Below are 48,416 nucleotides of genomic sequence, written 5' to 3'. Positions count from 1 at the left end.
GCTCTTCCAGGTTTCGCGCAGGCTATAGACGGCCCAGATCGCATCGCCCACGGCCTTCAAGCGCGCCGCGCTCACGCGGGGCGGGCCTTGCTGGTCTTCGTAGGCGTGCAGGGTGGGCGCGCCGGTGTCGGGCAGCGTGAGTGCGCGCAGCAGCTTGAGCGCGGCCTCGCGCCACTGCTGCGCCTGGGCGTTGCGCGGGCCGGCCCATTCTTCGGGCCAGGCGGTCACGGCGGCCATGAAGCCTTGCGCCCAGCGTTGGGCGAACGCGTCGTCGCTCTCGCCCAGCTCGGGCTGGTAGGCGGCCGGATCGTCGAGCGCGCTCACCCGGGTGTCCAGCGCCTGTTCCACCAATGCCCAGCGCCGCGCCCACAGACCCGCCATCTCGCTGGGCACGGCATCGGCCGCCAGGCCCAGCAACCGGGGCCAGTATTCGCTGGGGGCGATGGCGCGGCGGCAGCAGACCAGGGCCGCCATGAAGCCTTCGCAGAACTCCCAGTCCGGCGTCTCGGGGAAGCTTGTGCGCCGCTCTGCGAGCCAGGCCTCCAGCGATGCAAAGTCGTCGGCGCTCAGGGGCAGCAGTTCGGTGGCAACGGTGTTCATGGAGCGGTTCCAGATTGTTCAAACAAAGCCAGCAGCTGGCGCAACACCGCCGTTTCGCGCTGGCCATGGGCTTGCAGCGCGGCCCGGCAGGCGGTGCGCACGGCGGCGCTTTGGCCGGGCTTCTGCATCAGCGCAAACACCGCCTGCGCCGAGCGACCGGCGCCTACACCCAGCGCGGGGTCGAGCACGATGTCTACTTCCAGCCCGGGCGCCACGGCGCGCGCGATGGAGCGGAAGGACCACGAGCCGGCCATGACCGGGTGGTAGCAGTGGCCGCGCGCGATCTGGAACAGATCGACGATGCGCGGCAGCAGCGCGTCGAGCGCGGGCGCGAGGTCGTCGAACCACTGCGCCAGCTCGCGGATGCGGTTGCGCTCGAAGCCGGCGTTGTAGGCCAGCACCGCGCCCGAATCACCGAGCACGCCCAGCAGCGACAGCGCAAACGCCCGGCGCGGATCACCGCCCTGGGCATCGGCCAGGAAGTGGTGGTCGCTCCACGCGCCGTCCACCGTCTGCACCGCGCAGCTCCACTGGAACGGCAGCGTCTGGTAGGGCCGGGTGCCGGGCCAGATCGGCACGGCCAGGCCGATGGTGTCAAAGCGCAGGCAGTGGCGCGGGTAGGGCCAGGCGCGGGCCAGCGCGCCCACCTCGGGCTCCAGCAGCGGCGCGCCCTGCTGCACCGCGCGCACGGCGCGGCGCTGGCGCGGCGGTGCGATGTCTTCGGGGCGCAGGCTCATCACATCAACGTGACCGGCGGCGCGCCATTCGGCGGCGGCTTCGCGCCCGAGGATGTCGAGGCTGGCCTCGGCGTGTTCGGCTGCGACCGGCAGCGGGCAAGCCTTGCAGCCCGCCGCGAACTCGCAGCCGCTGCCCTCGTGGCAATGCGGCCCGGGCGTGGCGGCCGGCTCCGAGCCGCGCTCGCATTGGCGCATGGCGCTCAGCCAGTCGGCCACCGGGCGCGAGCCGAGCACCGGCCCCAGGTCCACCTCGCGGAACAGGCCGGCGTAACAGCCGTGGCCGGGGTAGACGAAGTCGGTGTCCACCAGCAGCAGGCCCACGCTCTGCACCGCGAAGCCGCAGCGCGCGGCCACGTGCGTCCAGAGCGCGACCGTGTCCACGTCGGAGTCGTCGCCCACCGTCGCGTAGCGCAGCTTGAACAGGCGCAGGCCGTGTTCACCGGCGGTCAACACGTCGATGCGCACCTGGACGCGGTCTTCGCTGGTCAGGCAGGCGCCCAGGATGGCCCAGCCCTCGGGCGGCTCGGTGTCGCTGTCCAGGCAGTTCAGCGTGTGGCGCACGGCCTGCAGCCACTGCGCGGGGCTTTGCGGCGCGGCCACGGTGTCGGCGTGCGGGAACGAGGCGCGCAAGGCCACGTCCAGACGCTTGCCGGGCGCCGGGTCAGCAGCGCCTGGGGTGGGTACCGACGCGGCGGGCGCAGCCACCCCGCGCTGCAGTTGGCGGCGCGCCAGCCAGAAGCGGCGCTCGCAGCTGCGCCAGCGGCGCAGGTCGTCGTTGTTGAGGGGCGGAGCAAAAACCATGGGCGCTATCCAACAAAGCCGACACAGGAGCGGACGGCGAACAGGACAAAGACCACAGCGCCAGGGCGCAGCACGCCCTGGCATCGGTGGTGAACCCCTGATTAGCAAGCTGCGTGCAAGCCCGGCTGTGTGGCGCGCGTCTTGCAGACCGGCCCCGCATGACGCTCCAGTTCTACATGACCCCCGGCTCCTGCACCACCGGCATCCACATCCTGCTCGAAGAGCTGGAGCTGCCGTTTCAGGTGAACATCGTCAACCTGCAGGCCGGCGACCACCGCCAGCCCGCCTACCTGGCGCTGAACCCCAAGGGCACGATCCCGACGCTGGTGCTCGACGACGGCACCGCCCTCACCAGCTTCCCGTCCATCGCCTGCTGGCTGGCGCGGCGCCACCCGCGCAAACGCCTGCTGAGCGACGACCCGCTGCTCGCCGCGCGCACGCTGGAGCTGCTGGATTGCGCGGTGAACACGGTGCACGGCCAAGGCTTCACGCGCATCTTCACCACCGAGCGTTACGTGCCCGAAGGTCTGGACCCGACCGACACGTCTCGGTGGACGGCCAGCATCACCGCACAGGGCCAGGCCATCGTGCGCGAAGCTTTTGACGTGATCGAAGCCCGCCTGCCCGAAACCGGCTACGCCATGGGCGCCGACTTCACGATCGCCGACGCGGCCCTGTTCTATGTGTTCTTCTGGGCCAGCAAGACCGACATCGCCATGTCGCCGCGCTGCCAGGCGCTGTTCGAGCGCATCCGCGCGCGCCCGGTGGTGAACCAGGTGCTGCGCGAAGAAGGCTACCGCTGAAGGTTTCTGCCATCACACACCCACAACACCATGACCACCCTCACTGACATCCCACGCCACCACCGCGTCATCCTCTGCCACTTCGACGACTACAGCCACGCCCTGGTGTTCCCGCGCTGGGCACACGGCATGCTCTGGCCGCAGGCCCTGCCCGAGGGGGCACAAGCCCTGAGCAGCCCACCCGAGCCACAGCCCGCAGCCATTCACAGCGCGGCCCTGATCGCCGCCGTGCTGCAAGGCAGCGACCTGAACCCCGACGACATCGAAGAAGTGCCCGCCTTCCAGCCCTGGTTCCAGACCCCCGAGGGTCCCTTGCGCGTGCACCTGCTGCGCTTCACCACCCCGGACGCGCCCAAGCCCGCCATCGCGGCGATGGGCGGCAGTTTCAAAGCCCTGAGCGAACTGCGCGGCGGCGATATGGCGGAGCTGATGTTGCTGCGCGAGGCTTTTGGCCTGGTGGCGGGCGGTTGATCACTGCCCCAGGCTGGGTCACGGCCCAGCTGCGAATCCCGCTGCACAAACACCTCAGCCAATCAACGCCACGGCGACGCGCTCTGGCTGTTCGTGTCGCTGCCCATCTCTGCTGGCCGAGGCCGCCCCCCAGGCGCTGGCCAACACGACACGCCATGCCGGCCTGGCGCGCACCGTCGACGCAGGCATCAAAGAGCGCGCCGCGCAGGCTGTCGCGGGGGGTGGGCCAGGATCAGCAGACAGCGCATGGCTCACCGGGTGGTGTCGGCGTGGTCGGGGTACGGTGCGACCGGCTCCGGGTCGGCGGGCCGGCCGGACAGCTGGTTGGCCAAGCCGTGGTTGACATCGCGGTGGTGCGCCTCGTCTGCGCGCACCACGAGCACCACGTCGCGCAGCGTCGCGTCGTCCGCGAGCTTCCAGTACCTTCTCGCAACCGCCGGAGCAGCGACGTTGGGCACGCGACCGGCATCGATTTCCGCCAGGTACAGCGTGTAGCTGAGCACCGCCTCCTCCTCGAAGTAGCCGACCAGGCGGTGCGCCGTGCGGCGCGAAACGAGGTACAGAAGGAAAAAGCCAAGGTAGAAGACCCACTGCGCGACCAGGATGAGCAGCCGCTCCAGCGTGGTGGGCCGGGCCAGCTCAATGAAGGTCATGAGGTGCATGCGCTCGTTCTCCGCCTCCTCCATCAGCGTGCGGATCCAGCCGTCGTCGTCAACAAAGCGGCGCAGGCACTGCAGGTGGGTGGCCATCGCGCCCACCATGCCAGGCACGGCCGCCACTGTTTCGAGCACGATCGCCCGGTGGCCATAACGTTTGACGAAAAAAGTGTCGGCAAAGAAGCGCAGCAGCCGGGTCACGCCCAGCGCGAAGCGGTCCGCCAGATCGCTGGGCTCACGGTGGTTCATGGTGTCTTTCCCGATGCGAAAAGGGTGTGAACGGGCCCTTACGCATGGCATCGCCATTTTTGACGACACGGCGCGGGCTGTCAGTACGCAAGCGCACAGACCCTCCCGGTGCGGGGCCCTGCGGTCTTTCATTGCCGATGGCAAGACCAAGATCGAGCGTCGTATCCAGCGCTTTCACACGCTTGACGACCCGCGTTTCATGGCTGAGCTGGGTGTTCTCCTGGGGCCGCCGTTCCTGGCTGGAACGCGCGTGCAGGCCCTGCTGAACGGTGTGTTGCCGCGCGAGGCCTTTGGCCTGGTGGCGGGCCAGCAGCAGGGGCGCCCTCTTCCCAACGGCCGAAGGGCCAACGCCACAAGACGCGCGCTCAGCGCGGCGCCGGCAGCGGCTGCTCGGCGCAAAACGCCGCCACCGCCGCCGCCAGTTGCATCGCGGCCTCTTGCGCGGCGGCTGCGCCGGCCACCGGGTCTTCGCCGGTGGCGTTCACGCTGATGTTGAACTCGCGCCAGGCCAGGGCTTCGCGGGTGCGGTTGTTGAGCAACACAGCGCGCAGGCTCAGCTGCACCTGGCTCGGGCGCTGGCCGAAATCCTGGTGCAGGCGCACCAGCTCGGTCTCCAGCCGCCAGCCGGTGGTGCCGGCCGAGGGCGCTTGCAGCACCGCGCCAAACGCGCCGCTGCCTTGCAGGGCGCGCACCAGCATCGGCGCGAGCATCTGGGCCGGCGGTTCGACCCATTCGTTGAAGGCAAAGGCTTCGAGTTGCTGCGGCCGGCGCTGGTAGAGCATGCGCCGGCTGTCGTAGCCCGGGGCGGCGCGCGGCAGCTCGACCGTGAGGCTGGGCGCACCGGCAGCGGGTGTGCGCGGCGTGGCGGCGACGGTTGAAGTTGCGGGGCCAGCGTCGAGCGCAAAGCGCGCGGGCGGCGCGGCCGGCTTGGGCAACAAGGTGCCGGAACAAGCCACCAGCAGCAGCGGCAAAAACATCAATGGCAGCAGCAGCGCCATGCGCAGCCGGCGCGTTGGAACGGCGGCGCTCGCGCCTGAGAGCAAGGTCATGGTGGGCTTTCTCCGGGGCCGGGCGTGGGGGTGGGGCTGCCCAGCAGCAGGCTGCTCGGGTTGCCCGCAGCCTGTTCGCTCAGGCGGCGCAGCGAGGCCGAGAGCTGGTTCAGTTCGGCCATCAACCGCGCCAGATCGGGCAGGGTTTGCTGGCTGATCGTTTGCAGGCTGGCGGTGGTGGTGTCGGCCGCCTCACCGGCGCGCGCGCTGGCCTGGGCAGTCACGTCGGCCATGCGTTTCACGGCTTGGGCACTTTCCTGGATGCTGTCCAGCGTCGGCCCGAACTGCTCGCCGGCGCGCGCCGTCAACCGGGCGGCTTTCGCAGCGTCGGCCACCCCGGCGCTGATGGCCGCCTGCTGCCCGGCCAGGGTGTGGGTGACCGAAGCCAGATCGGCCAGCGTGCTCTTGAGCGCAGCGCGGTTGTCGGCATCGAACACGGCGTTGAGGTTGTTCGAGACCCGGTCGACGTTGGCCAGCACGCTGCTCAACACGTTCTCCAGCCGGGCGCTCAGCGAGGGCTTGAACGGGATCGTGGGCGGTGCGCCGTCGGGGCCTGGGCCGAGCGCCTGCGCCTCGGCGCTGCCGCCGCTGATTTCGATGTAGGCGATGCCGGTCAGGCCCTGGGCCTTGAGCACACCCACGCTGTCCACCTTGATCGGCGTGCCGCGCTTCACCAGGAAGTGCAGCCTCACCTGCAGCGGGTTCTGCGGGTCGATCGCGATGCGGTCCACCTTGCCCACGTCCACGCCGAGGTACTTGACCGGGGCGTTGAGGTTCAGGCCGGCCACCGATTCCTGGATCACCGCCTGGTAGGGGTCCATGGCATCGCGGCCGCCCAGGCCGGCGGACAGCCACAACACGCCGGCGATCAGCAGCGCGGAGAGGGTGAGCACGAAGGCACCAACCAGGGTGTAGTTGACTTTGTCGTCCATGGGCGTGTGGGTGGTCTCAGGCAGCGGCCGGCTGCGCCGCCCGCGCGGTGCGGGCCTCGCGCGGGTTGGTGAAATAGGCGGCCACGGCCGGCGCGGGGTTGCTCGAAAGCTCTTCCATCGTGCCGAGCGCCATCACATGGCCCTCGCCGAGCACGGCCACGCGGTCGCACACGCGCCACATCAGGTCCACGTCGTGGGTGACGATCACGACCGTCGCGCCAGAGGCGGCCTGGGTGTCGAGGATCAGCTCGTCCACGCCGCGCGAACTGGCCGGGTCCAGGCCCGAGGTCGGCTCGTCGAGAAACAGCAGCTCGGGGTCGAGCGCGATGGCGCGCGCGAGCGCCGCGCGCTTGAGCATGCCGCCGCTCAACTCGTTGGGGTGCTTCAGGCCAGCGTCGGACGGCAGACCGGTCAGGGCCAGCTTCTGCTCGGCGATGCGGTCGACCTCTGCGCTGGCCAGCTGGCGGTGTTCGCGCAGCGGCAGGCCCACGTTGGCGCGCACGCTGATCGAGCCAAACAGGCCGCCGCGCTGGAACATCACACCCCAGCGCAGCCGCAGCGCCTGGGCCTGCGCGGCGCTCAGCGTGGACAGGTCTTCGCCAAACACCAGCACCTGGCCCGAGCTGGGCCGCTGCAGGCCGATCATCTCGCGCAGCAGCACCGACTTGCCCGCCCCGCTGCCCCCGGCCAGGCCCAGAATCTCACCGCGCCGCACGCTCAGGTCCAGCCCTTCGTGCACCGTGTGGCTGCCAAAGCGCGTGGCGATCTGGCGCAGTTCGATCACCGGTTCATTGCTGTGGAGGGCTGGGCTGTTCATCTCAAAGGTCCAAGAGATTGAACGCCACCGAAAACAGCGCATCGGCCACGATGATCAGAAAGATCGACTGCACCACGCTCAAGGTGGTCTGCCGGCCCACGCTGTCGGCGCCGCCCTGCGTGCGCAGGCCCTGGAAGCAGCCGACGCTGGCGATGATGAGCGCAAAGATCAGCGACTTGCCCAGGCCGATCAGCAGCGCCGAACCCTGCATCACGCGGCCAAACCGGTCAAGGAACTCGGCAAAACCGATGTCCAGCTGCGTGCTCGCCATCACCATGCCGCCTAACACGCCGGTGATGTCGGCAAACAGCGTCAACAAGGGCAGCGCCACGGCCAGCGCCACGATCTTGGGCAACACCAGGCGCTGCATCGGGTCGATGCCGATGGTGCGCAAGGCATCGATCTCTTCGGCCACCACCATCGAGCCGAGCTGCGCCGCGTAGGCCGAGCCCGAGCGCCCCGCGATGATGATGGCGCTGATCAGCGGGGCGAACTCGCGCAGCATCGCATAGCCCACCAGCTCCACCACAAACACGTTGGCGCCGTAGTGGCGCAGCTGGTCGGCGCCCTGGTAGGCCACCACCACCCCGAGCAAGAACGAGGTCAGCCCGATGATGGGCAGCGCTTCATAGCCGCCGATCTGGATCTCGTGCCAGATCGCGCGCACGCGCCACAGCTTGGGACGCGGCAACACCCGCAGCGCGGCCAACGCGGCCTCGCCGACAAAGCGCACAAACGCCTGCCCCTGCAACACCGTGGCCACCGCGCTGCGCCCGGTGCGCTCCAGCCAGCCGTGCTGCGGCGGCTGCGGCAGAGGCGGCCCCGCCTCCGGCGCGGCAGCGGGCGTGGGAGGGGTGTGGGGCTCGGTGTCCATGGGTAACGCGGAGACTGGCAGCGCGGACGGGGGGCGTCTGTGCGGCGTCGAACACACGATCAAGGCGCTGAACCAGTGCGTCGCAACATCTGATGCCACCTACCGCCTGCATGGACGGGCCATCGAGAGCGAAGCCCAGCCGTGTTCGCAGCAATGCTGCAAGGTCTCCCCGGGCTGCACCACGACGACGCCTCCCGTGGCCGCGCGCACGCAGGAGCTGCTATCAACCTGCCCGGCCCTGCGTGCGGGAAGATTTTGACGGGATCAAAGCCCGGGTGCCTGCGGCTGGCCCCAACACGTCGACGCGCTCTTCCGGGCAAGCAAGTCCGACTCGCACCTGCCGCCGCGCCATGTGGTCTTTCCGGACCAAAGCGCCTCTGCGCCTGCCCGGTGGCGATCCGGATGAGCGGGGCAGCGTGCGGTCGCCCTCAACTGCTGCCCCTCTGGGCATAGCGTGTGCCGTTCTTCACAGCTCAGAAAAAACGTGTGAGAATACAACTGTTCCAGTTTTAAAGAAAAAAATTTTAATTAAAATCAATAAGTTGCAAACATGTTGGACCAAATGAAAGAAGTTAAATCAGATTTAGCCCAGTTGATCAGGCTGGCACTTGCCGAGCAAACAGAGGACGTGCGACTGTTTGTAGCTCGCCTCGTACGGAAGTACCGCAATACCGATCCAGAGCTGGCCAAACAGATGGATTTGTATCTGCGTGCGAAGGCGCCTCGCTCAAGCGCCCCCATGCGAAAGGTCGCGCAACCCGCGTTGCCGACGCAGACCTTGCCGGTCGACGACGACTCGAGACTGTCACTGCTGAAGGTTTTCAAGGACGAGTCCAGTCGCGAGCAACCCCTTCTCTCGCTTGATCTCGAAGAAACCTTGAGTCAACTGATCCAAGAGCGCCGTCAAACGGAGCGTTTGGCATCAATGGGCCTGAGCCCAACACGATCCGCCATTTTTGTGGGGCCACCAGGTGTCGGCAAAACGCTCACGGCGCGCTGGTTAGCCTCGCAATTGGGTGTGCCACTGTATGTGTTGGATCTGTCCGCCGTCATGAGCAGCCTGCTCGGACGCAGCGGAAGCAACCTGCGTTCCGCACTCGATTTCGCGAAACGTAGCCCTTGTGTATTGCTGCTGGATGAGATTGACGCCATCGCCAAGCGCCGCAGTGATGATGCCGACATCGGCGAGTTGAAGCGGCTGGTCACCGTCATCCTGCAGGAGGTTGATGAGTGGCCTGCCACGAGTTTGCTGCTGGCTGCAACCAATCATGCAGAGTTGATTGACCCGGCGTTGTGGCGGCGTTTCGATTTGGTGATCAATTTCAAGGCACCAGAAATGCCCGCCGTCAAACAGGCGATCAAACGCTTTCTGGGCCAGGACTATGCGCTGTTCGGGCGCTGGATCGACATTCTGACCTTCGTCTTCAATGGTGAGTCATTCAGCGACATCGAACGCGATCTTCAGCGTTTCCGACGTGCCGTCGCGTTGGGTACAGCTTCAGATGCTGATCTGATCGAAGAGTTCGTCAAATCGCGCGCGCTCGTCCTGGAACGTCAGGGGCGTATTGATCTGGCGGTGCTGCTGGCCAAGCAGACCCGTCTTTCGCAGCACACGATTTCCGACATCACTGGCGTGAGTCGCGACACCATCCGAAAGTACACCAGTGAGCAACCACCCACCGTCAAGAAACCCTCAAAAAGAAAGCCTGACGCATGAGCCAAACCAATTTTCTGATCGGGCGCGGCGAACTGCTGACCCACGACATCAAGGGACCCAAACGCATGCCGGGCAAGGCCGAGGTGTACACCCTCGCTCAAGCCGCACAGCGGTTGATGCCTCAGTTCTCGGCGACCGCCACCGCACTCGATGCTTTGCCTGCGAACGCCTGCCCTGGTGACTTCGGCGTTGCCCGGCTAACGATGAATCCCAGCTACATCGCCCGGTCATTCTTCCCGGTGGCGATGCTGCGCACCGTCGGCCTGGAGTCTGTCGGTAGTCGTACCGTGAAGGTGACGCCCGGCGGCTGGACCAAGAAGGGAGCGCCGCAGGAATGCACGACGACCGAATTGTTCGTTGCCGGTAAGCGCCAAGCGTTTCGCCACCTCAATGACTGGACCCAGCAGATCGAGCCCGAGTCCGATGAAGCGCTGGACCTGGCGCATATCGAGCAGTTCTCTGCATTCACGCCTCATGAACGCATTGCCGACTACGGCAGCCCCAAGGATCGCTTCTTCGAGGTGGGCATCCACTTGCTGCCTGATGAAAGCCGCCTGTTTGTCCAGCAATCCTTCGTGAAATATGCCAAGGAGGTGAGCGTCAAGGTTCATAGCGACCTTGGCTTCACAGCGGGCAACCTATGGTTCGTGCCAGTCGAAGGTAAGCATGAGCACATCGAACGGCTCGCCGAATTCGTTTTCGTGCGCATCATCCGCCCGGTGCCCAAACTGCGCGGCATGCGGCCCGTGCACCGCACTGGCGAGGTGTCGGTCGGTTGCAACCTACCGACCGAACAGCCTCTGTCGTCGGAGCCCAAGGTTGCCATCCTTGATGGCGGATTGCCCAAACAGCACGCAATCGGCCCATGGCTGCGCTCGTATCGCGTTCTCGACGAAGATGCACAAGACGACCCGGCAGGCTTGGAGCATGGCCTTGCCGTCAGCTCCGCATTCCTGTTCGGACCCATCCAGCCGAACGGCACTGCCGCCCGTCCCTTTGCTTATGTCGATCACTTGCGCGTGCTCGACAAAGACGCTGACACGGAAGATCCGCTGGAGTTGTACCGGACTCTGGGCTTTGTCGAACAGGTTCTGCTTTCACGGCAGTACCAGTTCATCAATCTCAGTCTCGGTCCGGACTTGCCGATCGAGGATACCGATGTACACGCCTGGACGTCGGTCATTGACGATCTTCTGAGCGACGGCGACACCCTGATGACCGTGGCCATCGGCAACAACGGTGAGATGGACCGCGCCTCAGGCAATGCTCGCGTGCAGGTGCCTTCGGACTGTGTCAACGCGCTGGCAGTAGGCGCCGCCAACGACACCGAGGCGATCTGGGCACGCGCGCCGTACAGCGCGGTCGGCCCTGGCCGCAGCCCAGGTGTGGTCAAGCCGGATCTGATGGCGTTCGGCGGTAATGCCGGCAACTACTTCCACGTACTGTCTCCGGGTAAGAAAGCGGCCCTTTCACCCCAACTGGGCACCAGCTTTGCATCCCCGTATCTGCTGCGCAGTGCTGTCGGTATTCGTGCCATCCTGGGCGCAGAACTGTCGCCCCTCGCCATCAAGGCACTGCTGGTTCATGCCGCAAATCCCCTGGAGCACGACAAACTGGAAGTAGGCTGGGGCAAGGTGCCCGAGGACTTGATGCGCATCATCACATGTCCGGAGGGCGTAGCGCGCGTGGTCTACCAAGGAGAGTTGAAGCCGGGTAAATACCTGCGCGCCTCGTTGCCGCTGCCCATCGGTGGCCTGAATGGCAGCATCCGACTCAAAGCAACCTTCTGCTATGCCTCGCCGACCGATCCACAGGACGCTGCCGCGTACACGCGCGCGGGACTGGAGGTTGTCTTCAGGCCCAGCGACGAGAAGATCAAGGACGGAAAGGCCAACGCCGACACCAAGAGTTTTTTCGACATGAAGAAGTACGCAACAGAGGAAGAGCGGCGCTCCGACATGGGTAAATGGGAAACGGTCTTACACAGCGCGAAAAACATGCGCGGCAGCACCCTCAAAAATCCGGTCTTCGATATCCACTACAACGCGCGCGAAGCCGGCGGTCGAGCCACCGGCGCCGAGAAGATCCGCTACGCGCTGATCATCACCGTCGAAGCCCCCAAGCATGCCGACCTCTATAACGAAATCCTGCGCGCCTACGCGAAGACACTGGTACCCATCCAGCCGCAAGTGTCGCTACCGATTCGCGTGTAGATCAAAGACACTTAAACAAAGTCTGGAAAGCCCTGACGCATCGCGTTTGTGTTGGTCACCTTTTAGTATTTCTACAGACACCTCGCAAAAATAGTTGTTTTTGCGAGTCGAATTGCGATTCGGTGGAGATGCTCAAGATATCCTGTCCCTTGGTGCTGAGCGAGCAGATTCAGCCCGGCCCTACCCGATCAACGCCACCGCCTTGATCTGCGCCCAAACCGCCTGACCCGGCGTCAGCCCCAACGCAGCCGCCGAACGCCGCGTCAACCGCGCGAGCAACGACGACGAAGTGCCCACCTGCAAACGGCACAAGGCCAGCGCCGGGTGGCTGTCGTCGGCCAGTTGGTCGACCACCACCGGCAGGCTGTTGAGCAGGCTGGTGTCGGTCGCGGGCGAGAGGGCCAGGCTCACGTCGCGCGCGAGGATGCGGATGCGCACCGTGGCGCCTTTGTCTTGCCCGCCGTCGCGCACCCAGAGGCAGCCGCCCGGGAACGCCACCCGCGCCAGGCTCCAGGCCGCGTCGCGCTCGACCACCACGCCCTCCAGCACCACGCCCGCGTCTTCGCCCAGGCGGATCGGCAGATCGACGCGCGACAGCACCTCGGCCAGCGGGCCCGAGGCCAGCGCCCTGCCCGCTTCCATGGCGACGATGTGGTCGGCCAGGCGCGCCACCTCGTCGGGCGCGTGGCTCACGTAGACCACCGGGATGTCGAGCTCGTGCGTCAGCCTTTCCAGGTAGGGCATGAACTCGTTCTTGCGCGCCAGGTCCAGCGCGGCCAGCGGCTCATCCATGAGCAGCAGGCGCGGGCTGGTGATCAGCGCGCGCGCATTGGCGATGCTCTGGCGCTCGCCGACTGAAAGCCCGGCGGTGCGGCGCTCCAGCAGGTGGCCGATGCCCAGCAACCCGATGGCCCGGTCCCACGCCACGCGCTGCTGCGCTGCCGTGGCACGCGCGCGGCCGAATTGCAGGTTGGCCCGCACGCTGAGGTGGGCGAACAGTTGCGGCTCCTGAAACACGTAACCCAGATCGCGCCGGTGCGTGGGCAGGCCCTGCGCGCCGTCTTGCCAGACTTCGCCGTTCACCACGCAACGGCCCGACTCGGATGGGTTCAGGCCGGCGATGCAGCGCAGCAGCGTGGATTTGCCGCAGCCCGAGGGGCCGAACAGTGCGGTCACGCCACGGCCGGGCAGGTGCAGGTCCACGTCGAGCGTGAAGCCGGGATAGTCCTGGCGGAAGCGGGCTTCAATCGTCATGTCTGCTTTCCATGGCGCCACACGGACGCTGCGGTGTTCGAAACAGGGCGGCGCCCGCCTTTCGGCGCAGCCGTGGAGCCGGCATTGCCGGGCCGGGGGCTGCGGCCCCCTCCGGCCAAAGGCCAGAGAGAGGGAAACGCAAAGCGGCGCAGGGGGGCTTCATGCCATGCGGTTCCAGCCGCGGCTGTTCAGGAGCAGCAGTACGGCGAAAGAAAACACCAGCATGCCGCCGGCCAGCCAGTGGGCCTTGGCGTAATCCATGGCCTCCACGTGGTTGTAGATGGCCATGGACAGCACCTGGGTCTTGCCGGGGATGTTGCCGCCGATCATGAGCACCACACCGAACTCGCCCACCGTGTGCGCAAAGCCCAGCACGGCGGCCGTGATGAAGCCCGGCCGCGCGAGCGGAAGCGCCACCGTGAAAAAAGCGTCCAGCGGCGAGGCGCGCAACGTGGCGGCGGCTTCCATGGGCGCGCGCCCGATGGCGGTAAAGGCCTGCTGCAGCGGCTGGATCACAAAGGGCATGGAATAGATGAACGACGCCACCACCAGCCCGGCGAAGGTGAACGGCAGCAGGCCCAGGCCCAGCGCCTGTGTGAGTCGGCCCAGCGGCCCCTCGGGACCAAGCAACACCAGCAGGTAAAACCCCAGCACCGCAGGCGGCAGCACCAGCGGCAGCGTGACCACCGAACCCACCCAGCTCTTGAGCCGCGAAGGGGTGTGGGCCAGCCACCAGGCGACCGGTGTGCCCAGGATGAGCAACAACACGGTGGTGATGCCGGCGAGCCGGATGGTGAGCCAGATGGCGTTGAGATCGGCGTTCGACAACATGGGGATCAACCTCTGTGAGACGGGGTTCGTGCGTCGCAGCGGGCACCGCGCTTCATTGCTCAATCCCGTACCCGAAGCCTCGGATCACCGCCCGCGCCTTGGGCCCCTGCAGGTAGTTCATGAAGGCCGCGGCGCCCGGCTTGTCCCGCCCCTTGTTCAGGATCACGGCGTTTTGCCGGATGCTGGTGTACAGATCGGCCGGCACCACCCAGGCCGAGCCTTCGATCTGGCCGTCTTTGAGCACCTGGGACAGCGCGACAAAACCCAGTGGGCTGTTGCCGCTGCTGATGAACTGGTAGGCCTGCACCGTGGTCTCGGCCGTCACGAACCTGGGGGCCAGGCGGTCGTACACCCCCAGGGCCTGCAGCGTTTGCACCGCAGCGGCACCGTACGGAGCGAGCTGGGGGTTGGTCAGCGCGATGTGTTGGAAGCTGCCGCGCTTGAGCACCTCACCCGCCGGGTCCACCACGCCGGGTTTGGCCGACCAGAGCACGAGTTTGCCAATGGCGTAGCTGAACTGGCTTGCGGCCACGGCCGCGTTTTCCTGGATCAGGCGGGCGGGTGTGGCGTCGTCGGCCGCCAGCAGCAGCTCGAACGGTGCGCCGTTGCGGATCTGCGCATAGAACTTGCCGGTGGAACCGAACGAGGCCACAAGCTTGTGGCCGGTGTCTTTTTCGAAATCCGTCGCGATTTGCTTGAAAGGCGCCGTGAAGTTGGCCGCAACGGCCACGGACACCTCGTCGGCCATGGCCGCCGCAGAAGCCAGCGCAAGGCCTGCCAGCATGGTACGAAGGGTGGATGGTGTGAACATGAATGCACTCCTTGGGGTGGGGGTGGAAAGGCTCAATACCGGGAAAACAGGTCGCGCACCTTGCACAGCGCGGTGGTCACGTCGAAGCGCGTGTCGGGCAGGGCCTCGCCGGCCAGCACCTTGTTCAGCGCCACCAGCGGATCGGTCTCGCCGGTCAGCAGCACCTGCGCGCCCCAGCCCGCCATGTGGCGCAGAAAGCCGTCGCCCGCGCTGCCCGCGATCAGCAGCGCCACGCCGTGCAGCGGGTGCGGGCCGTCGTCCTTGAAGTGGTGAGGCAGTTGTTCTTTGGTGAGCGTGATGCACTGCGGATCGGGCAGCGGCTGACCGCTCTGGCAATGAAACAGCAGCCACTCGCGGGCCTGGCCCGCGTGGCCGCTGACCTGGCTCCAGGCCTTGTGGGTGGCGATGGCGACTTTCATGAAAGGTCCTTGGTTTTTTCGAACGGGTTTCAGTCGGTGGACACGAGGAACACGCTCGATGCCTTGAAGATCGCGGTCACCGGCTGGCCCACCGCCAGGCCCAGGCGCTGCACACTCGGGTCGGTGACCACGGCGGTGAGCACGTGGTGGCCGCCCGGCAGGTCCAGCGTGACCTCGGTGTTGACGGGGCCGTGGTGGATCTGTTGCACCAGGCCGCGGAAGCGGTTGCGCGCCGAGACGCGCGCGCCCTCCTCTTCCACCATCAACACGATGGACGAGGCCTTGACGAAGGCCAGCACGTCGCGGCCCTCTGCCAGGCCGAGGTTCTGCACCGACTCGTTGGTGACGATGGCCGTCAGCTCCAGCGACGGGCCCAGCTTCAGGATCACCTCGCTCTCGACCACGCCGGTGCGGATGGCGCCGATGGGGCCGGCGAACTGGTTGCGCGCGCTGGTCTTCATGGTCAGCTTCCTCAGGATGTGCCGGAACTCGGCGATGTCTTGCGCGCCGTGCTGCGCGAGCTGGCCGCTCAGGCGCGCGAGCGCGGCCTGCGATTCCTGCTCCAGCGCGCGGTAGAAGGCGATGAGGCGGCGGCCAAACGCGGTGAGTTCGCTGCCGCCACCGTGGCGCCCGCCGGTGGCGCGCAGCACCAGCGGTTCGGGCGCCACGTTGTTCATGTGATCCACCGCGTCCCACGCCGCCTTGTAGGCCATGGGCACGGCCTTGGCGGCCTGCAGGATGGAGCCGTGCTGGGCAATGGCTTCGAGCAGGCGGATGCGCTTGTCGCCGAGGAAGCTGCCCATGGCGGTGTCGATCATCAGCTTGCCCATCAGGGGCTGGCTGGTGACGCTCATCGCGGCATGCCTCTGCTGAGCGAGAGCCGGGGAATCACCGCGCCAGCGCCGAAGCGGTTGATCACCTTGTGGCTGGTGAGCCAGCGGCTGTCGGGCAGGCGCCAGGCGGTCACGGTTTCGGCGTAGACCGGGGCCTCGTAAAAGATCTCGTCGTCGTCCGAACGCAGCGCCGTCTGCACATAGCGGAAGGCGCAAAAGCAGGCCTGGCCTTCGGCGTCGAGGCCGAGGCTGCGGTCGGCCACGATCTCGTGTTCCTGCTCGACGGCAAAGCTCACGGGCGCCACCACGAGCCCGACCAGATCGGACGGCAGTTCCTCCATCCACGCCACCGCTTGACCACGCGCGGGGCAGGCGTTGGGTAGCGGGCTGTACAACGGTTGAGGCATGACGGGCTCCTGTATCGATCACGACATAACGCACGGGTCTGACGACAGCGTTGTGTGCTTTGCTACACAACGTCCACTCTTTCGTGGCTTGTTGACCTGGTTTGCAAAACGTGGGCCAGCTTGCGGAAGGGAACGCGTCTCTGTTTTTGTGTTGTTTGGTTGAACGCAGATCTCGTTCGTTGCACCTCGCGATGCCAAGGCGTGTGCTCGCTACCGATGGAGAGCCCATTCACGTCTTGCTGCGGCAGGCGCTGCCCGGTGGGGGCGATGTTCCGGGGTGGCTGTGTCCGCCCGTCTGGGGCCGGGCGCGCAGGTGCGCGCTTCGTTTCTGACTCGCGGCCACTGTCTGAGCGAAGAGAGCGCAGCGAACGAAGCGAGTTTGGCCGCGCCGGCCCCAGACGGGCGGACACAGCGAAGTCGGCGCAACGCGCCGACCACCCCGGATGAGCCCCCACCGGGCAGCGCCTGCCGCAGCCGCGAGACGCTGCACCCGCAAGTTTCCCCTCAGACCGCAATGCGTTTCAGGTCCTCAGGCCAGACTCATGCGAAACAGCTCCGGCTGGCTCTGTCGGTACACCCGCAGCCACAACAGCGTGGCGGGCACCAGCGACTGGCTGGCGAACCACAGGGCTTCGTCCAAGGTCTCGCCGGGTGGGCCAGCAAGTTGCACCTGCATCAAGGCCCAACCCGACCAGTCGAGCTCGGGCATGGTGGCGCGCTGCTCAGGCTCGATCTGCGCCACGCTGGCGGCCAGGGTGGCGAGCTGGCGCTGCACCTCGCCACGGGTGAGGCGCGAACGCATCAGTTCTTCGCGCGGCAGTTGCTCGACCAGGATCAGCACCGATTCGCAGGCGTTCTGGATCAGGCCCAACAAGGCGCTGTGCAGCATGGGTTGGCTCATGGGTGTTTCAGGCGCTGGCTGCGACAGGCTGGGCTTGCAGCAACCGGGCGTTGAGCTCGATGGCGAACTCGCGCCAGGCGGCGGCCAGGTCGAGCGTGATGGCGCGTTGTGTCTCGGCGTCGGGCGCCTGGTCTTGAGCGAAGTTCGACAAGGCACACGAGCTGGCGTTGAAGGCCAGCGCGGCCTGCATCAAGCCCTTGTTCCAGCCCGCAAACGTTGCCAACAACTGCGGCGTGAGCGCGTGCTGCCCCTGCGCGACCGCAGCGTCGGCGGCGTCGAGCGCTGGCAACAGAGCGTCGAGTTGCGCCAGGCTCTCGCTGTAGACGCGGTCCACCGTGGCGAGCAGCGCGCGCTGCGTGAGCAGATCGTGTTGCTGGCTGGAGAGCAGGCGTGTGAGGTGGCGGCGGTACTGGTCGGGCGCGGCGGCGGCGCGCGCCGCCACGCCTTCGGCAAAGGCCCGCAGTGCGGCTTCGCGGTCCTGGGCCACCGGTGCCTGAGGGGCGGCGGTGGGCGCTTTCTGGCGCAGCAGCGCATGGGCGATGCGGTCGGCCGCTTCGAGCGCGCCTTCCATGTGGCCGGCACCATGGGCCGCCGTTTCGCTGCCGCCCAGGAACACCCGGCCGCTCCACAGCGGCTGGCGCAGCAGTGGGGCGGCCAGCGGCGGCTCGGGGGGCGTGGCGCGGTCGGTGTCGCTGCAGGTCCAGGGCTCCAGCGACCAGTCCTGCAACTGCAGCCGGCCGCTTTGTGCGGCCTGGCCGTAGAGCTGGGCGAGCTGGCTGTCGATCAGCAGCGGCAGGCCGCGCTGGAAGTGCTCGCGCTGCGCCGGGTTCAACGCCACGAAGCCGCCCAGCGCCGCGCCATGGGCTTCGTCGCAGGCGTCGAACACCTCGCCGAGCACAGCCTGGGCATGGCGCACGAAGGCGTTGCCCGACTGCCCGGCTTCGCGCCAGAAGGCGTGCTCAAAAGCGACCAGGGCCTTGGCGTGCGTCGCCATCCAGGTGGCGGTGGCTTCCATCGCGTCCCAGACCGTCGCCGGCAGGGGCGGATCCAGCAGCATGCGATCGTGCACCAGGCGCGGCGGCAAGGCGAGCACGACCTGTCGCGCGCGCAGCGGTGCACCGGTCTCCAGCAGGATGTCGATGTGGGATCCGCGGTCGCGCAACACGCGCACGGGCTTGCCCAGCTGCAGGCAGCCCGCGGGCAGTTCGGCGGCGAGCGCGTCCACGAGCCGGGCCGCGCCACCCTGGATGCGCCGGGCACCGGCGTGCACGCCGCCCGCTTCCTGCCGGCGTTCCGGTTCGCGGTTGGGGTCGGTGAGCCAGAGCGCGTCGCCCGGGTCGTGCTGGGCCAGCGTGGCCAGACCCAGTTCGTCGAGCAGCGCGCTGATGCGCGGCTCGGTCTCGGGCCAGTACCAGGTGGCGCCCATGTCGAGCGCCTGGCCGGTCTGTCCATCGCTGCGGGTCAGCACCCGGCCGCCGAAACGCTCGCGCGCTTCGAGCAGGGTCACGCTCAGGCCGCGCGCGACCAGACTGCGGGTGATCGCCAGGCCACACAGGCCCGCGCCGACCACCACGACGTCGGCCACCTTGGGGGTGGGCAGATGAAGCAGATCGGCCATGGTGGTGCGGCCCTGTGGCTTCAGCTCGTCATCAAAAGTTCGACCGTGATCGGGTCTTCGCCCAGCACCGCCTGGCAAGCCAGGCGCGAGGCCGATCCGATGCCGACCATGCCGTCGAGCTTTTCATTCTCCTTCGGCTGGATGCGCGACAGGCTCTTGCGGCCGCTGGTGACGAAGACGTGGCAGGCCTCGCACTTGGCATCGCCGCCGCATTTGCTCATGATCGGCTCGCCCACGCCGAGCAGCGCTTTGAGGATGGTGGTGCCGGCGGCAACTTCGTAGGATTTGCCGGAAGGAAGGACGGTGATCGTGGTCATGGTTGTGGCCTCATGGCTGGTTGGGAAACGGTCGAAAAATTCTCAGGCGGCCAGTGCGGGCTGCAGGGCGTCGATCAGCGCGGTCGAAAAATCGGCCAGCGGCATGTTGATGCGCGTGATGCCCTGCTCTTCGAGGAAACGCTTTTCCATGCGGGTCGGCTCGTTGGGCAGCACGGCCCAGTGCAGGTCGCTGGAGCGTTTCATGATCTGGCGTGCGAAGCAGCGGGTGAGCTGGTCGTCGAAGCGGCAGCCGAGGAACAGGAAACTGCGACCGCTGCGCCAGGCCTGCACCGCCTCGGGGATGGGGGTCTGGATGTCGATCTCGGTCAGCACCTCGACGTAGTCGCTGTCGGACACCAGGTAGTTGCCGGCCGGGCTGTGGCCACCCCAGGGCTTGTAGTGCGTGGGCGCCACCGGCAGGGTGTCGAGCGCCTGGCCCTGGGCGTCGTAGGCGCCGGTCCAGTGTCCGAAATGTTCGGACTGCGACAGGCCCTGCACCTGGTTCCAGCCGCTGCTGCCGCGCACGCGGGTCAGGGCGTTCAGCATGGTGTCGTCGTACCAGGTGTCGACCCAGAGGCCGGCGTTGCTGCCCGCCAGGGCGAGCTGCAGCGGCGATGGCTCGGGCGAGCTGGCAAAGGCCTCGTTCATCAGGTGCACGACCGATTTGCGGTGTTTGAAGTTCTCGATGAACTGGGCCGCCTGCGTCAGGCGGTGGCGCACCTTGTGCGGCACGCTGACCTTGGCCGTCATGAAGGTCGCCAGGTCCAGCGGCGTGGCCGGCACCTTGCCCGCCTCGCACAGCGACAACATGTCCGGGCCCAGGTAGGGGATGACGCTGCCGGCGTCGAGGCGGCGGGCGATGTCTTGGATCAGGTCGGTCATGGGGTTTCCTTAGAGGTAAATGGCGGCGCCGGCGCCTACGTTGGTGGCCGTGTCTTTTAGGGTCGTGACGATGTACTGCACCTGGACCGCGTCCATCTGGGTGTGCAGCGGCAGGGCCAGGGCGCGGTCGCCGATGCGGTCGGTGTCGCGCAGCAGGCCGCGCTGCTGGCCGATGGCCGCGGCCGCGTTCATGTAATAGAACTGCTGGTGCAGCGGGTGGCTGTAGGCCGCGGTCTCGATGCCGCTGGAAGCCAGGTCGTCCACCATCTGCGCGCGGGCGCTGGCGGTGAAGCGTTTGCCCAGGTGCACCACGTACAGCATCCAGTGCACCTCGTCCACGTTCTCGGCCAGGTAGGGCGGCTTCACGCCCTCGAAGCTCTGCATCTGCTCGTGGTACCAGAGCTCCACCTGCTTGCGCTCCATCAGCCGGTCGTCCAGGCTGGCGAGCTGGGCCAGGCCGAGCGCGGCGGTCATCTCGCTCATGCCGGCCTGCAGCGGCACGCGGGAACCGACCGAGACCGAATGCCGGTCACTCACGCGGCGCTGGCGCAGGTAGCGCAGTTCGTGCACCAGCGCGTCGTCGTCGGTGACCAGCATGCCGCCCTCGCCGGTGCACAGCGCAGAAGGCTGCGAAAAGTCAAACACCGACACATCACCGAAGCTGCCCACGGTCTGGCCCTTGTAGCGCGAGCCCAGGGCTTCGGTGCTGTCTTCGATCAGGGGGATGCCGTGCGCTTTTGCGAGCGCGCGCAGTGGGTCCCAGTCGGCCGGGTGGCCGTTGGTGTTGCCGGCCAGGATGGCGCGGGTCTTGGGCGTGATCTTGAGCGCGGCCTTCTCGGGGCTCAGGCAGCCGGTCCAGTAGTTGATGTCGGCGAACACCGGCGTGGCGCCCGCGAGCGTGATGGCCTGCGCCACCTGGTGCCAGGCGTGGCTGCTGCAGACCACCTCGTCGCCCGGGCCGATGCCATAGGCGCGCAGCGCGATCCAGGTGCCCAGGGTGCCGCTGCCCACCGCGACCGCATGGCGGCGCCCGGCCCAGCCGGCGAAGGCGCGTTCGAAGGATTCCAGCATGGGGCCATCGCCCCAGCGGGCCGATTCCAGCACGGCGGTGACGAGCTGGATCTCGCGCTCGCCGCACTCGGGCTCGTAGAGGGAGATGGCATCGATTTCCATGGGGTGCCCGATCAGTCTTGGGTGAGGATGAGCGCGTCGGCTTCTTCGGGCGCCTCGGTCACGCTCCAGCAGTGGCCGTTGGAGGTGGCGAGGTAGACCTTGCGGGCACCCAGCAGGAGAGCGGGCTTTTCGTCGCGCATGTCCATCGCATCGACCAGCACCACCTTCATCTCGGGGTGCTGGGAACGCCAGATCGAGGCCGCGTCGCGCAGGGTGGCGGCAGCGCCCACAAGTTCGCCGGCCGCGCGCAGGTGTTCGGTGCTGATGGACATGGCGTTCAGTCCTCGGAAACCGAAGACGCCAGGCGGCGCGCTTCGACGGTGATGGGCAGCGTCGTGCCTTCTGGCATGACCGGCAGGTCCAGCTGCCAGCCGTTGGCCAGCGTGACCAGGCCTCCCCACATGCCGGGGTTCACCATGTCGACGATGGGCTCCTCCAGGTCTTTCTTCGGCACATAGGCGCTCAGCACACCTTTGGCATCTCGGCGGATCATCACTTTCATCATCGGCTCCAGTCAGGCAAACACAAAAAATTCAGGACTCAGCGGCAACGCTGAGCAAGGGTTCGATCAAAGCCGGCAGGCTGTTGAGCAACAGGGCGATGTCTTCGCTTCGGGTTTCATCGCCGAGCGAAAAGCGGATGGCGCACAGGGCTTCGTCGCGCGGCACGCCCATGGCGGTCAACACGTGCGAGGGCTCGCTGCCGCCCGAGGAACAGGCCGCGCCGCTGGACGCCGCCACGTTCAGGCGCGAGAGGCGCTGCAGCACGACGTCGGCATCCACCAAACCAAAACGCAGGTAGCTGGTGCCCGGCAGGCGCGGCACGCCCTGGCACCACACGTGCAGGCCGGGCAGTTCGGCCAGACCGCGTTCGAGCGCGTCGCGCAGGCCGGCCACCTGTTGGGCCTGCGCCGCCAGATCGCCCAGACGTTCGAGCGCCGCGGCCAGGCCGACGATGGCGGGCAGGTTCTCGGTGCCACCGCGCCGGCCGCGCTCCTGGCTGCCCGGCACCGGCGGCACGAAGGCCCGGCCCTGGCGCAGCAGCAAGGCGCCCGCGCCCTTGGGGCCGTGGAACTTGTGGGCCGAGAGCGAGACCGCGTCGGCCGGGTAATCGGCAAATGAAAACGGCAGCTTGCCGATCCACTGCGTGGCGTCCACGTGCATGGCGGCGCCGGCCGCGTGGGCCAGCGTTGCGATTTCCGTCACCGGCATCAGCGCACCGGTCTCGTTGTTGGCCGCCATCAGCGAGACCAGGGCCAGGTCCGGACCCATCAAGGCTTCGGCGGCGGCCAGGTCGATGCGGCCGTCGGGCGATACCGGCATGACGTCCACGGGCACGCCCTGCCCGGCCAGCGAACGCGCCAGGCGCAGCAGGGCCGAGTGTTCGACCGCACCGATCAGCAGGCGCTGGCGGCCCTGCGCCTGGGCCGCGGCCAGCAGGCCGGTCAAGGCCATGTGGTTGGCCTCGGTGGCGCCGCTGGTGAAGATGAGTTCGCTGGTCTTGCAGCCCAGGGCCTTGGCCGCCGTGGCGCGCGCCGCGCCGAGCACCCGCTTGGCGTCTTGCCCCGGCCCGTGCTGCGACGAGGCGTTGGCCCAGGCGTTCACAAACACCGGCCCCATCGCATCGAGCACCTCGGGCGCAGGCGGTGTCGTGGCGTTGTGGTCGAGGTAGATCATGGCGAACTGCTCCCTCCACCCAGGGCACCGCCGGGCCGGCTTTGCCGGACGGCCAGTGCCGCCCCCTCGGGGGGTAGCGCGAAGCGCTGCGGGGGGGTCATGGTCTTCATGGCCAGAACTGACGTTCGCTGTCGAGGCAGAGGAGATCAAGAAGGGGCTCGATCTGGTCGGCCCGCTCTTTCACCACCCAGGCTTGCTGCTGGTGGTCGCGTGCGCACAGCGTCCAGCAGGGGTGTTCGCCCACGGGCGGTTTCAGCAAGGCAATGGCGATGGTGCCGCCGCTCGGGTCCACGTTGCGCGAGCAGCACGGGCTCTCGACCCGGTAGCCCTCTGCGTCGAACCACACGGTCGGTTGCACGAAGCGGTAGCGCACGCGTTCCTTCAGCGCCCGCTCCAGGCGGTGCAGCGTCAGGTCATGCGGCGGGGTGCGCGCTTCGGGCACAGCGTTCATGCGGCCTCGTCTTCGGTTTCGGGCAAGAGGCCGGCCGGAGCGGGCACGAGTTCGATCTCCAGGCAACCGACCACGCAGCCCGGGAACTGCACCAGGTAGACCGGTTCGTTGAGTTCCTGGGCGTGGCCGATGTTGACGATCTCGCCCACCGTGCCGCGCGCGGCGAGCAGCGCGTCGGGTTCGCGCTCGGGGTAGCTGCCGTCGTTGACCAGGTCGTCCAGCGCGATCACGCGCTGGCCCCAGGCGTAGACGGGTTCGCGGGGTTCGATGCCGTTCATGGGGTTTCCTTTTCAGGTTGGGGTTGACCGAGCGTCGTGATGCGGGAGGCCTTGTCGCCGAGCTGCGCCAGCACCTCGTCGGGCAGGTTGTCGAGGGTGCAGAGTTCCTTGGCGCGCATGCCGACGCGGTGGCCGGATTCGACGAAGTCGACGGCGTAGATGTAGAACTGCTGCAGGAAGGTGTTGATGTTGATGACGTAGCCGATCTCGCCCTTGTTCACCAGCACCTCGCCGATGTCCTTGCCGTTGTAGGTGCCGTCGTTACGCACCACGGAGCGCGCGATCACGCGTTCGCCGTACTGGAAGCGAGGAGGGAAGGCGAGTTCGATCTCGGCGTCGTCGCGGTTGATGTCAGCCATGCGGTGCTCCCGGAACGGGTGAAAGGGCCTGGCGCTGGGCCTGGCGTTCAAGCACGCGCTGGCGCACCAGGGGGTCGTCGTCTTCGCGCAGCGGGTCAAGCTGGGACGGGTCAGCCCGCTGCGCCACTTCCCAGCGCACGCGCCAGTCGGTGTCGGCCATCAGGCACGGCAACAAGGGCGTGGGCAGGCGCTCGGCCACGGTGCGGCGCACCTCGGGTGAATCGTCGCGCAGCAGAATCAGCAGCGCCGGCATCTCCAGGCGCCGGGCCACGATCAGGCGCACGGCGCGGTCCGGGTCGCGCGCCATGGTGGGCAACAGCGCCAGCGGGATGCGCCGCGCCACCCATTCGCGCACGCCGTAATCGGTGTCGTTGCGCATGGCGGCCAGCTCCGCCGTTTCCAGCCGCTGGGCGACGCGGATGCGCACCTCGCGGTGCGGGTCGCGCGCCATGCGGCCGAGCATGTTTTGCGGCAGGCGCAGCGCGATCTGCAGGCGCACGGTTTCGTCCGGGTCGTCCATCAGCGAGACCAGGCGGAACACGTTGGCGTGGCGCGCGGCGATGGCACGCACCTCGAAGTACGCATGGCCGAGCTGGCGGTCGCCCTGCTCCGGGTGCCAGCGGAAAAAGCGGTCGATGCGGCGCGCGTACACGTCCTGCATGCAGGCATGGCCGGGCTCGCAGCCCTGTTCGGCCGGTCGATCGCGCAGGGTTGCGTATTCGCAGGCGCTGCAGTCCACCGGGCCGCCCTGCCAGTGCGAGGCTTCGATGTCGCCGGCGGGCGCGCGGGTGCCCATGAAGTCGCTCAGGGCGCTCATAACTTCGCCCCGCTTCCGCTCCAGCCGCGCACCGGGTAGGCGCTCAGCGGGTCCACCGCGTCGGGCGTGTCGGCCGCTTCGCGGCGCGCGAGCACGTGTGAGAGCAAGGCACCACCGAGGTGGTCTTTCGGGTCGAGCTGGCGCAGCGCGGCCAGCATCAGGCGCGCTTCCTCAAAGTCGCCCAGGCGCAGGCTCAGGTAGGCCAGGCCCTTGAGCGTGAACAGGTAGAAGCGCACGGCCGGGTCGTGGCGCAGGGCTTCGTCGTCGGGCGGCTGGTCGCCGAAGTTGGGGCCCAACGCACTGCGCGCAATCGCCAGCGCGTCTTCACCGACCGCTCGGGCCTGGTTCAGCGCGTGGCCATAAAAATGAAAACGGTAGAGCGCGATCAAGGGCCCGGGGTGGCTGGGTGCCAGGGCTCGCGCCCGCTCCAGCAAGGCCAGGGCCTCGTCGCTCTGGTCGCGCCTGAGGCCCGCTTCTTTGATCAGCGCGTCCACCTCGGGACTGACCGCGCCGCCGATCGCACCGGCGCCGAACGCGTCGAGCGCATCGTCCAGCCCCAGGTTGACGGCGGCGGCGTTCATGGTCTGGGTCTCAGGAGGCCAGCGAAGCGGGGCGACCGCGCCCGATGGCGCCGATCTCGATCTTGGTCACACCCACCACCGGCGCGCTGTCGGTGGAAGCGCTGCTGCAGCCGCAAGCGGCCTGGTTGGGGTTGGTGAAGGTCAGGCCCGACTGCGTGGGCGTGTCGGCGAAATCGACGATCACGCCTTCGAGCATCAGGCGGCTCTCGGCCCCCAGGAACAGGCGCAGGCCTTCGATCTCCAGCACCTGCTCACCCGGGCCGGGCGCGGCTTCGGCGCTGAATTCCGAGCTGTAACCCGAGCAACCACCGGGCGACACCGCCAAGCGAAAACCCGCACCGGCCGGCAGACCGGAGAAGCGCACGATGCGCGAAATGAACTTGACGGCGGCGGGCTTGAGGACGATGTTGGGCAGCATGGTGGTGGTCTCGATATGTGGAATGAACGCAAATAACTCGGGAGGTCTCAAGCACAGACCGCACGCCCCAGGGCGAGCGCAGCAAAGCCCCTTCCAGAACACCGCGGAACCGGCTTTGCCGGGCCGCTGGTGTTGCCCCCTTGAGGGGGTGACGCGCCCTTGGGCGCGGCGCGGGGGTGCTTCAAATCTTTACGATGCAGCCGTCCACAGGGCACACGGCCACGCACTGCGGCTCGTCGTAGTGGCCTTCGCAGTCGGTGCACTTCTTGGGGTCGATGACGTAGGTGCCGCCTTTTTCGCGGATCGCGACGTTCGGGCATTCGGGTTCGCAGGCCGAGCAGGCGGTGCAGGTGGACGCGATGATCTTCATGGGCATGGTGGCTCTCCTTCTGGGGGACGTCGTGGGGAATGGGATGGGGTGGGTGTCAGGCGGCTTCGGCCAAGCCGCCGGTGAAAGCACCCTGGCGGATCTGCGCGTCGCCGCGCACCTGGTGCGTGATGGCGCCGCTGGCCACGCGGCCGCGGTAGTCGTTGAACCAATCGAGTGCGGCCTTTTCGATGAACTCGCCGACGTACTGGTCCACCGGCTCCACACCGGCGGCCAGCAGCTCGTCGCGCGGGCAGGCACCGATCTTGGCCACCAGCACGGCGTGGCAATCGTTGATGGCGTTGACCACCGAGGGCAGCTGCTCGTCGTCGCCGTGGCCGCCCTGGCAATACAGGTCGACGCGGCGGTGGCCGACGAACAAGGCCTGCGCGGCCGAGACTTCAAACACCTGGAATTCGGTGACGTGGCCGAAGTGCTCGTTGACCCGGCCGCCACCCTTGGTGGCGACCGCAACCAGCACCTTCATGTCGTCGTCCACACCCACGGCGCTGGCCGCGGCGGCCAAGGCTTCATGCTTGGCGGCCTGCTGCGCCTGGCGCTCGACCTCGACCTTGTCCTGGTAGCTCTTGCGCTTGTCCAGGTCGTAGACCACTTCCATCTGCTCCAGCTTGTCGAGCGTGAACTCTTCCGAGCGGTCTTCGCCCAGCAGGCCCACCGCGTCGGCGCGGCACTGGCGGCAATGGCGCATGAGGTTGGCGCCGCCCATGCAGGCGTCCTGCACGGCCTTCAACTCCGAAGCGGTCGGGCCACGCTGGCCGGTCAGGCCAAACACCGTGCCGTGTTCGGCTTCGGAGATCAGCGGCATGATGTTGTGCAGGAAGGCGCCGCGCTTCTTGACTTCGCGGTTCACCTCGATCAGGTGCTCGTCGTTGATGCCGGGGATCAACACCGAGTTGATCTTGGTGAGCACGCCGCGCGCGGTGAGCATTTCCAGACCGAGCATCTGGCGCTCGTGCAGGATCTTGGCGGCCTCGTAGCCGGTCACGCGCTTGTGGTTCCAGAAGATCCAGGGGTAGATCTTTTCGCCCACGGCCGGGTCCACCATGTTGATGGTGATGGTCACGTGGTCGACGTTGTATTTGCAGATCTCGTCGACCTGATCCGGCAGCGCCAGGCCGTTGGTGGACAGGCAGAGCTTGATGTCGGGCGCCTGCTCCTGCAGCATGCGGAAGGTGTCAAAGGTCTTGGCCGGGTTGGCCAGCGCGTCGCCGGGGCCGGCCACGCCGAGCACCGTCATCTGCGGAATCTCGCTGGCCACGGCGACCACTTTTTTCACGGCCTGTTCGGGCGTGAGCTTCTGCGACACCACACCGGGGCGCGATTCGTTGCTGCAGTCGTATTTGCGGTTGCAGTAGTTGCACTGGATGTTGCAGGCCGGCGCCACGGCGACGTGCATGCGCGCGTAGTGGTGGTGGGCTTCTTCGGAATAGCAGGGGTGATTCTTGACCTTGTCCCACACCTCTTGCGGCATGTCGTCGGGGCCGTCGGAGGTGCCGCAACTGGCCTTGCCCTCACCGCCGGAGGTGCCGCAGCCACCACCCGTGGAAGGCAGTTCGGGCGCGGCGCCCAAGGGTTTGATCTGGCCAATGGACACATACGTCTTGGCGGGCATGGCGCCCAACGCTGCACTGCCACCACTGCTCAATGCTGTCGACATGAAGACCCCTTTCGTGCAACCAACAACGGCCGCTTGGCAGGTCTCCAGCGAATTTCGTGCCACCGAAAAAACCCTTTCAAATCAAAGGCTTGGTGGTTTTGTCGGTTGTCGGAAAAGGGACAACGGGGGTGGTTTTGTTGGGGAGGCGTCGGGGTTGCGACAAAGTAGGCCGGATCGAGGACTACCAGGGCGTCGTACCTCCCGGCTCGACGAAGGCGCCGGTCTCTTCACCCGAAAGGGCGTACTGAACCGGCAGCTTCGCACCTTCAGCCGGGGTCATGTTGCCGTAACCGGTCAGGTCGGTCTTGACGAACCCCGGGCTGACCGAATTGACCACGATCGGGGTTCCGCGCAGCTCCTCCCGAAGCTGCACGGTCAACATGTTCAGCGCGGCCTTGGATGCGTTGTAGCCGATGTACTGGGCCGCGTAGTAGGTCGAGGATGGATCGCCGTTGAGCGTCAGCGAGCCGAGCGAGCTCGACACATTCACGATACGACCTGCCGCCGCTTCTCGCAGCAGAGGCAGCATGGCCTGGGTCACGGCCAAGGCACCAAAGAAGTTGGTCTCGAACACCCGGCGCACGGCGCTGATCGAGGCCTTGCCCGGCGTGCCATCGGCAGGGTCGAAGATGCCGGCATTGTTGACAAGGATGTCCAGCCTCCCGTGCTCCTGTCTGATCTTCGACGCTGCGGCGCAGATGCTCGCTGCGTCGGTGACATCCAGTTTCAGGGACTGGGCGGCCAGTCCTTGACGGGCCAGGTCATCGACGGCCGCACGGGCACGGCCGTCGTCTCTGGCGCCGATGATGACGTGGATGCCGGCCTGTGCCAGCTGCCGCGCGATTTCGAGTCCGATGCCCTTGTTCGCGCCAGTGACGAGCGCGATGCGATTCGCAGTCATGCAGAAAGTCCTTTCGAAGTGAATGCAACACATCTACTATATGAAGGATCATTCAGTTTGAGGATTCGCTTTTGGCTTCCACCGCTTCACGCACGCTAAGTCCCCGAAAGAAGCCGCGTCAGGCTCGCGCGACGTTCACTTTGGACGCGATTTTCGAGGCAACCATTCAGCTTTTGGTGGCGGACGGCATGCATCGATTAACGACCACGAAGGTGGCCGAGCGGGCGGGGGTTTCGGTCGGAACCCTGTACCAGTATTTCCCGCACAAGGAAGCCCTCGTCTATGCGGTCAACGAGCGCTATCTGGAGAACCTGGCCGCAAGGATCGAAAGCACATGTCGGGCCCAGCATGGCCGCCCCATCGGTGAGATGGTGGAGGCGCTGATCGACACGTACTGGCGAGCGAAGACGGAACGTGCGGATGTGACCCGGGCGCTGTACCGTTCCGTCGCCGAGCTGGACAACCAGGCGCTGATCGATGCATTCGCCAAGCGGGCCGACGCCGCGACGTCGGCAATGCTCGCCAGCGCAACCGATGCGACATTCACCGACTTGAAGAGCGTGAATCTGACGCTCGTCACCGTCATATTCGGTGCCGTTCGCAACGCCTTCGAGCGAAACCTGCGCCCTGCAGAAACACGCAAACTGCGCCGTCAGCTGGTGACGATGTGCCAAGCCTATCTGGAGAGCGCTGCGTGAGCCTGCGCACGAGGCTGCCTGCTTTTCAGCAGGGCTTGGCGGCCTTCGAGAGCACTTTCGGCGCGAGCGCTGCCAGCGAGACATCCGCAAAACGCTCAACAAACAGTGCTTCAGCCTGTGCCATGGTGTCGGCCAAGACCGCGTTGACGCGCTCCTGCACCTGGCAACCAGGGTGACTCTCCCGGTTTCCAAAGGCAAACAAGGCGGGCCGGCCCAAGGCGACATAGACGTCGAGCAGAGAAATCTCGTGCAAAGGCGTGGCTAGCAACCACCCACCACCATGGCCCTTCTCAGCGCTGACATAGCCAGCCTCTCTCAGGCCCCCCATGGTCCGCCTGAACACAGCGGGATTGGTCCCCATGCTCCTGGCCAAGACCTCGGAGGTGATGGGTTCCTTCGTGTGTCCCAAGTGCAGCAGCACATGCAGCACGTCGGAAAGGCGTGTGTCCTTGTTCATCGGTTTGTCCTGGGCCTTCAGTGGGGTCGGCGTCTTGATGCAGCAGATCGCTGTCATTGCCGATGCATCATGAAACATCAACTGTTATTTGATCATGTATTATCAAGTTTCTTTTGATGATTCATGAAAATCAATGCCACAGCTGAATCCAACCACACAAGACATGGCGTCGACTGCATCAAGGCACCCCTACCTGAACGGACCACCAAACCAGGTGCCGGGCTTCTCCAGCCTGCACCGCATGGTGCAGCTGCTGCTCGCCGAGCGTGTCCCCGCCGATGGACGAATCCTGGTACACGGTGCTGGAGGGGGTTTGGAAATCGATGCCCTTGCCCGCGAACAGCCCGAGTGGCGCTTCGACGGGGTAGACCCTTCGCGAGAAATGCTGGCACTCGCAGAGCAAACCGCTCGACCTTACCAAGGACGAGTGGCCCTCCACGAAGGCTATATCGATGGCGCTCCGCAAGGGCCTTTTGACGGCGCAACGTCGCTGCTCACCTTTCACTTCATTCCGCGACAGCAGCGACTCGAGACGCTTCGCGCGATCCACAAGCGCTTGAAAGCTGGGGCTCCTTTTGTCGTGATGCACATCAGCATTCCGTCTGCGGAGCCAGACCGATCCCTCTGGCTTTCGCGACATCTGGCTTTCGCTGGAACACCTGCCGCGAGTGCGGAGCCATCAAGGCAGGTCATGAAATCGAATCTGTCGATCCTCTCGCCAGAAGAAGACGAGGCGAGCCTGCGGGAAGCAGGGTTCGACAAGATCGCGCTGTTCTATGCGGGGTTCAGCTTTAGAGGGTGGGTGGCGTACGCATAGTTTCAAAAGATCGCCGTGGTGCCGGTGGCGATTCGACAGTTAGGGCCCAGCTTGCAGCGGCGGAATCCCTGGCCATTGCGCATCCTGGCGCCAGCCCTGGGCGCAACCAGGGGGCTGGATCGCGCGGACTCAACGACAACCCGCGCCGAGCAGACACCTCAAAACTTCCGCACCTCAATGCCATGCTTCTGCAAGGCATACCCCATCTGGCGCGGTGAAATCTTGAGCAGACGCGCCGCCTTGGCCTGCACCCAGCCGCTGCGCTCCATGGCCCAGACCAGGCGCTCGGCTTCACCGTCGGGTTTGCCGTCGACCGGAAGGGGGGGTGCGGTGACGGCCTCGGGAGCGGGTGCGGGTGGCGCAGGAGGCAAGCCGGGATCGGCCACCGCGGGGCCCATGGGCCGCTCCTGGATCGGGATCTCGGCCAGGCGGCTGGGGCGCACCGCGTCTTCGCGTTCAATGTGGTGCAGCACCTGCGTGAGGCAGCGGTTGTCGCGGCAGGGGAAAGCCAGGTCGCTGATGACGTCGTTGTGCGCCATGGTGGCGGTGCGTTCGACGCAGTTTTCCAGCTCGCGCACGTTGCCGGGCCAGTAGCAACTGGTGAGCACACGCATGGCTTCGGGGCTGAATTGGGCGGTCTTGGCGTTTTCGCGGTTGAAGCGTTCGAGGAAGTGCTGTGCCATGGCGGGAATGTCTTCTCGGCGCTCGCGCAGCGGCGGCAGCTGGATGCTGACGACGTTGATGCGGTAATACAGATCGGCGCGGAATTCGCCGGCCTGCACCATGCGTTCGAGGTTGCGGTTGGTGGCGAGGATGAGGCGCACGTCCACCTTCACCGCTGACCCGCCGCCCACGCGTTCAAAGCTGCGCTCCTGCAGCACACGCAGCAGCTTGGCCTGAAACGAGGCGGAGATGTCGCCGATTTCGTCGAGGAAGAGCGTGCCGCCGTGGGCCATTTCAAAGCGGCCCTTGCGCTGGCCCTGTGCGCCGGTGAAGGCACCTTTTTCGTGACCAAAGAGTTCGCTTTCCAGCAGCGACTCGGTGAGTGCCGCGCAGTTGACGCCCACAAAGGGTTCCTTGGCACGCGGGGAGAGGTTGTGGATGGCGCGGGCCATCACTTCTTTGCCGGTGCCGCTTTCGCCGCGCAGCAGCACGGTGGTGCGCAAAGGCGCGACCTGCTCGATCTGGTCAAACACATTGAGCATGGGCGCAGAGACGCCGACCACCCGGTCGATCTTGGCGCGTTGCGCGCCCAGCGCCTTGTGCATGCGGCGTGTTTCGTTCTGCAGGGTTTCGGCGGCGGCGGTGACGCTGCGGTGCAGCAGCAGCGCCTGGCCCATGAGGGTGGCGACCATGCGCAGCAGGCGCAGGTCGTCGGCGAAGACGCGGCGCCCTTCGGGGTTGAGGCAATCGACAACCACCACGCCGAGCGTGCGGTGGTCGGCGCGGATGGGGGTGGCGAGCATGGCCACAGGGATGCCCGGGCTCTGGTCGGCGGCGCCGGTGCGGTTGAGGAACAGCGGTTCGGCCCGCACGTCGGGCACGGTGGCGGGCATGCCGCTGGCGAACACGCGACCCACGATGCCTTCGCCCGACTCGAAATGCAGGCGCTGCTGTTCGGCCTGGGTGAGGCCGACGGCGCACAGGCCTTTGAGCGTGCCGTCGGGCTCGGCCACCACCACAAAAGTGCGGCGCCAGTCGAAGGCGTGAAGGAGGTAGTTGAGGGCTTCGCGGAAGGTCTTGTGGACATCCAGCGAGGTGGCCAATGTTTTGCTGACTTCGTAAACCGCGTCCAGCTCGCGACGGATCATGTGGGGCGTTGCAATCACGATGGGGCTCCCATCTTCAAAAGCCTGGTCGATCCACCAGCGGCGGGATTTCGCCGCAAAGTGACGATCAGGCCTTTAATTAAAGCAATATTCGTGCCGAAACCACGTCTGCCATGGGCCACCAGCAGAGCCCACAAACGACCACCAGCGTGTGCGCGTGCTTTGCAACAAATCCGACAGCAACCGAGGCCGCCTGTTGCCGTCCGCCGTACAAAGCAGACAAAAACCAAGGCCTGAGGGGCTGTTTTGGTGCCCCAGGCACATGGCACCGAAGTTGCAGAAGGCTGTACACCCCACCCTTTTTCAGGAGCCCGCCATGCCGGAAGTCAGCCGCGAAAACGCCCCCTCCCGCACAGCGTTGCCGATCTATCTGGACTCTGCCGCCACCACCCCGGTGGACCGCCGCGTAGCCAGCAAGATGTGGCCCTACCTGACCGAACAGTTCGGCAACCCGGCCAGCCGCTCGCACGCTTATGGCTGGGTGGCTGAAGAGGCGATCGAGCTGGCACGTGAGCAGGTCTGCTCACTCATCAACGCCGACCCGCGAGAGATCGTCTGGACGTCCGGTGCCACCGAGTCGAACAACCTGGCCATCAAGGGCGTGGCCCACTTTCACAAGGCCCGGGGAAAACACCTCGTTACCCTGGCAACCGAGCACAAGGCGGTGCTGGACAGCATGCGCGAGCTGGAGCGCGAAGGCTTTGAGGTGACGGTGCTGCCGGTGCTGCCCAGCGGCCTGCTCGACCTGGACCAGTTCAGTGCCTCGCTGCGCCCCGACACGGTGCTGGCCTCGGTCATGTTTGTGAACAACGAAACGGGCGTGATCCAGGACATCGCCGCCATCGGGGCGATCTGTCGCGAGAAAGGTGTGTTGCTGCATGTGGACGCCGCCCAGGCCGCTGGCAAGGTGGTGATCGATCTGGACGTGCTGCCGGTGGATCTGCTCTCACTGTCGGCCCACAAGATCTACGGCCCCAAGGGCATCGGCGCCTTGTACGTGCGCCGCAAACCACGCGTGCGCATCGACGCGCAGATGCACGGGGGAGGCCACGAGCGCGGCATGCGCTCGGGCACGCTGGCCACGCACCAGATCGTGGGCATGGGGGAGGCCTTCTGGCTGGCGCGCGAAAACATGGCCGCCGACAACGCCCGCATCAAAACCCTGCGCGACCGCCTCTGGGCCGGCTTCCAGAAGCTGGACTGCGTGGTGCTCAACGGCGACGAGACCCAGCGCGCCGTGCAGTACCTCAACTGCAGCTTCAACTACGTCGAGGGCGAGTCGCTGCTGATGGGCATCAAGGGCGTGGCCGTGTCGTCGGGCTCGGCCTGCACCTCGGCCAGCCTGGAGCCCAGTTATGTGCTGCGCGCCATGGGCCGCAGCGACGAATTGGCACACAGCTCGGTGCGCTTTTCCATCGGCCGCTTCACCACCGCCGAAGAGATCGATTTCACGATTGCCCAGGTCTCCGAGGTGGTGAACCGGCTGCGCGCCATGAGCCCGCTGTGGGACATGGTGCAGGCCGGCATCGACCTCAGCACGATCCAGTGGTCTGAACACTGATCTGGTCCCCATTCGATTTGTCACACCCCCACCCGGAGAACAACCATGGCCTACAGCGAACAAGTCGTCGATCACTATGAAAACCCGCGCAACGTGGGCGCCTTTGACGCCAACGACGCCAGCGTCGGCACCGGCATGGTCGGCGCGCCGGCCTGCGGCGACGTGATGCGCCTGCAGATCCGCGTCAACGCCCAGGGCGTGATCGAAGACGCCAAGTTCAAGACCTACGGCTGCGGCTCGGCGATCGCGTCGAGTTCGCTGGTCACCGAGTGGGTGCGCGGGCGCACACTGGACGAAGCGCTAGCGATCAAGAACTCGCAGATCGCCGAAGAGCTGGCCCTGCCGCCGGTGAAGATCCATTGCTCCATCCTGGCCGAAGACGCGATCAAAGCGGCCGTGGCCGACTTCCGCTCGCGCCAGGCCACCGGCGAAACCGCCACCCTGGTGTCGGAGCAACCCGCCTGCGCCTCCAGCACGCGCTGAGAGGCTGAACCCGCACCGCCCCCACCACCCCACCGGAGTCACCGCCATGCAAGTCGCTGCCGCTGCATCAATCCCCGCCGACCCCATCGCCCTGCCGTCCATGCTGGAATTCACGCCAGCGGCCGCGGCCAAAGTGGCCGAGCTGATCGTCGAAGAGGGAAACCCCAACCTCAAGTTGCGCCTGTACGTGACCGGTGGCGGCTGTTCGGGTTTCTCTTACGGTTTCGCCTTTGACGACCAGGTCAACGAAGACGACACCCTGACCGTGACCGCCGGCGTGGCCCTGGTGGTCGACGCGATGAGCCAGCAGTACGTGCTGGGCGCGCGGGTCGATTTTGAAGACGGCCTGGAAGGCTCGCGCTTCGTGATCCACAACCCGAACGCAGCGACCACCTGCGGTTGCGGTTCGTCCTTTTCAGTCTGAAATGGAATCCCCCCGCGCCGCTTCGCGTCTCGGGTTTTACTCCCTCGCCCCTCTGGGGAGAGGGTTGGGGTGAGGGGCCAGCCCTCCACAGAAAGGAACCATCATGCAAGTCTCACTGACCCCCGCCGCCGCGCGGCACGTTGAAAAATCGCTGGCCAAACGCGGCAGCGGCATCGGCCTGCGCCTGGCGGTCAAGACCAGCGGCTGCTCGGGCTTCGCCTACGCGCTGGAGTTCGTCGACGTGCTCAACCCCGACGACCAGTGCTTCGAGACCGCCGGCACCAAGCTCGTCGTCGACGCCAAGAGCCTGGCCATGCTGGACGGCACGGAGCTCGACTTTGTGCGCGAAGGCCTGAACGAAGGCTTCAAGTTCAACAACCCGAACGCCAAAAACAGCTGCGGCTGCGGCGAGAGCTTCGCCGTGTAATGGCTCCCCCCGCGCCGGGCTTCGCCCGTCACCCCCCAGGGGGCAACACCTGCGGCCCGGCCAAGCCGGTTCCGCGGTGTTCTGGGTTGAGGCACTGCACGCCGGGCATCGGATTTTTGTTGGTTGTCTTTCTTCTTTCGCTCTAACCAAAGATCACCATGGCTTTGCTACAAATCGCTGAACCGGGTCAAAGCGCTGCGCCGCATCAGCACCGGCTGGCCGCAGGCATTGATCTGGGCACGACCAATTCTTTGATCGCGAGCGTGCGCAGCGCGGTGGCCGAGTGCCTGCCCGACGAACACGGCGCCATGCTGCTGCCGTCGGTGGTGCGTTACCTGGAAGACGGCGCCACCGTGGTCGGGCGTGAAGCCCAGGCCCAGCAGGCCATCGACCCGCACAACACCATCGTCTCGGTCAAACGTTTCATGGGCCGCTCGCTGGCCGACCTGAAAGACGCCGCCGGCCTGCCCTACCGGTTCAAGGACGGCCCGGGCATGGTGGGCCTGCACACCGTGGCGGGCGAGCGCTCGCCGGTGCAGGTGTCGGCCGAGATCCTGAACACGCTGCGCCAACGCGCCGAAGCCTCGCTCGGCGGCCCGCTCTCGGGTGTGGTGATCACTGTGCCGGCCTACTTCGACGACGCGCAGCGCCAGGCGACCAAGGACGCGGCGCGCATCGCCGGCCTGAACGTGCTGCGTCTGCTCAACGAGCCCACAGCCGCGGCGATTGCCTACGGCCTGGACCAGCAGGCCGAGGGCACCTTCGCGGTCTACGACCTGGGCGGTGGCACCTTTGACATCTCCATCCTCAAGCTCACCCAGGGTGTGTTCGAGGTGCTGTCCACCGGCGGCGACTCGGCCCTGGGCGGCGACGACTTTGACAGCGCCATCGCGGCCTGGTTCTGCGCCGAACACGGCCTGGACGGCGTGGCCGCCTTGCCACCTTCGCAGCAGCGCGCCCTGCTCACGGCAGCCCGTGCGGCGAAGGAAAAACTCTCCAGCCACGACAGCGCCGAACTCTGCCTCACGCTGGCCGACGGCCAGTCGCTGGCGGCCATCCTTTCGCGCGCCCAGTTCGCCACGCTCGGTGCGCCGCTGATCGCGCGCACGCTCAGCGCCACCAAACGCGCGCTGCGCGATGCGCAGCTCAACACCGCCCTGATCACCGGCGTGGTGCTGGTGGGAGGATCGACCCGCATGCCGATCGCGCGCGACGCGGTGCGCGACTACTTCGGCCTGGAGCCGCTGGCCGATCTCGACCCCGACCAGGTGGTCGCCATCGGCGCGGCGCTGCAGGCCAACGTGCTGGCCGGCAACGGCAGCGGCGACCAGTGGCTGCTGCTCGACGTCTGCCCGCTCTCGCTCGGCATCGAGACCATGGGCGGCCTGGTGGAAAAAGTGATCCCGCGCAATTCCCCCCTGCCCACGGTGCGCGCGCAAGACTTCACCACCTTCAAGGACGGCCAGACCGCGATGTCGCTGCACGTGGTGCAGGGCGAACGCGAGTCGGTGGCCGACTGCCGCTCGCTGGCGCGCTTCGAACTGCGCGGCCTGCCACCGGCCGTGGCCGGCGCCCTGCACATCCGCGTGAGTTTCCAGATCGACGCCGACGGTTTGCTTTCGGTCAGTGCGCGCGAACAGAGCAGCGGCATCGAGGCCCACATCGAGGTCAAGCCGAGCTACGGCCTGGGTGATGAGCAGATCGCATCCATGCTGCAAGACGCCATCGCGGCCTCGCAATCCGACATGCGGCTGCGCGCGCTGCGCGAGGCCCAGGTGGACGCGCGGCGTCTGCTGGACGCGACCGAAAGCGCGCTCGCCGAAGACGGTGGCCTGCTCAACCCCACCGAAATCGACGCCATTCACAAGGCCATGTACGCCGTGGCCGACCGGCTGGAGACCGAAGCCCCGGTGGAAGAGTTGCGCCTGAGCACCAATGCACTTTCTGCCGCCACCGACGCGTTTGCGGCGCGGCGCATGAACGCGTCGATCCAGAAGGCCCTGACGGGCCTCTCCATGGACAGTTTGACTCCTTAGGAACCCCATGCCCAAAGTCCGCCTGATGCCCCATCCCGACCTTTGCCCCGAGGGCAAGGAGATCGACGTGTCCAAAGGCGAATCGCTCTGCGAGGCTTTGCTCACCCACGGCGTGGCCATCGAACACGCCTGCGAAATGGTGGCCGCCTGCGCCACCTGCCATGTCTATGTGCGCGAAGGTGGCGCGTCCTTGTCCAAACCGAAGGACGACGAAGAAGACCAGCTCGACCACGCCTGGGGACTGGAGTCGCAGTCGCGCCTGGCCTGCTGCGTCAAGCTGCGCGAAGCCGATCTGGTGATCGAGTTCCCGCGCCACACGCGCAACCATGCGCGCGAGCACTGACCTGGATTCTCTTCTTTAGGTTTCGCTCGAAGCACCTCGCGTGCTGCGGCAGGCGCCGCCCGGTGGGGGCTCATCCGGGGTGGTCGGCGCGTTGCGCCGACTTCGCTGCGCCCACCCGTCTGGAGCCGGCGCGGCCAAACTCGCTGCGTTCGCTGCGCTCTCTCCGCTCAGACAATGGCCGCGAGTCAGACAACGAAGCGCGCACTTGCGCGCCCGGCCCCAGACGGGCGGCCACAGCCACCCCGGAAAATCGCCCCCACCGGACAGCGCCTGCCGCAGCAAGAAGCGAACGGGTATTCCACCGGTGGCGCGCCAATACGTCTGTTGCCAAGGCGTGTGCGGGCAGGCCGCAGCGCGCCTGTGAGGCGCCGAGAAGCGCAGTGGCCGTGGCCGCGCGCGCAGCGCGCCTCAAAGACTGACTTGTCGCACTTGTCTGAGCGGAGAGCGCGCAGCGAACGCAGCGAGTTGTGCGACGGGCCACGGCCGCGAGCATCGCAGGGAAGTCGGTGCGCAGCACCGACCGCCTCACCGAAGCGCTGCGGCCTGCCCGCACACGCCTTGGCCAGCAAGGAGCCATGAGAGAGAAGCACGGCCCCTGTCCGAAACAACACATTCCCGACATGGGCAAAGCACGGGCAGAACGCACCGAGCAGACCAGACCCGACAAACCAGCCCCATGCGACGCGGAAAAGCCGGTTTTGAGCCCTCCAAACAGGTGGCACGGTGCTTGCGATCAAGCCCACCAAAGGATGCCGCTCACATGCCACGCAATCTCATCATCAACGACACCACGCTGCGCGACGGCGAACAAACCGCCGGGGTGGCGTTCACGGTACCCGAGAAATGTGCCATCGCCTCGGCCCTCTCGGCCGCGGGGGTGCCGGAGATGGAAATCGGCATCCCGGCCATGGGCGACGAAGAGATCGCCTGCATCAACGCCATCGCCGCGCTCCAGCTGCCCGCCCGCCTGATGGTCTGGGGCCGCCTGACCGAGACCGACCTGGCCAGCGCGCTGCGCTGCAACGCGCAGATCGTGCACCTCTCGATGCCGGTCTCCGACATCCACCTGCAATACAAACTGCGCCAGTCGCGCGAATGGGTGCTGGAGCAGGTCACCCGCCTGATCAGCCAAGCCGCTCACAGTGGCCGCCAGATCTCGTTCGGTGCCGAAGACGCTTCGCGCGCCGACAGCGCCTTTCTGATTGAAGTGGCGCGCCGCGCCCAGGCCTGTGGCGCCAGCCGCATCCGCTTCGCCGACACCCTGGGTGTTCTCGACCCCTTTGCCACCTATGACGCCATCGCCCGCCTGCGCGACGCGGTGGACCTCGATATTGAGATGCACGCCCACGACGACCTGGGCCTGGCCACCGCCAACACCCTGGCCGCCGCGCGCGCCGGTGCGACCCACGCCAACACCACCGTCAACGGCCTGGGCGAACGCGCCGGCAACGCCGCGCTGGAAGAGGTGGTGATGGCCGCGCGCCACCTGCAGCAAACCGACACCGGCGTGAACACCCAGGCCCTGCTCGGCATCTCGCAACTCGTGGCGCGCGCCTCGGGGCGTTCGGTGGCCTTCAACAAGAGCATCGTCGGCGAGGCCGTGTTCACCCACGAGTCGGGCATCCACATCGACGGGCTGCAGAAACACCCCTCGACCTACGAAGGCTTCGACCCGGGCGAACTCGGCCGCGAGCGCCGCACGGTGCTGGGCAAACACTCGGGCTCGCAGGCTGTGCGCCTGGCCTTCGGCGCCATGGGCCTGGCGATTGAGGACGATGCACTGACCGAACGCGTGCTGGCCCGCATCCGCGAACACGCCATGCGCGTGAAGCAGGAAGCCACACCCGAAGAGCTGCGTGGCTTTTTGATGGACGCGCACAACATCGCCAACGTTTCACCCGGCTGGGGACGGGCATGAACCCGAACAGCAACAGCGACACCCTCGCCGCAAGCGCAGCAGCACCCGCGGGCTGGTTCGGTCTGCTGCGCGAAGACGCGCGCTGCGTGCTCACCCGCGATCCGGCCGCCCGCAGCCTGATCGAGGTCTGGACCATCTACCCCGGCCTGCAAGCCATCGCCCTGCACCGCCTGGCCCACGCGCTGTGGACCCGTGGCTGGCGCTACCTGCCGCGTTGGCTGTCGTTCGTGTCGCGTGCGCTGACACAGATCGACATCCACCCCGGTGCGCGCATCGGCGCGCGTTTCTTCATCGACCACGGCACCGGTGTCGTGATCGGCGAAACGGCCGAGATCGGCAACGACGTCACGCTGTACCACGGCGTCACGCTGGGCGGCACGAGCTGGCGCGCCGGCAAGCGCCACCCGACCCTGGGCCACCAGGTGGTGGTCGGCGCGGGCGCCAAGATCCTCGGCCCGATCAGGGTCGGCGACGGCGCCCGGGTCGCGGCCAATTCGGTGGTGATTGAGGCCGTGCCGGCCGGCGCCACCGTGGTCGGCATTCCGGGCCGTGTGGTTGCGCCAGCGCGCCGCACCACGCATGGCTTCGACCTCGAACACCACCTCATTCCCGACCCCGTGGGCAAGGCGATTGCCTGCCTGCTCGACCGCGTGGCCCAGTTGGAACGCAGCTTGGCCCACAGCCAGGGCCTGGCCAGCGCCGACAACGCCTGCGGACTTTGTGACGATCAATGTGCCGAACCGGGGTTCGCGACCGCGAAACCCCATCTTCAACCCGCGACCGTGGAGTAATTCCCAATGGATAACTTCGTTCAACAGCTCAAGGCCCTGTCATCGGCCGAGGATTTTCTGCAGTACTTCGGCGTGCCGTTTGAGCAGTCGGTGGTCAACGTGAGCCGGCTGCACATCCTCAAGCGCTTCTTCCAGTACATCCGCCAGCAAACCCTGCCCTCGGCCGAGGACGAACTGGCGCTCTACACGGTCTACCGAGAGCAGCTGGTCAAGGCCTACGCCGATTTCGTGAGGTCCACGCCGGCGCAGGAAAAGGTGTTCAAGGTGTTCCAGGACGTCGGCGGCAAACAGCACGTCACGCTGGACAGCCTGAAGAGTTCGGTTCCGTCCCGCATGGTCGCCTGAAGCATGAAGCACCCCCCCCTGCGCCGCTTCGCGTCTTCCCCCCTGAAGGGGGGACCACACCAGTGGCCTGGCGAAGCCAGTTCCACGGTGTGTCCCGGTTAAGGCCCTTGCCCGCCAACGTTTGCTGAAAGGAAATTTCCATGCACATCGTCGTCTGTATCAAACAAGTGCCGGACTCGGCACAGATCCGGGTCCACCCGGTCACCAACACCATCATGCGACAGGGCGTGCCGGCCATCGTCAACCCCTACGACCTGTTCTCGCTCGAAGAGGCCCTGCGCCTGAAAGACACGTTCGGCGGCAAGGTCACCGTGCTGTGCATGGGCCCGCCGCAGGCCGAAGAGGCGCTGCGCAAGTGCATCAGCTTCGGCGCCGACGACGCCGTGCTCGTGACCGACCGCGCCTTCGCCGGCGCCGACACGCTGGCCACGTCCTACGCGCTGGCCGCCGGCATCCGCCAGATCGCCAAGGAACAGGCGGTGGACATCGTCTTCACCGGCAAGCAGACGATCGACGGCGACACGGCCCAGGTCGGCCCGGGCATCGCCAAGCGCATGGGCCTGCAGTTGCTGACCTATGTGTCGCGCATCGTCGAGACCGACCTGGACGGCCGCACGATCACCGTCGAGCGGCGTGCCGAAGGCGGCGTGCAGGTGCTGAAAACGGCCCTGCCCTGCCTGATCACGATGCTGGAGAACACCAACGAAATGCGCTTCGCCAACCTGCCCGCCATGATCCACGCCGCAGCGTACCCGGTGCGCAAGTGGAGCAAGGAAGACGCCGCCATCGAGGACATCGGCAAGATCGGCCTGAAGGGCTCGCCCACCGTGGTGAGCAAGGTCTTCGGCCCCTCGCCACGCACCGAGAAGGTGGAGATGCTGAACCTGGAGACATCCAACCTGCGCGACATCTCGCTCAACCTCTTGCAAAAGGTTTTCACCCGCCACCCCACCCTTGAAGCCGACCTGCTCATGAAGGAGTCAGCATGAACGCCCCCACCACCCCTGCTGCACCCGCCAAACGCCCCGCCGGCCGCGGCCGCAACCTCGAACTGTCGGAAGAGCTCAAGGCCTACAAGGGCGTCTGGGTGTTCGTCGAACACGACCGCGGCCATGTGCACAGCGTGTCGTGGGAGCTGCTGGGCGAGGCGCGCAAGCTCGCCGACACCCTGGGCAGTTCCGTGGGTGCGGTGCTGCTGGGCGGCGCCGACGAGCACCTGGACAAGTTCGCGGCCGAGGCCATCAGCTTCGGCGCCGACACCGTGTACATCGTGACCGACCCGGTGCTCAAGGGCTACCGCAACGAACCCTTCACCAAGGGTCTGACCGACCTGGTGAACAAGTACAAGCCCGAGATTCTGCTGCTGGGCGCGACCTCACAAGGCCGTGACCTCGCGGGTTCGGTGGCCACCACCTTGCTCACCGGCCTGACCGCCGACTGCACCGAGCTCAACATCGACCCGGTGTCCAAGGCCCTGGCCGCCACGCGCCCCACCTTCGGCGGTTCGCTCTACTGCACCATCATGACCCTGGCCTACCGCCCGCAGATGGCCACGGTGCGCCCGCGCGTGATGCTGATGCCCAAGGCCGACAGCAGCCGCACCGGCACCCTGGTCCACGACACCCTGGGCATGGTCGAGACGCAGATCGTCACCAAGCTGCTGGACTTCATCGCCGATGCCCACAGCAACAAGATCAACCTGCCCTACGCGGACGTCATCGTGAGCGGCGGCAAGGGCTTGAAGAACCCCGACAACTTCAAGCTGGTGTTCGAACTGGCGCGGGTGCTGGGCGGCGAGGTCGGCGCCACGCGGCCCGTCGTGCAGGCCGGCTGGGTCGAGGCCGAGCGCCAGGTGGGCCAGACCGGCAAGACCGTGCGGCCCAAGCTCTACATCGCCGCCGGCATCTCGGGCGCGGTGCAGCACCGCGTGGGCATGGAAGGCTCGGACGTGATCGTCGCCATCAACACCGACCCGAACGCCCCCATCTTCGAATTCGCGCACTACGGCATTGTCGGCAACGCCATGCTGGTGCTGCCCGCGCTGACCAAGGCGTTCGCCGAACACCTGTCCAAGCGCAGCGCTCTGGTTGCCTGATCCCGTCCACCACCTCTGGGGAACGCCATGAAAAAACCCTCTCAATTCGACGCCATCGTGGTGGGCGCAGGGCCCTCGGGCAACGCCTGCGCCTACACCCTGGCCAAGGCCGGCCTCAAGGTCCTGCAGATCGAGCGCGGTGAATACCCGGGTTCGAAAAACGTGCAGGGCGCCATCCTCTACAGCGACGCGCTGGAGAAGATCATTCCCGACTTCCGCGATGACGCGCCGCTGGAGCGCCACATCATCGAGCAGCGCGTCTGGGTGCTCGACGACAACAGCTTCGTCGGCACACACTACCGCAGCGACGACTACAACAAGCCGCCCTACAACCGCTACACCATCATCCGCGCGCAGTTCGACAAGTGGTTCAGCTCCAAGGTGCGCGAGGCCGGTGCGCTGCTGATCTGCGAGACCACGGTCAACAACCTGATCATGGACGGCGAGCAGGTGGTGGGCGTGCAGTGCGACCGCGAAGCCGGCGACGTGTACGCCGACGTGGTGATCATGGCCGACGGCGTGAACAGCACGCTGGCGCGCAAGGCCGGTTTCCACGGCGAGATCAAGGACAGCAACGTCGCACTCGCGGTGAAAGAGATCCTCTTCATGCCCGAAGACACGATCCGCCAGCGCTTCAACATCGGCGAAGAAGAAGGCGTGGTGATCGAGATGGTCGGCAAGATCACCGACGGCATGATGGGCACGGGCTTCCTCTACACCAACAAGGAATCGCTCACCATCGGCATCGGCTGCATGCTGGGCGATTTCAAGGGCAGCGTGAACAAGACCAGCCCCTACGCCCTGCTGGAAAAGCTCAAGCAACATCCCTCGATCGCTCCGCTGATCCAGGGCGGCGAGATGAAGGAATACGCCGCCCACCTGATCCCCGAAGGTGGCTTCTACGCCATCCCCAAGGTCTACGGCAACGGCTGGATGATCGTGGGCGACTCGGGCGGCTTCGTCAACGCCGTGCACCGCGAAGGCAGCAACCTGGCCATGACCACCGGGCGCCTGGCGGCCGAGACCGTGATCGCCGCCAAGGCTGCGGGCAAGCCCATGAGCGAAGCGGTGCTCAAGTCCTACAAGACCGAGCTCGACAAGAGCTTCGTCATGAAGGACCTGCACAAGTACCGCGACATGCCCGAGGTCTTCCACAAGAACAACCAGTTCTTCACCACCTACCCCGAGCTCGTGTCCAAGGCCGCGCACAAGATGTTCACCGTCGATGGCGTGGACAAGAAGACCAAGGAACGCGAGATTTTTTCCAGCTTCCGCACCTCGCGCTCGCTCACCGGCCTGGTGGGTGACGCCGTCAAACTCTGGAGGGCTTTCCGATGAGCGCCGTTGCCGTGACTGTGAATGTCGAAGAGAAACTGTTTCAGAACCGCTACCGCGTCGACGCGGGCCGGCCGCACATCCAGATCAAGGATGCCAGCGTCTGCGCCAACGACTGCGCGCAGAAGTCCTGCACCTACGTGTGCCCTGCGTCCTGCTACAAGGCCGAAGGCAACGGCAGCGTGACCCTGATCACCGACGGTTGCCTGGAGTGCGGCAGCTGCCGGATCATCTGCTCGGAGTTCAGCAACGTGAACTGGGAGTACCCGCGGGGCGGGCACGGCATCTTGTTCAAATTTGGATAGCACCCCGTTGCTTGCTCACTGCGTGTAGCCGCATCCCCCTCAAGGGGCAATGCCTGCGGCCCGGCAAAGCCGGTTCCGCGGCATTCTTGGTTGGGGTCACCGCGCTCCGCCAGCCGCTGCTTTGGCTCTCCGTCATTCAAAGGAAATCCCATGCCTCGTCCTCAACGTCACGTCTTCGTCTGTACCCAGAACCGTCCGCCGCAGCACCCGCGCGGCTCCTGTGCCAGCAAGGGCGGCACCGCCGTGCTGCAGGCCTTCTGGGCCGAGCAGCAGAAGCGCCAGGCCTACGACCAGCTGTCGGTCACCTACTCGGGCTGCCTCGGTCCTTGCGACCAGGGCGCCAACGTGCTGGTCTACCCGGAGGCGGTGATGTACCGCAACGTGACCGATGCCGACGTGGCCGAGATCTTCAACAGCCACCTCGAAGGCGGTGTGCCGGTGGAACGGCTGCTGGCACCTAAGACGATTTGGTGAAACTTCTGACCGGGACAAAATCATGCAGGTCCCAAATGCCTGCCCACCTAAAAACGGCCATGGGACAGGTCCGCGTGGGCTGGCGAGGTGCGCTTGCGCGTGGGCAACATGCTCCGTATTCACAGGCATCTGCAGCGGTTAGAGCGCGGTCACACGCCGTTTCCAGGGTGAAACCCGCCGCAACATAGGGCCCATGGAGCGCCCTCATGGGATCGAACCAAGGGGAACGGTTCGGAAAACCTGGGGTTTCATGCGGCTTGCATAGATGGACCCGAATGCCTTCGGGCAAGCCCATCCTCCGCACCCGCTTGATGGGACCCGCACACACGGCGGCTCTGCCCAGCGCTGTCCCCACCCCATGTGCCCGGCACAGCGGAAAGACCGGACACAAGGGTTTTCACCCATCGGCACGCATGCAAATGTGAACTATATTGCAGGTCACGCCATGCAAAACAATCGAAAACTCAAAATCCTGGTTGGCACCATGACCAACACCGCCGAGTACATCGCGCAAGCCATCGAGATGGATTGTGCGGATCTGGTGGGCACCATTGAAGTGCGCATGATGGACAGTTTGGACATCAGCGCCTTTGAGGAGGATGCACTATATATCATCTGCACCTCGACCTACGGTGCCGGCGATGTGCCCGACAACGCCAAAGCGCTGTATGAATCGCTGGGGCAGTCACCCCGCTTCCTGGGTGCTGTTCGTTACGGCGTGATCGCGCTGGGCGACAGCGCTTACCCCCAGACCTTCTGCAACGGTGGCCAGCGCTTTGACGAGCGACTGACCGACCTGGGCGCAGTGCGCATTGGCGATGTGTTCCGGCACGACGCCTCTGCCGGCACCGAGCCGGAGGTGGAAGGCGTGGCCTGGTGCCGAAACTGGCTGCCACGTGCATTGGCCACCCAATGAATCGTATCGGGCGACACGCTGGCAGGCACCGCTTTTTAAGCGTCAATACTTTAGACATGAAGTACGGGTAATTCACTATCCCCAAACGCACCCGACACGCCTACATTGACCCGCTGACCGACAACCCCAACCTGGAGATTGACCATGACCACCCGCCGACTTGTTTTGACCCGCAGCGCTGCCGTGATAGGCGCCGCGTCCACCGGCCTGCTGCTGCCGCAAATGGTGCGCGCCCAGTCCGACAAAGTGCGCGTGGGCTTCATGCTGCCGTACACCGGCACCTTTGCGCAGCTGGGCGTGGCCATTGAAAACGGCTTCCGCATGGCCTTGAACGAACAAGGCGGCAAGCTCGGTGGCCGAGACATTGAATTCTTCAAGGTGGACGACGAATCCAACCCCGCCAAGGGCATTGAAAACGCCACCCGCCTGGTGCAGCGCGACAAGGTGGATGTGCTGGTGGGCACGGTGCATTCGGGCGTGCAAATGGGCATTCACAAAGTGGCCCGTGACACGGGTGTGCTCAACCTGATTCCCAACGCCGGTGTACACGTGGCCACGCGCGCCCAGTGCTCGCCCAACGTGTTCCGCACCTCGTTTTCCAACTCGCAGCCCACGCTGGCGCTGGGCAAAGCCATGGTGGACCGCGGCCACAAAAAGGCCGTGTGGATCACCTGGAACTACGCCGCAGGCGATGAGGCTTACGAGGGTTTTGAGAAAAGTTACACCGAAGCCGGTGGCACCATCGTCAAAAAACTCGGTCTGCCCTTCCCCAACGTGGAATTCCAGGCCCTGCTGACCGAGATTGCCTCGCTCAAACCCGACGCCGTGGCCTGCTTCTTCGCTGGCGGTGGCGCGGCCAAGTTCATGCGCGACTTCCACGCCGCCGGTTTGAGCAAAAACATCCAGCTGTATGGCTCGGGCTTCCTGACCGAAGGCGTGCTGGAAGCCGCTGGCCCCGCCGCCGACGGCGTGTTGACCACCATGCACTACAGCGACTCGCTGGACACACCGCGCAACAAGCAGTTTCGCCTGGAATACGCCAAGACCTTCCGCATGCAGCCCGACGTGTACGCGGTGCAGGGCTACGACACCGGTTTGTTGCTCATCAAAGGTGCCAACGCCGTCAAGGGCGACCTGTCGAACAAGAAGGCGCTGTACGCCGCCATGGAAGGCGCCGTGATCGACAGCCCACGCGGCAAATGGACCATGAGCCCGGCCCACAACCCGATTCAGGACATGTACCTGCGCCAGGTGGCCAACAAAGAAAACAAGGTCATTGGCATTGCGGCCAAAGCCGTGGCCGACCCGGCCACCGGTTGCCGCATGGGCTGATGGCTTTTGTTCGAGGGGATGCCCCCACCCCAACCCTCCCCCAGAGGGCGCGGGTAAGACAGCCCCCCCCTCAGCCGCCGCCACCGTCCCGTCCCAAGCGTCACAAGCGTCCCTTAGAAGGGAGGTTTGTCTTGCGCCTTCCCCGCTGGGGGAAGGTTGGGATGGTGGCTTGCACAACCCCCTCACTTGTTCCGTCCTCAAACGACCCCGAGTTTTATGGATTTCGCCAACTTTCTCATCCAGTTGCTCAACAGCCTGCAATACGGCCTGTTGCTGTTCATGCTGGCTGCGGGCCTCACGCTGATCTTCGGCATCATGGGCGTGGTGAACCTGGCGCATGGCAGCTTCTACATGCTGGGCGCCTACCTGGCCTGGTTTCTGGCGGGGCAATTGGGCAGTCTGGTGCTGGCCATTCTGGTGGGTACGGTGTTGGCCGTGGCGCTGGGCTGGGTGCTGGAATGGCTGTTGTTTCGCCACTTCTACCACCGCGACCACCTGGACCAGGTGCTGCTCACGTTTGGTTTGATCTACATCTTTGAAGAGGTGCGCTCCATTCTGTGGGGCGACGACGTGCACGCGGTGCAGGTGCCCGAGCTGGTGAACTGGTCGATTCCCCTGACCGACAACCTCTCTTACCCGGTGTACCGGCTGGTGATTTCAGCCGTGTGCGTGGGGCTGGCGCTGGGCCTGTACCTGCTGATTTCCAAAACCCGGCTGGGCATGAAAATCCGCGCCGGTGCCTTCAACCGGGAAATGACCGAGGCCCTGGGCATCAACATCCGGTTGATCCATGGCGTGGTGTTTGCGCTGGGCGTGGCACTGGCCGCCATTGCCGGCATGATCGCCTCGCCCATCGCCAGCGTGTACCCCGGCATGGGCAGCTCGGTGCTGATCATGTGCTTTGTGGTGGTGGTGATCGGCGGCATTGGTTCGGTGCGC

Annotated in this window: 55 protein-coding genes; 23 read left to right on the top strand and 32 right to left on the bottom strand. The window is 66.2% G+C overall.

Annotated elements, in window-relative coordinates:
• Both Q7J58_RS14200 and Q7J58_RS14195 read right to left on the bottom strand, forming a co-directional pair.
• The coding region (locus tag Q7J58_RS14200; RefSeq protein WP_304829256.1) for a YecA family protein at positions 1-600 on the bottom strand (600 nt) is incomplete at its 3' end.
• Positions 597-2,138 carry a DUF2779 domain-containing protein gene (locus Q7J58_RS14195; protein WP_304829253.1) on the bottom strand — a complete coding sequence of 514 codons (1,542 nt, stop codon included), beginning with the start codon at positions 2,136-2,138 and terminating at the stop codon, positions 597-599. The genes Q7J58_RS14195 and Q7J58_RS14200, both read right to left, overlap by 4 nt.
• A gap of 158 nt (positions 2,139-2,296) precedes the next feature.
• On the opposite strand from Q7J58_RS14195, the gene Q7J58_RS14190 reads away from it, so the two are divergent.
• Positions 2,297-2,941, top strand: a complete 645-nt coding sequence (locus Q7J58_RS14190) for a glutathione S-transferase family protein (protein ID WP_304829251.1) — start codon at positions 2,297-2,299, stop codon at positions 2,939-2,941.
• Between the two features lie 30 nt (positions 2,942-2,971).
• A complete protein-coding gene (locus tag Q7J58_RS14185; RefSeq protein WP_304829248.1) occupies positions 2,972-3,412 on the top strand; it encodes a hypothetical protein in 441 nt (146 codons plus the stop codon).
• A 251-nt stretch (positions 3,413-3,663) separates the two neighbouring features.
• Here the strand turns inward: Q7J58_RS14185 and Q7J58_RS14180 are convergent, their stop codons facing one another.
• From Q7J58_RS14180 to Q7J58_RS14160, 5 genes are all read right to left on the bottom strand, one after another.
• The gene (locus Q7J58_RS14180; RefSeq protein WP_304829245.1) at positions 3,664-4,317 is read right to left on the bottom strand and encodes an alternative oxidase; all 654 of its coding nucleotides are present in this window, start codon (positions 4,315-4,317) and stop codon (positions 3,664-3,666) included.
• 365 nt (positions 4,318-4,682) lie between these two features.
• Positions 4,683-5,366: an ABC-type transport auxiliary lipoprotein family protein gene (locus Q7J58_RS14175; protein WP_304829243.1), complete on the bottom strand. Its 684-nt coding sequence runs from the start codon at positions 5,364-5,366 to the stop codon at positions 4,683-4,685.
• Positions 5,363-6,298 (bottom strand): MlaD family protein, encoded by a 936-nt coding sequence (locus tag Q7J58_RS14170; protein WP_304829240.1) that lies wholly within the window; start codon positions 6,296-6,298, stop codon positions 5,363-5,365. Before Q7J58_RS14170 ends, Q7J58_RS14175 begins: the two co-directional genes overlap by 4 nt.
• A gap of 16 nt (positions 6,299-6,314) precedes the next feature.
• Positions 6,315-7,115 (bottom strand): ATP-binding cassette domain-containing protein, encoded by an 801-nt coding sequence (locus tag Q7J58_RS14165; RefSeq protein WP_304829236.1) that lies wholly within the window; start codon positions 7,113-7,115, stop codon positions 6,315-6,317.
• Between the two features lies 1 nt (position 7,116).
• The gene (locus Q7J58_RS14160) at positions 7,117-7,989 is read right to left on the bottom strand and encodes an ABC transporter permease (RefSeq protein WP_304829233.1); all 873 of its coding nucleotides are present in this window, start codon (positions 7,987-7,989) and stop codon (positions 7,117-7,119) included.
• Between the two features lie 550 nt (positions 7,990-8,539).
• Here Q7J58_RS14160 and Q7J58_RS14155 point away from each other — a divergent pair.
• Both Q7J58_RS14155 and Q7J58_RS14150 read left to right on the top strand, forming a co-directional pair.
• Positions 8,540-9,706 (top strand): ATP-binding protein, encoded by a 1,167-nt coding sequence (locus Q7J58_RS14155; RefSeq protein WP_304829230.1) that lies wholly within the window; start codon positions 8,540-8,542, stop codon positions 9,704-9,706.
• On the top strand, positions 9,703-11,919 hold the full coding sequence (locus Q7J58_RS14150) for a S8 family peptidase (RefSeq protein ID WP_304829227.1): 2,217 nt from the start codon (positions 9,703-9,705) through the stop codon (positions 11,917-11,919). The genes Q7J58_RS14155 and Q7J58_RS14150 overlap by 4 nt, the downstream gene beginning before the upstream one ends.
• A gap of 180 nt (positions 11,920-12,099) precedes the next feature.
• On the opposite strand, the gene modC is transcribed toward Q7J58_RS14150, so the two are convergent.
• The 23 genes from modC to Q7J58_RS14035 form a co-directional block, all read right to left on the bottom strand.
• The gene (gene modC, locus Q7J58_RS14145) at positions 12,100-13,173 is read right to left on the bottom strand and encodes a molybdenum ABC transporter ATP-binding protein (RefSeq protein WP_304829224.1); all 1,074 of its coding nucleotides are present in this window, start codon (positions 13,171-13,173) and stop codon (positions 12,100-12,102) included.
• A 159-nt stretch (positions 13,174-13,332) separates the two neighbouring features.
• Positions 13,333-14,004, bottom strand: coding sequence for a molybdate ABC transporter permease subunit (modB, locus tag Q7J58_RS14140; protein ID WP_304829221.1), 672 nt, complete (start codon positions 14,002-14,004; stop codon positions 13,333-13,335).
• Between the two features lie 52 nt (positions 14,005-14,056).
• Entirely contained in the window at positions 14,057-14,815 is a 759-nt protein-coding gene (gene modA, locus Q7J58_RS14135; RefSeq protein ID WP_304829218.1) for a molybdate ABC transporter substrate-binding protein, read from the bottom strand.
• Between the two features lie 32 nt (positions 14,816-14,847).
• A complete protein-coding gene (locus Q7J58_RS14130) occupies positions 14,848-15,234 on the bottom strand; it encodes a hypothetical protein (RefSeq protein WP_304829215.1) in 387 nt (128 codons plus the stop codon).
• A 29-nt stretch (positions 15,235-15,263) separates the two neighbouring features.
• Entirely contained in the window at positions 15,264-16,088 is an 825-nt protein-coding gene (locus Q7J58_RS14125; protein WP_304829213.1) for a TOBE domain-containing protein, read from the bottom strand.
• The gene (locus Q7J58_RS14120) at positions 16,085-16,474 is read right to left on the bottom strand and encodes a hypothetical protein (protein ID WP_304829210.1); all 390 of its coding nucleotides are present in this window, start codon (positions 16,472-16,474) and stop codon (positions 16,085-16,087) included. The genes Q7J58_RS14125 and Q7J58_RS14120 overlap by 4 nt, the downstream gene beginning before the upstream one ends.
• Positions 16,475-17,003: 529 nt before the next feature.
• Entirely contained in the window at positions 17,004-17,375 is a 372-nt protein-coding gene (locus Q7J58_RS14115; protein WP_304829207.1) for a hypothetical protein, read from the bottom strand.
• Between the two features lie 7 nt (positions 17,376-17,382).
• Entirely contained in the window at positions 17,383-18,993 is a 1,611-nt protein-coding gene (locus Q7J58_RS14110; protein WP_304829204.1) for an FAD-dependent oxidoreductase, read from the bottom strand.
• Positions 18,994-19,013: 20 nt separating this feature from the next.
• Positions 19,014-19,310, bottom strand: a complete 297-nt coding sequence (locus Q7J58_RS14105) for a 2Fe-2S iron-sulfur cluster-binding protein (RefSeq protein WP_290968272.1) — start codon at positions 19,308-19,310, stop codon at positions 19,014-19,016.
• 42 nt (positions 19,311-19,352) lie between these two features.
• On the bottom strand, positions 19,353-20,192 hold the full coding sequence (locus Q7J58_RS14100; RefSeq protein WP_304829197.1) for an SIR2 family protein: 840 nt from the start codon (positions 20,190-20,192) through the stop codon (positions 19,353-19,355).
• A gap of 9 nt (positions 20,193-20,201) precedes the next feature.
• Positions 20,202-21,365 carry a DegT/DnrJ/EryC1/StrS family aminotransferase gene (locus Q7J58_RS14095; RefSeq protein WP_304829194.1) on the bottom strand — a complete coding sequence of 388 codons (1,164 nt, stop codon included), beginning with the start codon at positions 21,363-21,365 and terminating at the stop codon, positions 20,202-20,204.
• Between the two features lie 11 nt (positions 21,366-21,376).
• A complete protein-coding gene (locus tag Q7J58_RS14090; protein ID WP_304829191.1) occupies positions 21,377-21,637 on the bottom strand; it encodes a hypothetical protein in 261 nt (86 codons plus the stop codon).
• A gap of 5 nt (positions 21,638-21,642) precedes the next feature.
• Complete coding sequence (gene nifT, locus Q7J58_RS14085; protein ID WP_177138519.1) at positions 21,643-21,867, bottom strand: putative nitrogen fixation protein NifT; 225 nt, start codon at positions 21,865-21,867, stop codon at positions 21,643-21,645.
• 31 nt (positions 21,868-21,898) lie between these two features.
• Positions 21,899-23,041 (bottom strand): cysteine desulfurase family protein, encoded by a 1,143-nt coding sequence (locus Q7J58_RS14080; RefSeq protein ID WP_304829183.1) that lies wholly within the window; start codon positions 23,039-23,041, stop codon positions 21,899-21,901.
• Positions 23,042-23,147: 106 nt separating this feature from the next.
• Positions 23,148-23,492, bottom strand: coding sequence for a hypothetical protein (locus Q7J58_RS14075; RefSeq protein WP_304829180.1), 345 nt, complete (start codon positions 23,490-23,492; stop codon positions 23,148-23,150).
• Positions 23,489-23,770, bottom strand: coding sequence for a nitrogen fixation protein NifZ (locus Q7J58_RS14070; protein WP_304829177.1), 282 nt, complete (start codon positions 23,768-23,770; stop codon positions 23,489-23,491). The genes Q7J58_RS14075 and Q7J58_RS14070 overlap by 4 nt, the downstream gene beginning before the upstream one ends.
• Entirely contained in the window at positions 23,767-24,129 is a 363-nt protein-coding gene (locus tag Q7J58_RS14065; protein ID WP_304829174.1) for a nitrogen fixation protein NifZ, read from the bottom strand. The genes Q7J58_RS14070 and Q7J58_RS14065 overlap by 4 nt, the downstream gene beginning before the upstream one ends.
• The gene (locus Q7J58_RS14060; RefSeq protein WP_304829172.1) at positions 24,122-24,946 is read right to left on the bottom strand and encodes a 4Fe4S-binding leucine-rich repeat protein; all 825 of its coding nucleotides are present in this window, start codon (positions 24,944-24,946) and stop codon (positions 24,122-24,124) included. The genes Q7J58_RS14065 and Q7J58_RS14060 overlap by 8 nt, the downstream gene beginning before the upstream one ends.
• A complete protein-coding gene (locus tag Q7J58_RS14055) occupies positions 24,943-25,527 on the bottom strand; it encodes a hypothetical protein (protein ID WP_304829169.1) in 585 nt (194 codons plus the stop codon). Before Q7J58_RS14055 ends, Q7J58_RS14060 begins: the two co-directional genes overlap by 4 nt.
• 10 nt (positions 25,528-25,537) lie before the next feature.
• The gene (locus tag Q7J58_RS14050) at positions 25,538-25,945 is read right to left on the bottom strand and encodes an iron-sulfur cluster assembly accessory protein (RefSeq protein ID WP_304829166.1); all 408 of its coding nucleotides are present in this window, start codon (positions 25,943-25,945) and stop codon (positions 25,538-25,540) included.
• Between the two features lie 181 nt (positions 25,946-26,126).
• On the bottom strand, positions 26,127-26,321 hold the full coding sequence (locus Q7J58_RS14045; protein ID WP_177138544.1) for a 4Fe-4S binding protein: 195 nt from the start codon (positions 26,319-26,321) through the stop codon (positions 26,127-26,129).
• Positions 26,322-26,370: 49 nt separating this feature from the next.
• A complete protein-coding gene (gene nifB, locus Q7J58_RS14040) occupies positions 26,371-27,990 on the bottom strand; it encodes a nitrogenase cofactor biosynthesis protein NifB (RefSeq protein WP_304829156.1) in 1,620 nt (539 codons plus the stop codon).
• Positions 27,991-28,171: 181 nt separating this feature from the next.
• Positions 28,172-28,891 carry an SDR family oxidoreductase gene (locus Q7J58_RS14035; protein WP_304829153.1) on the bottom strand — a complete coding sequence of 240 codons (720 nt, stop codon included), beginning with the start codon at positions 28,889-28,891 and terminating at the stop codon, positions 28,172-28,174.
• Between the two features lie 71 nt (positions 28,892-28,962).
• Between Q7J58_RS14035 and Q7J58_RS14030 the strand changes: the two genes are divergently transcribed.
• Positions 28,963-29,589: a TetR/AcrR family transcriptional regulator gene (locus Q7J58_RS14030; protein ID WP_304829151.1), complete on the top strand. Its 627-nt coding sequence runs from the start codon at positions 28,963-28,965 to the stop codon at positions 29,587-29,589.
• A 25-nt stretch (positions 29,590-29,614) separates the two neighbouring features.
• On the opposite strand, the gene Q7J58_RS14025 is transcribed toward Q7J58_RS14030, so the two are convergent.
• Positions 29,615-30,046, bottom strand: coding sequence for an Rrf2 family transcriptional regulator (locus Q7J58_RS14025; protein ID WP_304829148.1), 432 nt, complete (start codon positions 30,044-30,046; stop codon positions 29,615-29,617).
• A 133-nt stretch (positions 30,047-30,179) separates the two neighbouring features.
• Between Q7J58_RS14025 and Q7J58_RS14020 the strand changes: the two genes are divergently transcribed.
• On the top strand, positions 30,180-30,863 hold the full coding sequence (locus Q7J58_RS14020; RefSeq protein WP_304829146.1) for a class I SAM-dependent methyltransferase: 684 nt from the start codon (positions 30,180-30,182) through the stop codon (positions 30,861-30,863).
• Between the two features lie 158 nt (positions 30,864-31,021).
• Here the strand turns inward: Q7J58_RS14020 and nifA are convergent, their stop codons facing one another.
• Complete coding sequence (gene nifA, locus Q7J58_RS14015; protein ID WP_304829258.1) at positions 31,022-32,674, bottom strand: nif-specific transcriptional activator NifA; 1,653 nt, start codon at positions 32,672-32,674, stop codon at positions 31,022-31,024.
• 334 nt (positions 32,675-33,008) lie between these two features.
• Between nifA and Q7J58_RS14010 the strand changes: the two genes are divergently transcribed.
• The 17 genes from Q7J58_RS14010 to Q7J58_RS13930 form a co-directional block, all read left to right on the top strand.
• The gene (locus Q7J58_RS14010) at positions 33,009-34,253 is read left to right on the top strand and encodes an IscS subfamily cysteine desulfurase (protein ID WP_304829143.1); all 1,245 of its coding nucleotides are present in this window, start codon (positions 33,009-33,011) and stop codon (positions 34,251-34,253) included.
• A 45-nt stretch (positions 34,254-34,298) separates the two neighbouring features.
• Positions 34,299-34,736, top strand: coding sequence for a Fe-S cluster assembly scaffold IscU (gene iscU / locus Q7J58_RS14005; protein WP_304829140.1), 438 nt, complete (start codon positions 34,299-34,301; stop codon positions 34,734-34,736).
• A gap of 46 nt (positions 34,737-34,782) precedes the next feature.
• The gene (gene erpA, locus Q7J58_RS14000; protein ID WP_304829137.1) at positions 34,783-35,160 is read left to right on the top strand and encodes an iron-sulfur cluster insertion protein ErpA; all 378 of its coding nucleotides are present in this window, start codon (positions 34,783-34,785) and stop codon (positions 35,158-35,160) included.
• A 103-nt stretch (positions 35,161-35,263) separates the two neighbouring features.
• Positions 35,264-35,587: an iron-sulfur cluster assembly protein IscA gene (iscA, locus tag Q7J58_RS13995; protein WP_304829134.1), complete on the top strand. Its 324-nt coding sequence runs from the start codon at positions 35,264-35,266 to the stop codon at positions 35,585-35,587.
• A gap of 158 nt (positions 35,588-35,745) precedes the next feature.
• Positions 35,746-37,623, top strand: a complete 1,878-nt coding sequence (gene hscA, locus Q7J58_RS13990) for a Fe-S protein assembly chaperone HscA (RefSeq protein WP_304829132.1) — start codon at positions 35,746-35,748, stop codon at positions 37,621-37,623.
• 7 nt (positions 37,624-37,630) lie between these two features.
• On the top strand, positions 37,631-37,966 hold the full coding sequence (fdx, locus tag Q7J58_RS13985) for an ISC system 2Fe-2S type ferredoxin (RefSeq protein WP_304829129.1): 336 nt from the start codon (positions 37,631-37,633) through the stop codon (positions 37,964-37,966).
• Positions 37,967-38,726: 760 nt separating this feature from the next.
• Complete coding sequence (gene nifV, locus Q7J58_RS13980; protein WP_304829126.1) at positions 38,727-39,884, top strand: homocitrate synthase; 1,158 nt, start codon at positions 38,727-38,729, stop codon at positions 39,882-39,884.
• Positions 39,881-40,675, top strand: a complete 795-nt coding sequence (gene cysE, locus Q7J58_RS13975; RefSeq protein WP_304829123.1) for a serine O-acetyltransferase — start codon at positions 39,881-39,883, stop codon at positions 40,673-40,675. Before nifV ends, cysE begins: the two co-directional genes overlap by 4 nt.
• A 6-nt stretch (positions 40,676-40,681) precedes the next feature.
• Complete coding sequence (nifW, locus tag Q7J58_RS13970) at positions 40,682-41,020, top strand: nitrogenase stabilizing/protective protein NifW (protein WP_304829121.1); 339 nt, start codon at positions 40,682-40,684, stop codon at positions 41,018-41,020.
• Between the two features lie 140 nt (positions 41,021-41,160).
• Positions 41,161-42,009, top strand: a complete 849-nt coding sequence (locus tag Q7J58_RS13965) for an electron transfer flavoprotein subunit beta/FixA family protein (RefSeq protein ID WP_304829118.1) — start codon at positions 41,161-41,163, stop codon at positions 42,007-42,009.
• Positions 42,006-43,115: an electron transfer flavoprotein subunit alpha/FixB family protein gene (locus Q7J58_RS13960; RefSeq protein WP_304829116.1), complete on the top strand. Its 1,110-nt coding sequence runs from the start codon at positions 42,006-42,008 to the stop codon at positions 43,113-43,115. Before Q7J58_RS13965 ends, Q7J58_RS13960 begins: the two co-directional genes overlap by 4 nt.
• Positions 43,116-43,142: 27 nt before the next feature.
• Positions 43,143-44,453: an FAD-dependent monooxygenase gene (locus tag Q7J58_RS13955; RefSeq protein WP_304829113.1), complete on the top strand. Its 1,311-nt coding sequence runs from the start codon at positions 43,143-43,145 to the stop codon at positions 44,451-44,453.
• Positions 44,450-44,755, top strand: coding sequence for a ferredoxin family protein (locus tag Q7J58_RS13950; RefSeq protein ID WP_304829110.1), 306 nt, complete (start codon positions 44,450-44,452; stop codon positions 44,753-44,755). The genes Q7J58_RS13955 and Q7J58_RS13950 overlap by 4 nt, the downstream gene beginning before the upstream one ends.
• A 150-nt stretch (positions 44,756-44,905) precedes the next feature.
• A complete protein-coding gene (locus Q7J58_RS13945) occupies positions 44,906-45,229 on the top strand; it encodes a (2Fe-2S) ferredoxin domain-containing protein (protein WP_304829107.1) in 324 nt (107 codons plus the stop codon).
• Between the two features lie 445 nt (positions 45,230-45,674).
• A complete protein-coding gene (locus tag Q7J58_RS13940) occupies positions 45,675-46,145 on the top strand; it encodes a flavodoxin domain-containing protein (RefSeq protein ID WP_304829104.1) in 471 nt (156 codons plus the stop codon).
• Positions 46,146-46,289: 144 nt separating this feature from the next.
• A complete protein-coding gene (locus tag Q7J58_RS13935; RefSeq protein WP_304829101.1) occupies positions 46,290-47,477 on the top strand; it encodes an ABC transporter substrate-binding protein in 1,188 nt (395 codons plus the stop codon).
• Positions 47,478-47,693: 216 nt separating this feature from the next.
• On the top strand, positions 47,694-48,416 hold a 723-nt coding region (locus Q7J58_RS13930; protein WP_304829098.1), incomplete at its 3' end, for a branched-chain amino acid ABC transporter permease.

This window comes from Hydrogenophaga sp. (genome assembly GCF_030656115.1).
Lineage (GTDB): Bacteria > Pseudomonadota > Gammaproteobacteria > Burkholderiales > Burkholderiaceae_C > Hydrogenophaga.
The sequence above is the reverse complement of the archived record's forward strand: the minus strand, read 5'-3'. Positions and strand labels throughout refer to the sequence as shown.

What these genes read in the sequence shown, in the direction of transcription:
- iscU (WP_304829140.1), top strand. Translation starts at nt 34,299, where the DNA reads ATGGCCTACAGCGAACAAGTCGTCGATCACTATGAAAACCCGCGCAAC.
- Q7J58_RS14045 (WP_177138544.1), bottom strand. Translation starts at nt 26,321, where the DNA reads ATGCCCATGAAGATCATCGCGTCCACCTGCACCGCCTGCTCGGCCTGC.
- Q7J58_RS14105 (WP_290968272.1), bottom strand. Translation starts at nt 19,310, where the DNA reads ATGACCACGATCACCGTCCTTCCTTCCGGCAAATCCTACGAAGTTGCC.
- Q7J58_RS14165 (WP_304829236.1), bottom strand. Translation starts at nt 7,115, where the DNA reads ATGAACAGCCCAGCCCTCCACAGCAATGAACCGGTGATCGAACTGCGC.
- Q7J58_RS14090 (WP_304829191.1), bottom strand. Translation starts at nt 21,637, where the DNA reads ATGTCCATCAGCACCGAACACCTGCGCGCGGCCGGCGAACTTGTGGGC.
- Q7J58_RS14160 (WP_304829233.1), bottom strand. Translation starts at nt 7,989, where the DNA reads ATGGACACCGAGCCCCACACCCCTCCCACGCCCGCTGCCGCGCCGGAG.
- Q7J58_RS13935 (WP_304829101.1), top strand. Translation starts at nt 46,290, where the DNA reads ATGACCACCCGCCGACTTGTTTTGACCCGCAGCGCTGCCGTGATAGGC.
- nifB (WP_304829156.1), bottom strand. Translation starts at nt 27,990, where the DNA reads ATGTCGACAGCATTGAGCAGTGGTGGCAGTGCAGCGTTGGGCGCCATG.
- Q7J58_RS14175 (WP_304829243.1), bottom strand. Translation starts at nt 5,366, where the DNA reads ATGACCTTGCTCTCAGGCGCGAGCGCCGCCGTTCCAACGCGCCGGCTG.
- Q7J58_RS14095 (WP_304829194.1), bottom strand. Translation starts at nt 21,365, where the DNA reads ATGGAAATCGATGCCATCTCCCTCTACGAGCCCGAGTGCGGCGAGCGC.
- Q7J58_RS14070 (WP_304829177.1), bottom strand. Translation starts at nt 23,770, where the DNA reads ATGAACGGCATCGAACCCCGCGAACCCGTCTACGCCTGGGGCCAGCGC.
- Q7J58_RS13945 (WP_304829107.1), top strand. Translation starts at nt 44,906, where the DNA reads ATGCCTCGTCCTCAACGTCACGTCTTCGTCTGTACCCAGAACCGTCCG.
- Q7J58_RS14195 (WP_304829253.1), bottom strand. Translation starts at nt 2,138, where the DNA reads ATGGTTTTTGCTCCGCCCCTCAACAACGACGACCTGCGCCGCTGGCGC.
- hscA (WP_304829132.1), top strand. Translation starts at nt 35,746, where the DNA reads ATGGCTTTGCTACAAATCGCTGAACCGGGTCAAAGCGCTGCGCCGCAT.
- Q7J58_RS14155 (WP_304829230.1), top strand. Translation starts at nt 8,540, where the DNA reads ATGTTGGACCAAATGAAAGAAGTTAAATCAGATTTAGCCCAGTTGATC.
- Q7J58_RS14050 (WP_304829166.1), bottom strand. Translation starts at nt 25,945, where the DNA reads ATGCTGCCCAACATCGTCCTCAAGCCCGCCGCCGTCAAGTTCATTTCG.
- nifW (WP_304829121.1), top strand. Translation starts at nt 40,682, where the DNA reads ATGGATAACTTCGTTCAACAGCTCAAGGCCCTGTCATCGGCCGAGGAT.
- Q7J58_RS14180 (WP_304829245.1), bottom strand. Translation starts at nt 4,317, where the DNA reads ATGAACCACCGTGAGCCCAGCGATCTGGCGGACCGCTTCGCGCTGGGC.
- nifV (WP_304829126.1), top strand. Translation starts at nt 38,727, where the DNA reads ATGCCACGCAATCTCATCATCAACGACACCACGCTGCGCGACGGCGAA.
- modC (WP_304829224.1), bottom strand. Translation starts at nt 13,173, where the DNA reads ATGACGATTGAAGCCCGCTTCCGCCAGGACTATCCCGGCTTCACGCTC.
- Q7J58_RS14025 (WP_304829148.1), bottom strand. Translation starts at nt 30,046, where the DNA reads ATGAACAAGGACACACGCCTTTCCGACGTGCTGCATGTGCTGCTGCAC.
- Q7J58_RS14065 (WP_304829174.1), bottom strand. Translation starts at nt 24,129, where the DNA reads ATGGCTGACATCAACCGCGACGACGCCGAGATCGAACTCGCCTTCCCT.
- Q7J58_RS14035 (WP_304829153.1), bottom strand. Translation starts at nt 28,891, where the DNA reads ATGACTGCGAATCGCATCGCGCTCGTCACTGGCGCGAACAAGGGCATC.
- Q7J58_RS14185 (WP_304829248.1), top strand. Translation starts at nt 2,972, where the DNA reads ATGACCACCCTCACTGACATCCCACGCCACCACCGCGTCATCCTCTGC.
- Q7J58_RS14125 (WP_304829213.1), bottom strand. Translation starts at nt 16,088, where the DNA reads ATGAGCGTCACCAGCCAGCCCCTGATGGGCAAGCTGATGATCGACACC.
- nifT (WP_177138519.1), bottom strand. Translation starts at nt 21,867, where the DNA reads ATGAAAGTGATGATCCGCCGAGATGCCAAAGGTGTGCTGAGCGCCTAT.
- Q7J58_RS14055 (WP_304829169.1), bottom strand. Translation starts at nt 25,527, where the DNA reads ATGAACGCCGCCGCCGTCAACCTGGGGCTGGACGATGCGCTCGACGCG.
- erpA (WP_304829137.1), top strand. Translation starts at nt 34,783, where the DNA reads ATGCAAGTCGCTGCCGCTGCATCAATCCCCGCCGACCCCATCGCCCTG.
- Q7J58_RS14110 (WP_304829204.1), bottom strand. Translation starts at nt 18,993, where the DNA reads ATGGCCGATCTGCTTCATCTGCCCACCCCCAAGGTGGCCGACGTCGTG.
- Q7J58_RS14150 (WP_304829227.1), top strand. Translation starts at nt 9,703, where the DNA reads ATGAGCCAAACCAATTTTCTGATCGGGCGCGGCGAACTGCTGACCCAC.
- Q7J58_RS13950 (WP_304829110.1), top strand. Translation starts at nt 44,450, where the DNA reads ATGAGCGCCGTTGCCGTGACTGTGAATGTCGAAGAGAAACTGTTTCAG.
- Q7J58_RS14060 (WP_304829172.1), bottom strand. Translation starts at nt 24,946, where the DNA reads ATGAGCGCCCTGAGCGACTTCATGGGCACCCGCGCGCCCGCCGGCGAC.
- cysE (WP_304829123.1), top strand. Translation starts at nt 39,881, where the DNA reads ATGAACCCGAACAGCAACAGCGACACCCTCGCCGCAAGCGCAGCAGCA.
- Q7J58_RS14075 (WP_304829180.1), bottom strand. Translation starts at nt 23,492, where the DNA reads ATGAACGCTGTGCCCGAAGCGCGCACCCCGCCGCATGACCTGACGCTG.
- Q7J58_RS14190 (WP_304829251.1), top strand. Translation starts at nt 2,297, where the DNA reads ATGACGCTCCAGTTCTACATGACCCCCGGCTCCTGCACCACCGGCATC.
- Q7J58_RS14020 (WP_304829146.1), top strand. Translation starts at nt 30,180, where the DNA reads ATGCCACAGCTGAATCCAACCACACAAGACATGGCGTCGACTGCATCA.
- modB (WP_304829221.1), bottom strand. Translation starts at nt 14,004, where the DNA reads ATGTTGTCGAACGCCGATCTCAACGCCATCTGGCTCACCATCCGGCTC.
- Q7J58_RS13960 (WP_304829116.1), top strand. Translation starts at nt 42,006, where the DNA reads ATGAACGCCCCCACCACCCCTGCTGCACCCGCCAAACGCCCCGCCGGC.
- fdx (WP_304829129.1), top strand. Translation starts at nt 37,631, where the DNA reads ATGCCCAAAGTCCGCCTGATGCCCCATCCCGACCTTTGCCCCGAGGGC.
- Q7J58_RS13940 (WP_304829104.1), top strand. Translation starts at nt 45,675, where the DNA reads ATGCAAAACAATCGAAAACTCAAAATCCTGGTTGGCACCATGACCAAC.
- Q7J58_RS14120 (WP_304829210.1), bottom strand. Translation starts at nt 16,474, where the DNA reads ATGCCTCAACCGTTGTACAGCCCGCTACCCAACGCCTGCCCCGCGCGT.
- Q7J58_RS14010 (WP_304829143.1), top strand. Translation starts at nt 33,009, where the DNA reads ATGCCGGAAGTCAGCCGCGAAAACGCCCCCTCCCGCACAGCGTTGCCG.
- Q7J58_RS14130 (WP_304829215.1), bottom strand. Translation starts at nt 15,234, where the DNA reads ATGAAAGTCGCCATCGCCACCCACAAGGCCTGGAGCCAGGTCAGCGGC.
- nifA (WP_304829258.1), bottom strand. Translation starts at nt 32,674, where the DNA reads ATGATCCGTCGCGAGCTGGACGCGGTTTACGAAGTCAGCAAAACATTG.
- Q7J58_RS14170 (WP_304829240.1), bottom strand. Translation starts at nt 6,298, where the DNA reads ATGGACGACAAAGTCAACTACACCCTGGTTGGTGCCTTCGTGCTCACC.
- Q7J58_RS14080 (WP_304829183.1), bottom strand. Translation starts at nt 23,041, where the DNA reads ATGATCTACCTCGACCACAACGCCACGACACCGCCTGCGCCCGAGGTG.
- modA (WP_304829218.1), bottom strand. Translation starts at nt 14,815, where the DNA reads ATGTTCACACCATCCACCCTTCGTACCATGCTGGCAGGCCTTGCGCTG.
- iscA (WP_304829134.1), top strand. Translation starts at nt 35,264, where the DNA reads ATGCAAGTCTCACTGACCCCCGCCGCCGCGCGGCACGTTGAAAAATCG.
- Q7J58_RS14100 (WP_304829197.1), bottom strand. Translation starts at nt 20,192, where the DNA reads ATGACCGACCTGATCCAAGACATCGCCCGCCGCCTCGACGCCGGCAGC.
- Q7J58_RS13955 (WP_304829113.1), top strand. Translation starts at nt 43,143, where the DNA reads ATGAAAAAACCCTCTCAATTCGACGCCATCGTGGTGGGCGCAGGGCCC.
- Q7J58_RS14115 (WP_304829207.1), bottom strand. Translation starts at nt 17,375, where the DNA reads ATGAGCCAACCCATGCTGCACAGCGCCTTGTTGGGCCTGATCCAGAAC.
- Q7J58_RS13965 (WP_304829118.1), top strand. Translation starts at nt 41,161, where the DNA reads ATGCACATCGTCGTCTGTATCAAACAAGTGCCGGACTCGGCACAGATC.